Annotated in this window: 57 protein-coding genes and 2 pseudogenes (2 of these 59 running past the window's edge); 30 read left to right on the top strand and 29 right to left on the bottom strand. The window is 63.7% G+C overall.

Annotation, left to right across the window (positions count from 1 at the left end; genetic code table 11):
- The 4 genes from aldA to AC2CGW_RS06405 form a co-directional block, all read left to right on the top strand.
- Positions 1 to 1121: the 3' portion of an aldehyde dehydrogenase gene (gene aldA, locus AC2CGW_RS06420; protein WP_484573716.1), read on the top strand. The gene continues 304 nt to the left of window position 1, outside the view; 1121 of the gene's 1425 nt are visible here — the last part of the coding sequence; its start codon lies off the left edge, out of view; its stop codon occupies positions 1119 to 1121.
- 82 nt (positions 1122 to 1203) lie between these two features.
- Complete coding sequence (locus AC2CGW_RS06415) at positions 1204 to 2496, top strand: MFS transporter (protein ID WP_186707731.1); 1293 nt, start codon at positions 1204 to 1206, stop codon at positions 2494 to 2496.
- Positions 2493 to 3710 (top strand): mandelate racemase/muconate lactonizing enzyme family protein, encoded by a 1218-nt coding sequence (locus AC2CGW_RS06410; protein ID WP_186664132.1) that lies wholly within the window; start codon positions 2493 to 2495, stop codon positions 3708 to 3710. The genes AC2CGW_RS06415 and AC2CGW_RS06410 overlap by 4 nt, the downstream gene beginning before the upstream one ends.
- Positions 3711 to 3764: 54 nt before the next feature.
- Positions 3765 to 5420: a GMC family oxidoreductase gene (locus AC2CGW_RS06405; protein WP_484573715.1), complete on the top strand. Its 1656-nt coding sequence runs from the start codon at positions 3765 to 3767 to the stop codon at positions 5418 to 5420.
- Positions 5421 to 5520: 100 nt separating this feature from the next.
- On the opposite strand, the gene AC2CGW_RS06400 is transcribed toward AC2CGW_RS06405, so the two are convergent.
- From AC2CGW_RS06400 to AC2CGW_RS06390, 3 genes are read right to left on the bottom strand one after another with little or no spacing between them, the layout of a single operon-like run.
- Positions 5521 to 6543, bottom strand: a complete 1023-nt coding sequence (locus tag AC2CGW_RS06400) for a histone deacetylase family protein (protein WP_186707735.1) — start codon at positions 6541 to 6543, stop codon at positions 5521 to 5523.
- Positions 6543 to 7784, bottom strand: coding sequence for a Zn-dependent hydrolase (locus tag AC2CGW_RS06395; RefSeq protein WP_484574003.1), 1242 nt, complete (start codon positions 7782 to 7784; stop codon positions 6543 to 6545). Before AC2CGW_RS06395 ends, AC2CGW_RS06400 begins: the two co-directional genes overlap by 1 nt.
- Before the next feature lie 27 nt (positions 7785 to 7811).
- Positions 7812 to 9116 carry an MFS transporter gene (locus AC2CGW_RS06390; protein WP_186707737.1) on the bottom strand — a complete coding sequence of 435 codons (1305 nt, stop codon included), beginning with the start codon at positions 9114 to 9116 and terminating at the stop codon, positions 7812 to 7814.
- 213 nt (positions 9117 to 9329) lie between these two features.
- On the opposite strand from AC2CGW_RS06390, the gene AC2CGW_RS06385 reads away from it, so the two are divergent.
- Both AC2CGW_RS06385 and AC2CGW_RS06380 read left to right on the top strand, forming a co-directional pair.
- Positions 9330 to 10241 (top strand): LysR family transcriptional regulator, encoded by a 912-nt coding sequence (locus AC2CGW_RS06385; protein ID WP_054895604.1) that lies wholly within the window; start codon positions 9330 to 9332, stop codon positions 10239 to 10241.
- Between the two features lie 217 nt (positions 10242 to 10458).
- The gene (locus AC2CGW_RS06380) at positions 10459 to 11394 is read left to right on the top strand and encodes a cyclase family protein (RefSeq protein ID WP_186664127.1); all 936 of its coding nucleotides are present in this window, start codon (positions 10459 to 10461) and stop codon (positions 11392 to 11394) included.
- A 36-nt stretch (positions 11395 to 11430) separates the two neighbouring features.
- On the opposite strand, the gene AC2CGW_RS06375 is transcribed toward AC2CGW_RS06380, so the two are convergent.
- The gene (locus AC2CGW_RS06375; RefSeq protein ID WP_054891435.1) at positions 11431 to 12324 is read right to left on the bottom strand and encodes a LysR family transcriptional regulator; all 894 of its coding nucleotides are present in this window, start codon (positions 12322 to 12324) and stop codon (positions 11431 to 11433) included.
- A gap of 147 nt (positions 12325 to 12471) precedes the next feature.
- Here AC2CGW_RS06375 and AC2CGW_RS06370 point away from each other — a divergent pair, with 147 nt between their 5' ends.
- The 4 genes from AC2CGW_RS06370 (at position 12472) to AC2CGW_RS06355 (ending at position 17638) form a co-directional block, all read left to right on the top strand.
- Complete coding sequence (locus tag AC2CGW_RS06370) at positions 12472 to 13551, top strand: 4-oxalomesaconate tautomerase (protein WP_186707739.1); 1080 nt, start codon at positions 12472 to 12474, stop codon at positions 13549 to 13551.
- Positions 13552 to 13607: 56 nt separating this feature from the next.
- Entirely contained in the window at positions 13608 to 14924 is a 1317-nt protein-coding gene (gene dctA, locus AC2CGW_RS06365; protein ID WP_186664124.1) for a C4-dicarboxylate transporter DctA, read from the top strand.
- A 95-nt stretch (positions 14925 to 15019) separates the two neighbouring features.
- Entirely contained in the window at positions 15020 to 16324 is a 1305-nt protein-coding gene (locus tag AC2CGW_RS06360) for a CitMHS family transporter (RefSeq protein WP_186664122.1), read from the top strand.
- A gap of 60 nt (positions 16325 to 16384) precedes the next feature.
- Complete coding sequence (locus tag AC2CGW_RS06355; RefSeq protein WP_186664120.1) at positions 16385 to 17638, top strand: OprD family porin; 1254 nt, start codon at positions 16385 to 16387, stop codon at positions 17636 to 17638.
- A 34-nt stretch (positions 17639 to 17672) separates the two neighbouring features.
- Here AC2CGW_RS06355 and AC2CGW_RS06350 read toward each other — a convergent pair whose 3' ends face one another.
- Complete coding sequence (locus AC2CGW_RS06350; RefSeq protein ID WP_484573714.1) at positions 17673 to 18119, bottom strand: Rrf2 family transcriptional regulator; 447 nt, start codon at positions 18117 to 18119, stop codon at positions 17673 to 17675.
- Between the two features lie 121 nt (positions 18120 to 18240).
- Here AC2CGW_RS06350 and AC2CGW_RS06345 point away from each other — a divergent pair, with 121 nt between their 5' ends.
- Positions 18241 to 19128 carry an NAD(P)/FAD-dependent oxidoreductase gene (locus tag AC2CGW_RS06345; protein ID WP_186664116.1) on the top strand — a complete coding sequence of 296 codons (888 nt, stop codon included), beginning with the start codon at positions 18241 to 18243 and terminating at the stop codon, positions 19126 to 19128.
- Between the two features lie 21 nt (positions 19129 to 19149).
- Here AC2CGW_RS06345 and AC2CGW_RS06340 read toward each other — a convergent pair whose 3' ends face one another.
- Entirely contained in the window at positions 19150 to 19605 is a 456-nt protein-coding gene (locus tag AC2CGW_RS06340; protein ID WP_186707746.1) for a VOC family protein, read from the bottom strand.
- A 181-nt stretch (positions 19606 to 19786) separates the two neighbouring features.
- Here AC2CGW_RS06340 and AC2CGW_RS06335 point away from each other — a divergent pair, with 181 nt between their 5' ends.
- The 8 genes from AC2CGW_RS06335 to AC2CGW_RS06300 all read left to right on the top strand — a co-directional run bounded on the left by AC2CGW_RS06335 (position 19787) and on the right by AC2CGW_RS06300 (position 27191).
- Positions 19787 to 20194: an ACT domain-containing protein gene (locus tag AC2CGW_RS06335; protein ID WP_484573713.1), complete on the top strand. Its 408-nt coding sequence runs from the start codon at positions 19787 to 19789 to the stop codon at positions 20192 to 20194.
- A gap of 71 nt (positions 20195 to 20265) precedes the next feature.
- Positions 20266 to 21243, top strand: coding sequence for a D-2-hydroxyacid dehydrogenase family protein (locus tag AC2CGW_RS06330; protein ID WP_484573712.1), 978 nt, complete (start codon positions 20266 to 20268; stop codon positions 21241 to 21243).
- Between the two features lie 541 nt (positions 21244 to 21784).
- Positions 21785 to 22387, top strand: coding sequence for a hypothetical protein (locus tag AC2CGW_RS06325; RefSeq protein WP_186707750.1), 603 nt, complete (start codon positions 21785 to 21787; stop codon positions 22385 to 22387).
- 42 nt (positions 22388 to 22429) lie between these two features.
- Positions 22430 to 23704 carry a PDDEXK-like family protein gene (locus AC2CGW_RS06320; protein WP_186707752.1) on the top strand — a complete coding sequence of 425 codons (1275 nt, stop codon included), beginning with the start codon at positions 22430 to 22432 and terminating at the stop codon, positions 23702 to 23704.
- A 69-nt stretch (positions 23705 to 23773) separates the two neighbouring features.
- Positions 23774 to 24229: a GNAT family N-acetyltransferase gene (locus AC2CGW_RS06315; RefSeq protein WP_484573711.1), complete on the top strand. Its 456-nt coding sequence runs from the start codon at positions 23774 to 23776 to the stop codon at positions 24227 to 24229.
- A gap of 43 nt (positions 24230 to 24272) precedes the next feature.
- The gene (locus AC2CGW_RS06310; RefSeq protein WP_484573710.1) at positions 24273 to 25271 is read left to right on the top strand and encodes a hypothetical protein; all 999 of its coding nucleotides are present in this window, start codon (positions 24273 to 24275) and stop codon (positions 25269 to 25271) included.
- Between the two features lie 11 nt (positions 25272 to 25282).
- The gene (locus AC2CGW_RS06305; protein ID WP_288374987.1) at positions 25283 to 25936 is read left to right on the top strand and encodes a hypothetical protein; all 654 of its coding nucleotides are present in this window, start codon (positions 25283 to 25285) and stop codon (positions 25934 to 25936) included.
- 43 nt (positions 25937 to 25979) lie between these two features.
- Positions 25980 to 27191: an RES family NAD+ phosphorylase gene (locus tag AC2CGW_RS06300; protein WP_484573709.1), complete on the top strand. Its 1212-nt coding sequence runs from the start codon at positions 25980 to 25982 to the stop codon at positions 27189 to 27191.
- A gap of 71 nt (positions 27192 to 27262) precedes the next feature.
- On the opposite strand, the gene AC2CGW_RS06295 is transcribed toward AC2CGW_RS06300, so the two are convergent.
- Positions 27263 to 27697, bottom strand: coding sequence for a GNAT family N-acetyltransferase (locus AC2CGW_RS06295; RefSeq protein WP_186720535.1), 435 nt, complete (start codon positions 27695 to 27697; stop codon positions 27263 to 27265).
- 149 nt (positions 27698 to 27846) lie between these two features.
- Here AC2CGW_RS06295 and AC2CGW_RS06290 point away from each other — a divergent pair, with 149 nt between their 5' ends.
- The gene (locus AC2CGW_RS06290; protein WP_288374990.1) at positions 27847 to 28020 is read left to right on the top strand and encodes a DUF2986 domain-containing protein; all 174 of its coding nucleotides are present in this window, start codon (positions 27847 to 27849) and stop codon (positions 28018 to 28020) included.
- A 42-nt stretch (positions 28021 to 28062) separates the two neighbouring features.
- Here the strand turns inward: AC2CGW_RS06290 and AC2CGW_RS06285 are convergent, their stop codons facing one another.
- From AC2CGW_RS06285 to AC2CGW_RS06275, 3 genes are all read right to left on the bottom strand, one after another.
- Entirely contained in the window at positions 28063 to 28461 is a 399-nt protein-coding gene (locus AC2CGW_RS06285) for an NUDIX domain-containing protein (RefSeq protein ID WP_186664088.1), read from the bottom strand.
- A 164-nt stretch (positions 28462 to 28625) separates the two neighbouring features.
- The gene (locus AC2CGW_RS06280; protein ID WP_484573708.1) at positions 28626 to 30815 is read right to left on the bottom strand and encodes an OsmC domain/YcaO domain-containing protein; all 2190 of its coding nucleotides are present in this window, start codon (positions 30813 to 30815) and stop codon (positions 28626 to 28628) included.
- 85 nt (positions 30816 to 30900) lie between these two features.
- Positions 30901 to 31719 (bottom strand): substrate-binding periplasmic protein, encoded by an 819-nt coding sequence (locus AC2CGW_RS06275; RefSeq protein ID WP_484573707.1) that lies wholly within the window; start codon positions 31717 to 31719, stop codon positions 30901 to 30903.
- 314 nt (positions 31720 to 32033) lie between these two features.
- Between AC2CGW_RS06275 and AC2CGW_RS06270 the strand changes: the two genes are divergently transcribed.
- The 4 genes from AC2CGW_RS06270 to AC2CGW_RS06255 all read left to right on the top strand — a co-directional run bounded on the left by AC2CGW_RS06270 (position 32034) and on the right by AC2CGW_RS06255 (position 34455).
- Positions 32034 to 32897 (top strand): diguanylate cyclase domain-containing protein, encoded by an 864-nt coding sequence (locus AC2CGW_RS06270; RefSeq protein WP_484574002.1) that lies wholly within the window; start codon positions 32034 to 32036, stop codon positions 32895 to 32897.
- Between the two features lie 29 nt (positions 32898 to 32926).
- The gene (locus AC2CGW_RS06265) at positions 32927 to 33550 is read left to right on the top strand and encodes a carbon-nitrogen hydrolase family protein (RefSeq protein WP_484573706.1); all 624 of its coding nucleotides are present in this window, start codon (positions 32927 to 32929) and stop codon (positions 33548 to 33550) included.
- Complete coding sequence (locus tag AC2CGW_RS06260) at positions 33501 to 33914, top strand: GFA family protein (protein WP_484573705.1); 414 nt, start codon at positions 33501 to 33503, stop codon at positions 33912 to 33914. Before AC2CGW_RS06265 ends, AC2CGW_RS06260 begins: the two co-directional genes overlap by 50 nt.
- 289 nt (positions 33915 to 34203) lie before the next feature.
- Complete coding sequence (locus AC2CGW_RS06255) at positions 34204 to 34455, top strand: hypothetical protein (RefSeq protein WP_054891461.1); 252 nt, start codon at positions 34204 to 34206, stop codon at positions 34453 to 34455.
- Here the strand turns inward: AC2CGW_RS06255 and AC2CGW_RS06250 are convergent, their stop codons facing one another.
- Positions 34456 to 34791 carry a winged helix-turn-helix transcriptional regulator gene (locus AC2CGW_RS06250; RefSeq protein ID WP_484573704.1) on the bottom strand — a complete coding sequence of 112 codons (336 nt, stop codon included), beginning with the start codon at positions 34789 to 34791 and terminating at the stop codon, positions 34456 to 34458.
- Between the two features lie 22 nt (positions 34792 to 34813).
- Between AC2CGW_RS06250 and AC2CGW_RS06245 the strand changes: the two are divergent.
- Positions 34814 to 35977, top strand: a pseudogene (locus tag AC2CGW_RS06245) (beta-ketoacyl-[acyl-carrier-protein] synthase II); the annotation flags it as partial.
- A gap of 70 nt (positions 35978 to 36047) precedes the next feature.
- Positions 36048 to 36515, top strand: a complete 468-nt coding sequence (locus tag AC2CGW_RS06240) for a RidA family protein (protein ID WP_186664078.1) — start codon at positions 36048 to 36050, stop codon at positions 36513 to 36515.
- Positions 36516 to 36541: 26 nt separating this feature from the next.
- Here AC2CGW_RS06240 and AC2CGW_RS06235 read toward each other — a convergent pair whose 3' ends face one another.
- Complete coding sequence (locus AC2CGW_RS06235; RefSeq protein ID WP_186664076.1) at positions 36542 to 37021, bottom strand: cysteine hydrolase family protein; 480 nt, start codon at positions 37019 to 37021, stop codon at positions 36542 to 36544.
- A gap of 183 nt (positions 37022 to 37204) precedes the next feature.
- Here AC2CGW_RS06235 and AC2CGW_RS06230 point away from each other — a divergent pair, with 183 nt between their 5' ends.
- The gene (locus tag AC2CGW_RS06230) at positions 37205 to 37558 is read left to right on the top strand and encodes a VOC family protein (RefSeq protein WP_186664074.1); all 354 of its coding nucleotides are present in this window, start codon (positions 37205 to 37207) and stop codon (positions 37556 to 37558) included.
- 6 nt (positions 37559 to 37564) lie between these two features.
- Here the strand turns inward: AC2CGW_RS06230 and AC2CGW_RS06225 are convergent, their stop codons facing one another.
- The gene (locus AC2CGW_RS06225; RefSeq protein WP_484573703.1) at positions 37565 to 38347 is read right to left on the bottom strand and encodes an SDR family oxidoreductase; all 783 of its coding nucleotides are present in this window, start codon (positions 38345 to 38347) and stop codon (positions 37565 to 37567) included.
- 68 nt (positions 38348 to 38415) lie between these two features.
- Here AC2CGW_RS06225 and AC2CGW_RS06220 point away from each other — a divergent pair, with 68 nt between their 5' ends.
- A complete protein-coding gene (locus AC2CGW_RS06220; RefSeq protein ID WP_484573702.1) occupies positions 38416 to 39330 on the top strand; it encodes a LysR family transcriptional regulator in 915 nt (304 codons plus the stop codon).
- 134 nt (positions 39331 to 39464) lie between these two features.
- On the opposite strand, the gene AC2CGW_RS06215 is transcribed toward AC2CGW_RS06220, so the two are convergent.
- Positions 39465 to 39788: a c-type cytochrome gene (locus AC2CGW_RS06215; RefSeq protein WP_202883539.1), complete on the bottom strand. Its 324-nt coding sequence runs from the start codon at positions 39786 to 39788 to the stop codon at positions 39465 to 39467.
- Between the two features lie 113 nt (positions 39789 to 39901).
- Here AC2CGW_RS06215 and AC2CGW_RS06210 point away from each other — a divergent pair, with 113 nt between their 5' ends.
- Together AC2CGW_RS06210 and AC2CGW_RS06205 are read left to right on the top strand one after the other, a co-directional pair.
- Complete coding sequence (locus tag AC2CGW_RS06210) at positions 39902 to 40795, top strand: LysR substrate-binding domain-containing protein (RefSeq protein ID WP_186664068.1); 894 nt, start codon at positions 39902 to 39904, stop codon at positions 40793 to 40795.
- 109 nt (positions 40796 to 40904) lie between these two features.
- Positions 40905 to 41609: an SDR family oxidoreductase gene (locus tag AC2CGW_RS06205; protein WP_484573701.1), complete on the top strand. Its 705-nt coding sequence runs from the start codon at positions 40905 to 40907 to the stop codon at positions 41607 to 41609.
- 139 nt (positions 41610 to 41748) lie between these two features.
- On the opposite strand, the pseudogene AC2CGW_RS06200 reads toward AC2CGW_RS06205, so the two are convergent.
- The 15 genes and pseudogenes from AC2CGW_RS06200 to AC2CGW_RS06130 all read right to left on the bottom strand — a co-directional run.
- Positions 41749 to 41949: pseudogene (locus AC2CGW_RS06200) on the bottom strand (aliphatic sulfonates ABC transporter substrate-binding protein); the annotation flags it as partial.
- 164 nt (positions 41950 to 42113) lie between these two features.
- Positions 42114 to 42947 carry a hypothetical protein gene (locus AC2CGW_RS06195; protein ID WP_189657654.1) on the bottom strand — a complete coding sequence of 278 codons (834 nt, stop codon included), beginning with the start codon at positions 42945 to 42947 and terminating at the stop codon, positions 42114 to 42116.
- Between the two features lie 90 nt (positions 42948 to 43037).
- Positions 43038 to 43286, bottom strand: coding sequence for a hypothetical protein (locus tag AC2CGW_RS06190; protein WP_186664062.1), 249 nt, complete (start codon positions 43284 to 43286; stop codon positions 43038 to 43040).
- 72 nt (positions 43287 to 43358) lie between these two features.
- Positions 43359 to 43886 carry an EndoU domain-containing protein gene (locus AC2CGW_RS06185; RefSeq protein WP_186664060.1) on the bottom strand — a complete coding sequence of 176 codons (528 nt, stop codon included), beginning with the start codon at positions 43884 to 43886 and terminating at the stop codon, positions 43359 to 43361.
- Positions 43887 to 43952: 66 nt separating this feature from the next.
- Positions 43953 to 44735: a glycoside hydrolase family 19 protein gene (locus tag AC2CGW_RS06180; protein ID WP_186664058.1), complete on the bottom strand. Its 783-nt coding sequence runs from the start codon at positions 44733 to 44735 to the stop codon at positions 43953 to 43955.
- Between the two features lie 103 nt (positions 44736 to 44838).
- Positions 44839 to 45219, bottom strand: a complete 381-nt coding sequence (locus AC2CGW_RS06175) for a hypothetical protein (RefSeq protein WP_484573700.1) — start codon at positions 45217 to 45219, stop codon at positions 44839 to 44841.
- Positions 45220 to 45251: 32 nt separating this feature from the next.
- Complete coding sequence (locus tag AC2CGW_RS06170; RefSeq protein ID WP_411382697.1) at positions 45252 to 45485, bottom strand: hypothetical protein; 234 nt, start codon at positions 45483 to 45485, stop codon at positions 45252 to 45254.
- The gene (locus tag AC2CGW_RS06165; RefSeq protein WP_484573699.1) at positions 45469 to 45768 is read right to left on the bottom strand and encodes a hypothetical protein; all 300 of its coding nucleotides are present in this window, start codon (positions 45766 to 45768) and stop codon (positions 45469 to 45471) included. The genes AC2CGW_RS06170 and AC2CGW_RS06165 overlap by 17 nt, the downstream gene beginning before the upstream one ends.
- Positions 45768 to 46040 (bottom strand): hypothetical protein, encoded by a 273-nt coding sequence (locus AC2CGW_RS06160; protein WP_063545192.1) that lies wholly within the window; start codon positions 46038 to 46040, stop codon positions 45768 to 45770. Before AC2CGW_RS06160 ends, AC2CGW_RS06165 begins: the two co-directional genes overlap by 1 nt.
- Before the next feature lie 93 nt (positions 46041 to 46133).
- Entirely contained in the window at positions 46134 to 46733 is a 600-nt protein-coding gene (locus AC2CGW_RS06155) for a DUF2589 domain-containing protein (RefSeq protein ID WP_063545193.1), read from the bottom strand.
- 10 nt (positions 46734 to 46743) lie between these two features.
- A complete protein-coding gene (locus AC2CGW_RS06150; RefSeq protein WP_186664050.1) occupies positions 46744 to 47229 on the bottom strand; it encodes a DUF2589 domain-containing protein in 486 nt (161 codons plus the stop codon).
- A gap of 176 nt (positions 47230 to 47405) precedes the next feature.
- Positions 47406 to 48479, bottom strand: a complete 1074-nt coding sequence (locus AC2CGW_RS06145; RefSeq protein WP_288375018.1) for a helix-turn-helix domain-containing protein — start codon at positions 48477 to 48479, stop codon at positions 47406 to 47408.
- 86 nt (positions 48480 to 48565) lie between these two features.
- Positions 48566 to 50065: a glycine betaine/L-proline transporter ProP gene (gene proP / locus AC2CGW_RS06140; RefSeq protein ID WP_288375020.1), complete on the bottom strand. Its 1500-nt coding sequence runs from the start codon at positions 50063 to 50065 to the stop codon at positions 48566 to 48568.
- A 414-nt stretch (positions 50066 to 50479) separates the two neighbouring features.
- Positions 50480 to 51331 (bottom strand): NEL-type E3 ubiquitin ligase domain-containing protein, encoded by an 852-nt coding sequence (locus AC2CGW_RS06135; protein ID WP_484574001.1) that lies wholly within the window; start codon positions 51329 to 51331, stop codon positions 50480 to 50482.
- 15 nt (positions 51332 to 51346) lie between these two features.
- Positions 51347 to 54696: the 3' portion of a dermonecrotic toxin domain-containing protein gene (locus AC2CGW_RS06130; RefSeq protein ID WP_484573698.1), read on the bottom strand. The gene runs 109 nt beyond the window's last position; 3350 of the gene's 3459 nt are visible here — the last part of the coding sequence; the start codon falls outside the window, past its right edge; its stop codon occupies positions 51347 to 51349.

Here is a 54696-nt window from a genome sequence, read left to right as displayed (position 1 = left end):
CGCTGTACGCCGCCGAGATCACCCGTTACCACGCCGAATGGGCACGCCGCATCGAAGGCGAAGTGATCCCCAGCGACACCCGCGACGAAACCATCCTGCTCAAGCGCGAAGCCATCGGCGTGGTCGCCTGCCTGATCCCGTTCAACTACCCGGTCTACACCCTGCTGCGCAAGGTCGCCCCGGCGCTGATCGCCGGCAACACCGTGGTCGTGCGCCCAAGCAACAACACCCCACTGTCGGCCTTCGCCATCGCCCGCGCCGTGCAGCAGGCGCAATTGCCCGACGGGGTGATCAACATCCTGGCCATGCAGCACGATGTCGCCGCCACCCTCTGCACCCAGACGGCGGTCGGCATGATCACCCTCACCGGCAGCGTACGCGCCGGGCGCACGGTGCTCGAATACTGCAAGGCCAACATCGCCAAGCCGTCGCTGGAACTGGGTGGCAAGACCCCGGCCATCATCGAGCCCGATGCCGACCTGGAGGCCGCTGCCGCCGCCATCGTCGCCTCCAAGACCACCCACTGCGGCCAACTGTGCACCGCCATCGAGCGCGTCTATGTGCAGGCCAGCGTACACCAGCGCTTCCTCGCCCTGCTGCGCGACAAATTCGCCGCCGTGCGCATCGGCAACCGCGCCGAGGATGCCGCCTGCATGGGCCCGCTGATCAGTGCAGGCTCGCGCGAGGAGATCCACGCCAAGGTGCAGCGCGCCGTCGCGGCCGGGGCCCACATCGAAGCCGGCGGCTACCTGCCCGAGGGCCCGGGCAACTTCTACCCGGCCACGCTGCTCAGCGGCTGCCGCCAGGACATGGAGATCGTCCAGGAAGAGACCTTCGGCCCGGTGCTGCCGGTAGTGGCCTACGACACCCTCGACCAAGCCCTGGCCATGGCCAACGACCACCAGTTCGGGCTGTCGTCGGTGCTCTACAGCGAGAACTACCGCAGCGCCATGAAGCTGGCCAACGCCATCGAAGCCGGCGAGCTGTACGTCAACCGCACCCCTGCCGACCCCTACCAGGGCTACCACGCCGGCTGGAAACGCTCGGGGTTGGGCGGCGATGACGGCAAGCACGGCATGCTCGAATTCACCCAGACCCGCCTGGTGGTCCTCAAGTACTGACCCGCGCAGGGCACGCTGCCTGCGTGCCCTGCTCCACTGCCCTGCGACAACCCCGACGACAGATCCGCCCACGAGAACAACAATGAAAAAAACAATAAATACCGAAGCGCTCAGCGTGCCCAGCACTTCTGCCAACTTCTCGCGCTACCTGCAACTGGCCCTGCTGGTGCTGGCCGCTGGCGCCATCTACCCGATGCTGTACCTGCGCCAAGTGTATCAGAGCACCATGCTCGAGGCGCTGTCGATCAGCAACAGCGAGCTGGGCTACCTGTACTCGATCCTCGGCACCGCCTTCCTGGTCAGCTACCTGCCCAGCGGCTGGCTCGCCGACCGCATTTCACCGCGCTTCCTGATCAGCTTCTCGCTGGTCGGCACCGGCCTGCTCGGCGTCTGGTACGCCCAGTTGCCAGGCTTCGAAGCGCTGCTGGCGATCTTCTGCGGCTTTGGCATCACCACCGGCCTGACCTTCTGGGCCTCGCTGATCAAGCGGGTCAAGATGATCGCGGGCGAAAGCGAACAAGGCCGCTTCTTCGGTGTGCTCGATGGCGGCCGAGGCCTGGTCGAGGCGCTGCTGGCGACCATCGCCATCGCCCTGTTCGCCCAGGTCGCCGACAGTGCCGGCGGCAGTGCCGTGGGCCTGACCCGGGTCATCCACTTCTACGCCGCCTGCTGCGTGATCCTGGGCCTGGCGCTGATGCTGGTTCGCGACCCGCAGGTCAAGGCCGACACCATCAAGGCCCGCGAAAAGGCCAACCTGCTGCACGACCTGCGCACCCTGATGGCGATCCCGGAACTGTGGCTGGTCACCGCCATCGTGTTCTGCGGCTACCACTTCTTCTGGGCCACCTACAGCTTCTCGGCCTACCTGCAAGAGGGCGGCTTCGGCCTCAGCGCCACCGCCGCCGGCCTGATCACCACCATCAAGCTGTGGATGCGCCCGCTGGGCGGCATCGGCGGCGGCTGGCTGGGTGACCGTTTCTCCAAGACCGGCGTGCTGGCCTGGGCCATGGTCCTCGCCGCCGTCGGCATGATCGGCCTGATCGTGCTGCCGAGCCTGCGGGTGCTGGGCGTGCTGGTGTTCCTGGTGATCTTCATCGGCCTGATGACCTACGCCATCCGCGGCCTGTACTGGGCCATCCTCGACGACTGCCAGGTGCCGCTGCGGGTCACGGGCCTGGCGATCGGCATCATCTCCCTGGTCGGCTACTCGCCTGACGTGTTCCTGCCCCTGCTCAACGGCTGGATCATCGATCACTTCCCAGGCTTTCTCGGCTACCAGATCTACTTCTCCTACGTCGTGGTGATGGGCCTGCTCGGCGTCGTCGCCACCCTCATCCTGAACAAACGCATCAAGTCCAAGGCGGGCAAAGCATGAAGATCGTATCCCTGCAAACCCACGTGGTGGCCGTGCCACCGCCGCATGTCGGCGGCATGTACTGGCTGTTCGTCACCCTCAAGACCGACTGCGGCATCGAGGGCGTCGGCGAGATCTACGCCGCGACCTTCCACCCGCGCGCCATGGTGCCGGTCATTGAGGACGTGTTCGCGCGCTACCTGCTCGACCAGGACCCGCACCATATCGAGCGCTTCTTCCGCCGCGCCTACTCCAGCGGTTTCACCCAGCGCCCGGACCTGACCATGATGGGCGTGGTCAGCGGCCTGGAAATGGCCTGCTGGGACATCATCGGCAAGGCCGCGAACAAGCCGGTCTACGAGCTGCTCGGCGGCCAGGTGCACGAGCGCCTGCGCTCCTATACCTACCTCTACCCGGTCAACGCCCAGGGCGAGTACGACTACAGCGACCCGGACCTGGCCGCCGAGTGCGCCGTGCAGAATATGCAACTGGGCTTCACCGCGCTGAAGTTCGACCCGGCCGGCCCCTACACCGCGTTCTCCGGCCATCAGCTGTCGCTGGAGGTGCTGGAGCGCTGCGAAACCTTCTGCAAACGCATCCGCGAAGCGGTGGGTAACCGTTGCGACCTGCTGTTCGGCACCCACGGGCAAATGGTCCCGTCGTCGGCGATCCGCCTGGCCAAGCGCCTGGAAAAATACGATCCGCTGTGGTTCGAAGAGCCGATCCCACCGGGCCAGGAAGAAGCCATGGCCCAGGTCGCGGCCAAGACCAGCATTCCGATTGCCACCGGCGAGCGCCTGACCACCAAGTACGAGTTCTTCAAGCTGCTGCAGGCGGGCGGAGCGTCGATCCTGCAGATGAACGTCGGGCGCTGCGGCGGCCTGCTCGAGGGCAAGAAGATCGCCAGCATGGCCGAGGCCTACTACGCGCAGATCGCCCCGCACCTCTACAACGGCCCGATCGGCGCGGCGGCGAGTTTCCAGCTGGCGGCCTGTACGCCGAACTTCCTGATCCAGGAAAGCATCGGCACCTGGGATGGCTTCCACGCCGAAATCCTCAACAAGCCTCTGCAATGGGAGGACGGCTACATCATCCCGTCCCGCGAGCCGGGCCTCGGGGTCGAGCTGGACATGGACGTGGTACGCCGTCATTCAGGCTACGAAGGCGAGCGCCTGCACCTGCAGATGGCGCCGCATCCGGTCGACGTCAAGGACGCCTCGCCGGCCAAAGGTTGAGCGTCAAGCCGCCCCGGCCTCGGGGCGGCCCTCTATTCACAGGGTTAGCGATACATGAACGATTTTGACTACATCATCGCCGGCGCAGGCTCGGCCGGCTGCATCCTCGCCGCGCGCCTGAGCGAGTCGGGGCGCCACAGCGTGCTGCTGCTCGAAGCCGGCGGCAAGGACAGCTCGCCATGGTTCAAGCTGCCGGTGGGCTTCGCCAAGCTCTACTACAACCCCACCTTCAACTGGATGTACTACACCCAGCCCCAGGCCCATCTGGCCGGGCGCAACCTGTATGCACCGCGCGGCAAGGTGCAAGGCGGCTCGGGTTCGATCAACGCGATGATCTACGTGCGCGGCCAGGCCCATGATTTCGATGACTGGGCCGCCAATGGCGCCGAGGGCTGGTCGTTCAAGGACGTGCTGCCGTATTTTCGCAAGCTCGAATCGCACCCGGCCGGGGCCAGTGAATACCACGGCGCCAGCGGGCCGATCGGCATCACCCCGATGAAAGGCCAGGCCCATCCGATCTGCGATGTGTTTCTCGAGGGTTGCGAGCAACTGGGCTATCCGCGCAGCGAAGACTTCAACGGCAAGCACTTCGAAGGGGCCGGCATCTATGACGTCAACGTGCGTGATGGACGACGCAGCTCCAGCAGCTTCGCCTACCTGCACCCGGCGCTGGGTCGCCCGAACCTGCACATCGAGCATCACGCCTTGGTCGAACAGGTGCTGCTCGAGGGCAAGCGCGCGGTCGGCGTACGCATTTCGCAGAACGGCATGGCGCGCGAGTTCCGTGCCCGGCGCGAGGTGATCCTGGCGGCCGGTGCGGTGGACACGCCAAAGATCCTGCAACTTTCCGGCATCGGCGACCGCGCCCTGCTCGACCGGCACGGCATCGACACCCGTCACCACTTGCCGGCAGTGGGCAAGAACCTGCAAGACCACCTGTGCGTGAGCTACTACTACAAGGCCAATATCCCGACCTTGAACGATGTGTTCGGCTCGCTGCTGGGCAAGCTGCGGCTCGGCCTGCAATACCTGCTGACCCGCAAGGGGCCGCTGGCGCTGAGCGTCAACCAGTCCGGTGGGTTCTTCCGCAGCGATGCCCAACAGGCGCACCCGAACCTGCAGTTATACTTCAACCCGCTGTCGTACCAGATTCCCAAGAACAACAAGGCCAGTCTGCAGCCGGAGCCTTACTCGGGTTTCCTGCTGTGCTTCAATCCGTGCCGACCGACCAGCCGCGGCGAAGTCCGCATCGCCTCACGCGATCCGCGTGAGCCTGCGCTGATCGATCCGAACTACCTGAGCACGCAGAAAGACATCGACGAGGCCATCCAGGGCAGCCGTCTGATGCGCTCGATCATGCAGGCCCCGGCGTTGCGGGCGATCACGGTCGAGGAAGTGCTGCCGGGCCCGGCAGTGGACGATGACGCGAGCATGCTGCAGTACTTTCGCGAGAACTGCGGGTCGATCTATCACCTGTGCGGCAGTTGCGCGATGGGCAACGACCCGTCGACCAGCGTGGTGGACGCGCGGTTGGCGGTGCATGGGCTGGACGGGCTGCGCATCGTCGATGCCTCGGTATTCCCCAATGTGACCTCAGGCAATACCAACGCAGCAGTGATGATGGTGGCAGAAAAAGGGGCAGACCTGATTCTCGAATCGGTCGAGCAGAGTGCCCCGATCCTGGCAGAGACTCAACGACGCTCGGCCTGAGCGGCACAGGCGAACCGGGCGAGCTGCACGGCAGCTTGCCCGGTTTTAGTGAGTAAAAACGCGACTCCACGCCATAAAACAATCCATTTGCATACTAAATTCAGCGCCAATCATCCATTTGAGCGAAGAACGCCTGAGCATTCGCCTCCAGGCTCTGCAGGTGATAGCCGCCCTCCTGCACGATCAGGCATGGCAGCCCCAGCTCGCGAATCCGCTCGCCAAGCGTGGCGAAGCCCTGGGTCGTGACCGCCACCTTGCTCTGCGGATCGAGTTCGTAGATATCGAAACCGAGCGACAGCACCAGCACCTCGGCATCGAAATCCTTCAGCGCATCCAGGGCAATGTCCAGTTGCGCCAGGAAGTCCCCCTCGCTCGCGCCATGGGCCATCGGCAAGTTCAGGTTGTAACCCTCGCCCTCGCCTGCGCCACGCTCATCGGCAAAGCCGGCCACGCCCGGGTAGAAGTTGGTGGGATCACCGTGCACCGAGACATACAGCACATCGCTGCGCGTGTAGAAGATCTCCTGGATGCCCTGGCCGTGGTGCATGTCGGTGTCCAGCACGGCGACCTTGTGGTAGCGCTCGCGCAATACTTGAGCAGCGACGGCCGCATTGTTGAGGTAGCAGAAACCGCCTGCGGCATCGAAGCGCGCGTGGTGCCCCGGCGGACGGCACAGGGCGTAGGCCGCACGTTCGCCGTCAAGAATCGCCCGGGCCCCGGCGACCGCACTCTGCGCCGACCAGTAGGCCGAGCGCCAGGTCTGCTCGCCCACCGGGCAACTGCCATCGGCCAGGTAGCGCGCCGCCTGGGCCAGGATGCCGCGCAAGGCGTTGGGCTCGCGCACGAAGATGTTCGACATCACTTCGTCGCCCCAATCCTCGGGCACTTCTTTCCAGCGCGCGTGCGCCTCCTGGAGGAAGGCCAGGTAGGGCTCGCCGTGCACCGCGGCGAGCGGCGTCAGGCCGGCATCCTGCGGTTGGCGGATGTCCATGTCCAGGTCGCGGGCCGCTTGCAGTAGGCGCTGAGCGCGCTCAGGGACTTCCTGAGGGGTGCGCATGGCACCACGGGAGTAGTAGCTGCGCGGATGGTGCAGCAGTTGTTCGGGGTGAAAATAGCAGCGCATCAGGCCTCTCCTGGTTCGACACGGCCGGCACGGGCCAGCACGGCGTTGAGCAATACATCGGCGCCGTTACGGGCGTCGTCGGGCAGCACGTCTTCGGCTTCGTTGTGGCTCAGACCGCCCACGCAAGGGATGAAGATCATGGCTGTCGGGCAGTAGCGCGCCAGCAGAATCGCATCGTGCCCGGCGCCACTGACGATCCGCTGCTGGGTATGGCCGAGGGCATCGACCGCGTGCTGCACCGCCGCCACGCACTCGGCATCGAACGGGGTGGCCGGGCTGACCCAATGCCGCGCGACGCTCACACGCAAGCCGCGCTGGGCGGCGACAACCTGCAGCAACTCACCCAGTTGACGTTCCATGGCCTCGATGGCTTCGTCGCGGTGATGGCGCAGGTCGACGGTAAAACGCACCACGCCCGGGATGGTATTGCGCGACGCTTTGCCGATGGACAGCTCGCCCACCGTGGTCAGGCCTTCGGGGGCGAAGTCGGCCGCCAGTTGCTCCACCGCCTGGATCATCCGCGCGGCGCCATACAACGCATCCTTGCGCAGCGCCATCGGCGTGGTGCCAGCGTGGGCGGCCATGCCCTGGACCGTGACGTCGAGCCAGCGAATCGCCTGACCGCCCGTCACCACGCCAATGCTCTTGGCGTTGTCTTCCAGGATCGGCCCCTGCTCGATGTGCGCCTCGAAATAGGCGTCCACCGGCCCGCCCAATGGCCGCTCACCGGCATAGCCAGTGGAGGCCAGCGCCTCGGCGACGCTGATACCATCGGCATCCTGGATCGCCAGGGCCTGCTGCAGATCGAGCACGCCAGTGAACACCGCCGAGCCGAACATCGCTGGGGTGAAGCGTGCGCCCTCTTCATTGGTCCACACGGCGATTTCCAGCGGCTTGCGGGTGTGGATGCCGAGGTCGTTCAAGCAGCGCACCACTTCCAGGCCGGCCAGCACTCCATACACGCCGTCGAAGCGTCCACCTTCAGGCTGGGTGTCCAGGTGGCTGCCCATCATCACGGGCGCAGCCTGTGGCTCGAGGCCGGGGCGTCGGGCGAACAGGTTACCGATGGCATCCACCGACAGGCTCAGGCCAGCCTCGCGGCACCAACCGACGAACAGCTCGCGGCCGGCCTTGTCGTCCTCGCTCAAGGCCAGGCGGCAACTGCCGCCACGGGCGGTAGCGCCCACCTCGGCCATGGCCATCAGGCTCGCCCACAGGCGTTCGCCATTGCTTTTCAACATCATGGGTACTCCAGTCGAATCGGGATTTCAGGCCAGCTCGAGGCGCTGGCTGTGGGCATACTGGCGCGCCAGGGCCAGTACACAGACCAGCGAGATGCTGGCGATCAAGGTGTAGAACAGCGCCATCGGCCACCAGTGGCCGCTGAACTGATGGGCAAGCCAGGTGCCGATCAACGGCGTCAGGCCACCGGCGATGGCGCCGCACACCTGGTAGGCCAGGGAAATCGCGGTGTAGCGCACGCGCGTCTGGAACATGCCGCTGACGAAGCCAGCAATCACCGCGTAGAACGACGCCATGCACGCAGCCGCCAGGGCGATACCGAGCACGATCAGCGGCCCCTGCCCGGAGCTGACCAGCACGAACATCGGGTAAGGCGAGGCCATCGCCAACAGCGCCATCAGGGCAAGGAAGCGGGTGGCGCCGAGCTTCTCCGACAGCCAGGCCGCGATGGGCTGCACACAGAACTGGATGATCGCCACGAAGAACAGGCATTCGAGGATCAGCGAGCGCTCCAGGTGCAGCTGCTGGGTGGTGTAGCTGATCATGAAGGTGTTGGTGAAGTAGACGCCGGCGATGCCCAGCGTATTGGCACCGATGCACAGCAACAGCGGACGCCAGGCGGTACGCAGCACCTCCAGCACCGGCGCCTGCTCCTTGCGCTGGGCCTTGAGCGCCTGTTCGCGGCTGGCGATGAACTCCGGCGACTCGTTGACCCCCAGGCGAATCGCCAGGCCGACCAGCAGCAACAGCGCACTGGCCAGGAACGGCAGGCGCCAGCCCCAGCTCATCAGGTCTTCTTCCGGCAGGCGGGTGACGGCGCCAAAGGCCAGCAGCGAGAGGATCAGCCCCGCCGGGCTGCCCAGTTGGGCGAACGATGCGAAGAAGGTACGCCGGCCCTTGGGCGCATGCTCGCCCGCCATCAACACCGCCCCACCCCACTCGCCACCCACGGCGATGCCCTGGACGATACGCAGCAGGATCAACAGCACCGGTGCGGTGGCGCCGATCTGTGCGTAGGTCGGCAGCAGGCCGATCCCGATGGTGACCACCCCCATCATCAGCAGGGTGATGACCAGGGATTTCTTGCGCCCGATGCGGTCACCCACATGACCGAACACGATGCCGCCCAATGGCCGGGCGAAAAAGCCGACGGCGAAGGTGCCGAAGGCCGCCATGGTGCTGAACAGGCTGTTGTCGGAAGGAAAGAACAAGGCACCGAACACCAGGGCGGCGGCGGTGGCGTAGATGTAGAAGTCGTACCATTCGATCATGGTGCCGATGAACGCGGCGGCCGCGGCCCGGCGCGGCTGGGGCGAAGCGGAAGGCTGCATGGGGCTGGCTCCTTTGCTTGTTGTTCTGGCAGGAGTTGAGGGTCACGGTGGCGCTCTCTGGCGCTTGGTCTTGCTGCAGGGGTGGCCTTTTCGCGGGCAAGCCCGCTCCCACTGGCCCTCTGCACGCCTTTGATTTATCTACCCGGGGCTATGATTAGTCAATTTTCTATTTATTATTCGAACTATTAGCCATGCTTATCATTCGAGCCCATCATGTCCGACCGCCTGCTCAACGACCGCCTCGACTGGAACCTGCTGCGCACCTTTCGGGTGATCGGCCAGGAACTCTCCATCAGCCGCGCCGCCGCTCGCCTGCACCTTACGCAACCGGCCGTGAGCCAGGCGCTCAAACGCCTGGAAGAACAACTCGGCCGCCAGCTCATCGCCCGCCGCGGCCCACGCTTCGTGCTCACCGAAACGGGCGAGCAACTGTTCCAGCTCGCCGGCGAGGTGTATGGACAGATGTCGCAGATCGGTGGGCTGCTGGAGCAACCTGCTGACGAAGTGGTGGGCAAGGTGCGGTTGCTGATGATCAGCCGTATCGTCAGCGAGCGCTTCGACGACTTTCTCGCCGACTTTCATCGCCAGCACCCTCGGGTGGAGTTGGAAATCGACGTGATGCGCAGTTCCGACATCGTCGCGGCCCTGCAGGAAAAGACCGCCACCGCAGGCCTGAGCCTCAACCGCCGTGCGCAACCGCGCCTGGAGCAGCGCCTGTTCCTGCGCCAGCGCTATGCCTTCTTCTGCGGCAAGCACCACGCACTGTTCGGCGCCCAGGAAGGCGACCTGCAACGGGAGAATTTCGTCAGTTTCACCAGCGACCAGATTGGCGGCATGCTCTCGCCATTGACCATCTTCCGCGACCAGCAAGGGTTCTCCGGCAGGATCGTCGCGTCCTCCCCGAGCCTTGAAGAAGTGCGTCGGCTGGTGATCGCAGGGTTCGGTATAGGCTGCCTGCCCGAGCATGTGGTGGCAGCGGATGTGCAGGCCGGGCTGCTCTGGAAGCTGGCGCCGCATGAAGGCATTGCCGATGTGGATATCCACCTGCTGTGGAACCGCGAGCAACGCTTGAGTCGGGCAGAGGGGGTGTTTATCGAGGCGTTGCAGCGGTGCCTGGAGGTGTGATTGTCAAGTGTTCTCAGGTGGCTGGACACCGTGATGGCAGGAGCAACGGCCTCATCCAACAATCTAAAAGCCAGCTCAATTCCTGTGGGAGCGGGCTTGTCCCGCGATGGGCAGCCCTGTTGACCCACAGGCAAAAGTGATTGTCCCGACCGCTACTTTTTCCCAAGCCGCCTGCTGCCGAGAATCTCCCGACTTCGTTTCACACCTCGGAGATTCCATGAAAGCGTTCAAACCCCTGCTCCTGGCCACCGCACTGGCCGCAACCGCGCACAGTGCACTGGCCGCCGACTGGCAAGCCTCGCCCTATGGCGCACAGGATGAAATCGGCGCCGCCAACCTGCTCACCCCCGAGGTGGTCAAGCAGGCCGCCGAGTTGATCAAGACCGGCAAGACCTACCCCCTCGCCGTGCCGGTGAGCAAGGACCTGCCGGCCTTCCGCCACCGCAGCTTCCACCTCTACAACATCCAGCCCGGCGAACAGGCCGGCCAGACCCTCGGTCGCAACAAGTTCACCTTCAACGATGAACTGGTCAACGGCTGGACCGGCGTCGGTACCCAGCTCAACGGCATCGGCCATATCGGCATCGACAACGTCTACTACAACGGCAACAAGGCTGCCGATTTCGTCACGGTCGAAGGCGTGACCAGGCTGGGCATCGAAAAGGTGCCGCCGATGGTGACGCGCGGCGTGGTGCTGGACATGACCGCACACTACGGCAAGGCCATCGTTCCCGGCGGCACCGCGTTTACCGTCGCCGACATCCAGGCCGTGCTGAAAAAGCAGCACATCACCCTGCGCAAAGGCGATGTGGTGCTGTTCAACACCGGCTGGCTGGAGTTGATCGGCAAGGATAACGCGCAGTTCCTCGCCACCGAGCCCGGCATCGACCTGCCGGCTGCGCAATGGCTGGCCGACCAGGGCATCGTCGCCTTCGGCGGTGACACCTGGGCCTCGGAGGTGTATCCGAACCCCACGGGCGAAGAGTTCCCGGTCAACCAGTTCATGCTGGCCAAGCGCGGCATCTACAACCTCGAGCTGATCGATACCCGGGCGCTGGTCAAGGACAAGGCCTTCGAGTTCATGTTCGTGCTTGGCCAGCCGCTCTACAAAGGCTCGACCCAGGTGAACATCAACCCGGTGGCGATTCGCTGATCGAGGCGCTGCGGCCCGCCCTGTCTACAGGGTGGATCACACGTTCGGCCACTGTTCCAGCAGGATCGAGACGAACTTCTCCGCCGCTGGCGACAATGAGGCGCCGCGGCGATACACAAGGCCCAGCGTGCGAGTCACCTCAGGCTCGATCAGTGGCACGCTGACCAGGGTCGGGTGATCGGCCGCCGGCATCGCCAGGCTCGGCATCGCCGACACCCCCAACCCAGCCTCGACCATACCTAGCGAGGTCGACAGGTGCTGCACCTCGTAGAACCATTTGGGCCGCAGCCCCAATCCCGACAGCGCGTGGTCGAGCAGCATGCGGTTGCCGCTCAGCCGCCCTACCCCGATCAGCCGGTGCTCTGCCAGCTCCGTCCAGCTCACAGACACGCGCCCGGCCAGCACATGGTCGCGCCGACAGGCCAGCACGAACTGCTCCTGCACCAGTGGGACGAACTCGATGTCCGGATGCTGCCCGCTCATCATGTTGATCCCGAAATCGGCCTCGCCACGCAGCACCGCCTCAAGCCCATCGTTGGCACTGAGGTCGAGCAGGCGGATGCGAATCTTGGGGTACTGCTCGTTGTAGAGGCGAATCACCGAGGGCAGGAAATAAAACGCTGCCGTGGGGATGCAGGCCAGAGTCACCTGCCCGGTCTGGCGCTCGGCCAGCTCGCGAATGCTCAGGATCGAATCCTCGAAATCGTCCAGCAGGCGCCGGGCCTTGGGTAGAAAGTCACGCCCGACACTGGTCAGCCCGACCCGCCGCGTGGTGCGTTCGAGCAAGGGTGTCCCAAGGCCATCCTCGAGCTTCTTGATGCGTCGGCTCAAGGCGGGCTGCGATAAATGCAAAACCTCCGCTGCCTCGTGAAAACTACCCAGTTCGGCGATTTTCACGAAAGATCGTATGTCCTGAAGTTCATATTCCATGCTGATTCTCTTTCAGACACTGGCCGTCAATTTATTTATAAAACGCAATAATAGCGACGATATTTGCATTGGATTGATTTATCCACCCCTGTCACTCTTGTCCCAGACACATCAATGATGCCCATTGATCAACAAGAGTTAGATTTCATGCAACGAATTCCTTGTGTGCTCATGCGCGGCGGGACCTCCAAAGGCCCCTTCTTCCATGCCTGGGACTTGCCGTCCAATATCGTCGAGCGCGACGAGATGCTGATATCCCTGATGGGCTCTGGCCATGAACTGGAAATCGACGGCATTGGCGGTGGCAGCCCACAGACGAGCAAAGTTGCGATCATCAGCCCTTCACTGCACCCCGATGCCGATGTCGATTATCTGTTCGTGCAGGTGATGGTCGCCGAGCGCCGTGTCGATACTGCGCCCAACTGCGGCAATATGCTGTGCGCGGTCGGGCCCTTCGCCATCGAACAAGGGTTGGTCAAAGGTGACGACGGCCAGACGCTGGTGCGCATCCGCAACCTCAATACCGGCACATTCGTCAATTCGCTGGTACAGACGCCTGGCGGCATCGTGCGCTACGAGGGTCGTACCGCCATCGACGGCGTTCCAGGTACAGCCGCCCCCGTGCACCTGACATTCCTCGATGCCGTCGGCAGCAAGACCGGCAGCCTGTTCCCCACTGGCCAGTCCCAGCAGGTGATCGATGGCGTACCAGTCACCTGCATCGACATGGCCATGCCGATGATGATCGTCGACGCCCGGCACCTGGGGCTTGAGGGCAGCGAGAGCCCAGCTCAACTGGACGCCGATGCAAAGCTGCTCAAACGCCTCGAAGCCCTGCGGCTGAAAGCCGGCCGGGCCATGGGCCTGGGAGATGTGAGCAACATGGTGATCCCAAAGCCGGTGGTCGTGTCTGCCCCACGCTTCGACGGCACGCTGCAGGTTCGTTACTTCATGCCGCACAACTGCCACCGGGCGCTGGCGATCACCGGCGCTATCGGCCTGGCCACTGCCTGTGTCAGCCCGGGCACAGTGATCGGCGACCTGCTCGGCGAACAGGCCCAGGCCCTGCGTGAGGTACGTCTGGAGCATCCAAGCGGGGTCATCGACATCGCCCTGTCGCGCTCCGGTGCCGATGGCCAGACCTTGCAAGCCTCGGTGGTACGGACCGCACGCCGATTGTTCTCGGGGTTCGTCTACGCACCGTCCACGCGGCGACTCGCAGGCTAAGCCCGATTTAGCTCCATCCAGCGCATCCGCACAACTTCAATAATGGGTGATGCCTTATGAAACTCATGAAATCGCTTTACTTCCAGATCCTCTGCGCCGTCCTGCTAGGCGTGGTGGTCGGACACTTCTGGGGGCAACAGGCCGTTGCGCTCAAGCCCCTGGGCGATGCCTTCATCAAGCTGATCAAGATGATGATCGCACCCGTGGTGTTCTGCACCATCGTCACCGGCATCGCCGGCATGACCGACCGCCGTTCGCTGGGTCGGCTGATGAGCAAGACCTTGTTGCTGTTCCTGGTGTTGACCGTGGTCAGCCTGATCATCGGCCTGGTCGCGGTGTACCTGTTCCGTCCAGGCGTGGGCATGAACATCGACCCAGCGACCCTCAGCACTGCGGGCCTGAGCCAATACACCACCTCCGCCGCCAAACTGGGCGTGGTGGACTTCTTCATGCATATCATCCCCGAGACCTTCATCGGTGCCTTCGACAAAGGCGAAGTGCTGCCGGTGCTGTTCATCGCCGTGCTCTGCGGTTTTGCCCTCTCAGCCATGGGCGAATCCGCAAGGCCGGTGCTGGAGGTGCTGGAGTCAGCCTCGCAGATGGTGTTCCGCATCTTCGGTTACCTGATGCGCTTCGCCCCGATCGGTGCCTTTGGCGCGCTGGCCTTCACCGTGGGCCAGTACGGGATCACTTCACTCGGCGCCTTGGCCAAGCTGATCGGCACCTTGTACATTGCCTGCGCCTTCTTCGTGATAGTGGTGCTGGGCGGCATCTGCCGGGCACATGGCTTCAGCCTGTGGAAGCTGCTGCGCTACCTGCGCGAAGAGTTCCTGGTGGTGTTGGGGACATCGTCCACAGAGCCGGTGCTGCCACGCATGCTGGAAAAGCTCCAGGCTCTTGGCTGCAAGAAAGGCGTGGTGGGCCTGGTGCTACCGACCGGCTACTCGTTCAACCTAGACGGCACCGCGATCTACCTGTCGCTGGCCGCGGTGTTCATCGCCCAGGCCTGCAACATCGACCTGAGCCTCGGCCAGATCCTGACCATGCTGGCGATCATGCTGCTGTCGTCCAAAGGGGCTGCAGGTGTGACCGGCAGCGGCTTCGTCGCCTTGGCTTCGACCCTTACGGTCATCCACGACATCCCGCTGGCCGGCCTTGCATTGCTGATCGGTATCGACCGCTTCATGTCCGAGGCGCGGGCCCTCACCAGTCTGGCGAGCAATGCGGTAGCCACCGTGGTCATTTCGTTGTCGGAGAACGCCTGCGACCGTGAAACGCTCATGCGCACCCTGGCCAACGGCAAAGCCGACACCCCGGCCGAGCAGGCCTGGCAGCCTACCCAGACTGCAACCCCACCCCATCGTACTCACTGACATTCACCTCACTTGATCCCCCGCCTCGGGCGGGGGCTGGCGGACGCCTGCGCGCCAGGCGACCATGACGACAATAAAAACAAGAGAAACGACCCATGCTTGCACTCCTAGGCCTGGTCATGGTGGTGACCTTCACCTACCTGATCATGAGCAAACGCCTGTCCCCGATCGTCGCGCTCACTGTGGTGCCGATCGTCTTTGCCCTCATCGGCGGCTTCGCCCCGGACCTGGGCAAAATGATGCTCGACGGCCTGAAGATGGTTGCGCCTTCAGCCGCCCTGCTGCTGTTCGCCATCCTGTTCTTCGGCCTGATGATCGATGCCGGCCTGTTCGACCCGCTGATTCGCAAGATCCTCAAGCGGGTCAATGGCGACCCGATCAAGATCGCCATCGGCACCGCGCTGCTGTCACTGCTGGTGGCCCTCGACGGCGACGGTACCACCACCTACATGATCACCTGTGCGGCGATGCTGCCGCTGTACAAGCGCATCGGCATGAACCCGATGATTCTGGCCACGATTTCCATGCTGTCGCTGAGCATCATGAGCGGCATGAGCCCTTGGGGTGGCCCGGCGACCCGCGCCATCGCCGCGCTTGGCCTGGATGCGACCGAGTACTTCATCCCGATGCTGCCGACGGTGATCGGAGGTGCCGCCTGGGTGGTGTTCACCGCGTTCCTGCTCGGTCGTGCCGAACGCCGACGCATCGGCAACGTGGCGCTGGAGTCCGGGGGCGGCAACTGCTACATCAAGGAGATCCTCGGCGATAACCCGCACAAACGCCCACGCCTGGCCTACGTCAACCTGGTGCTGGTGATCATCGTGATGAGTGCCCTGGTCATGGGCCTGATGCACGCTGCGATCCTGTTCATGATCGGCTTCGTCGCGGCACTGATGATCAACTACCCGCAGCTCGAGGTGCAGAAAGAACGCATCCTCGCCCATTCCGGCAACGCCATGACCGTGGTGCTGCTGGTGTTCGCAGCGGGCATCTTCGCCGGCATCTTCTCCGGCACCAAGATGGTCGATGCGCTGGCCCAGACGCTGGTGGACTGGATCCCAGAGGCCTGGAGCCACTGGTTCCCGCTGGTGGTGGCGCTGACCAGCATGCCGCTGACCTTCGTGCTCTCCAACGATGCCTACTACTTCGGCGTGGTGCCGATCCTGGCCAACGCTGCGGCAGCCTACGGCATCGATCCTGTGGAGATTGCCCGGGCTTCGGTGCTCGGCCAACCGGTGCACCTGATGAGCCCGCTGGTGGCCTCGACCCTGCTGCTTGTGGGCATGGTCGACCGCGACATCGGTGACTTCCAGAAGGCCACGGTGAAATGGGCGGTGCTGACCTCGCTGGTGATCACCGCGTTGGCGCTGCTCACCGGCGCCCTGTCCTTCTTCGTCTGAACCACTGCGCGGCGCCAACTGGCGCCCGCCCTCTGTGCGACCCACATTAGAGTACCGATCATGTCTCGAATCGTTCTGCGAGGGGCCGGCTGTGCCCTGCTCTGCGGCTGCATGCCAGTTGCTGGCGCTGCCGGTTTCGTCGATGACAGCACACTGAAGCTGCAACTGCGCAACGTCTATTTCAACGAGAATTTCCGTGACGAACACGGCATGAGCAGCCGTGCTGCCGCCAACGCCAAGAGCGAACGAGTGGAATGGGCCCAAGGCTTTCTGCTCGATTATCAATCCGGCTATACCCCGGGTGTCCTGGGGCTTGGCATCGATGCGTCGGGCCTGCTTGGCGTACGCCTGGACTCTGGTCGTGGACGCAGTGGCACAGGCCTGCTGCCGGTGCACGACGACGGCCACGCCGCCGAAGAATTCGCCAGCGCCGGCGTCACTGCCAAGGCACGCCTGGGCAAGACAGTCGTCAAGCACGGAACACTGCTGCCCAAGACCCCCGTGCTGGTCTACAACGACGCCCGCCTGCTGCCGCAGACCTACCAGGGCAGCCAACTGGTCAGCAACGACCTCGACAACCTCACCCTCACATTCGGACATCTGGATCGCTTCAAGCTACGCGACTCATCGAACAGCACCGGGCTGTTTCTGGACGGCTACAGCGGTCGCGAATCCGGCGATTTCAGCTACGGCGGCGCCGACTACGCGGTCAGCAAGCAATTGCGCCTGAGTTATTTCCACGGCGAGTTGAGCGACTTCTACCGCCAGGACTTCGCCGGCATTCAACATGACCTGCCGCTGGGCGGGGGCACGCTTGCCAGCGACCTGCGCTATTTCAGGAGCCGCGACGACGGCGCGGCCCAGGCCGGACGCATCGACAACCACATGCTCAGCGGGCAACTGACCTACAGCCACAGCGGCCATGCCTTCGGCACCGGCTACCAGGTGCTGCGCGGCGACGCCGGCCTGCCCTACATCAGCGGCGCGACCGTGTATTCGTTCAGCAACGTCGGTATCGGAAAATTCATCGAGGAAGACGAAAAGACCTGGATGGCCAGCTATGCCTACAACTTCGCTGCCGCAGGGGTTCCCGGACTGACCTTCATGACCCGCTACCTCAGTGGCGACAACCACCGCTCAGGCGAAGACGGGTTGCGCGAATGGGAACGCGACGCGGAACTGGCCTACGTTGTGCAATCCGGACCGTTCAAGGGGCTGGGCGCCAAGCTGCGCAACTACGTGTACCGCTCGGATTTCGCCCGTGGCCGCGATAGCAATCGGCTCTACCTGACCTACGATATCGTGCTTTGGTGACCGACCTGTGCCGGTATCGATCGATACCGGCAAATCACGCCTCGGCCAAGGGCACACAGCCCTGGTAACGTCGTTCGAAATCTTCTGCCAACTGCGCCAGGGTCACGCTCCCCAGGCGCTCGAGCAGCAGCGCCTGGGCTGCATTGAAGGCGTCGGTCAGCGCGGCGTTCACTGCCTGCTCGACCAGGCATTGCGGGTGATCGGTCGCAAGGCCAATGGCGAACAACGTCGAAGCCCCCAGTGCTTGATGGATGTCCAGCAGGGTGATCTGTTCAAGCGGGCGGGCCAATGTCCAACCGCCGCGGTGGCCCTTTTCGGACTGCACATAGCCCTGCTTTTTCAAAAGCCCCATGGTGCGCCGCACCACCACCGGGTTGGTGCCAAGCATCTGCGCAAGGGTTTCGGACGTTGCAGGCTGTTCGTGCCGCGCCATGTGAATCAGCACGTGGAGCATGCGGGACAGGCGGGTGTCGTTTCTCATGGGAGGGCAATCGTCGAGGAAGGTGCGCGCAGTATCGCCCGACACAACAAAGGTTACGAGACACTTGACGCGCTTATTTACGTAACTTACGTTGTGTCGAGATCTTCCCGGAGAACCTCCCATGCAATTCGATGTGATCATCGTTGGCGGCAGCTACGCCGGTATCTCGGCCGGCCTGCAACTGGCGCGGGCACGGCGCAAGGTGCTGGTGATCGATGCCGGGCAGCGGCGCAACCGCTTCGCCCGCAACGCCCACGGCTTCCTCGCTCAAGATGGCACCGACCCCGCCCTTATCGCTCGTCAGGCACGCGAGCAGTTGCTTGCCTACCCGAGTGTCGAGTGGCTTGCACAGGCAGCCGTCGAGGCCAGCAAGGCTGACCAAGGCTTCGCGGTCACCTGCGCCGATGGCCAGACCTTCACCGGCGCACGGTTGATACTGGCCACCGGTGTGGTCGATGAACTGCCGGATGTCCCCGGTCTGCAGGAGCGCTGGGGCCGCAGCGTGGTGCATTGCCCGTACTGTCATGGGTATGAAATGGGAGGTGCGGCGATCGGCGTTCTGGCCGCCTCACCCTTGGCCATGCACCACGCATTGCTGGTCCCCGACTGGGGGCCGACCACCTTGTTCCTCAATCAGATCTTCGAGCCCGATGCCGAGCAGCAGGCGATGCTCGACAAGCGCGGTGTGGTGGTCGAGCGCGAAGCGGTGATATCGGTGGGCGGCGAGCACGCCGAGGTGACCTTGGCCAGCGGCCGGGTGATAGCCCTGGCGGGCCTGTTCACTCAGCCACGCACGCGTATCGCCAGCCCGCTGGCGCAGCAGTTGGGTTGTGCCCTGGAGGCTGGGCCGACCGGCGACTTCATCAAGGTCGATGCCTTGCGCGAAACCAACGTGTCAGGTGTGTTCGCCTGCGGCGATGCGGCAGTGGCCGCAGGGAACGTGGCAATTGCGGTGGGTGATGGTGCCCGCACTGGCGGTGCAGCGCATCAGTCGCTGATCTTCCGTTGACCGATCGAGGTCGATGCCGGGTCAGGCAAACACCTCTTCGATAAAGCGCTCCAGCCCCTCGGCCTCGAGGATCTCGATCGAAAAGTGCCCGAACTGCTTGGGCAGCCAGATGATCCGCCCGCCTCCCGGCGCTTGCAGGTCATTCCGGGCCAGCGGGTTGCCATTTTCGTCCTCGGGCTGAACACCTTGCGCCATCAGCTGGTCGTACACCACCTCGATGTCCGGAGTGGAATAGCAATGGCGGTAGATGGTGCCCTCCCCCTGGGTCTCGAGCAGCGTCTTGAGATTGCCTGCCAGCGGCTGGACCAGCATGAAACGCTCCGCCCCCATCAGCACCACGGCGTAGCGCACATGCAGACCGCCGCGCTCCCAGACCTGGGTTTTCGAGATCCGCGCACCGAGTACCCGTGCGTAATACGCACACGCGCCCTCGAGGTCGCTGACCAGTACATCGACATGACTGAATTTCAGATCCATTGCTTCACTCGCTTTGCGGGGGAACAGTCTGGCGGGAAAGGGGAATCAATCTTCCATGGGCCTCAAGCCCGCGTCCATCGTTGTTTACATAAGCCAGGCTAATCGGCCATCAGAAACATTCGCTCTACTGATCAGTACCGGCAAGGCACACTGGCGAACTTTTCAGACGCAGAGCTCCCCCATGTCAGGCGAAAAATCCCTCACCGCGCTGCTGCGCGGCATGAGCCCCAAACTCAACCCCGGCGAATACGTGTTCTGCACCGTGGCCGACAGCGCAGCTTTGCAGGGCAGCGAAGTGCTCGGCAGCTTCCGCGAGCAGGAGGGTCTGACCGCGATCCTCGAACGTTCACGCGCCGATGCCCTGGGCCTGGAGTACAGCTTCGTCGCGGCCTGGATCACCCTGACCATCCACTCCGCGCTCGATGCCGTCGGCCTCACTGCCGCGTTCGCCAGCGCACTTGGAGAAGCGGGCATCAGTTGCAACGTGATCGCCGCCTATTATCACGACCATATCTTTGTCGCCAGCAGCGACGCCGCACGGGCGATGGCCGTACTCCAGGCGCTGTCGCGCGGTGGCGATACACACTGAAGAGGGCTCGTGCACCGCTGGCGAATTCGGCTATCGTCTGACCTCCCCCAGACCCGCTCGGACCGCCGCACATGCACATTGTCATCCCCGACGACTACCAGAATGTGATCCGCACGCTCGACTGCTTCGCCTGCCTGGGCAACCACCAGGTCACTGTCCTCCATCAACTGCAACCGGCCACCGAGGACCAGCTCGTGGAGCGCTTTGCCGATGCCGACGCGCTGGTGCTCACCCGCGAGCGCACGCGCATCGACGCGGCGCTGCTCGACCGGTTGCCCAAGCTCAAGCTGATCAGCCAGACCGGCAAGGTATCCAGCCATCTGGACCTGGCAGCCTGCACCGCACGTGGCGTTGTCGTGACCGAAGGCCGCGGCTCGCCGGTGGCGCCGGCGGAGCTGGCATGGACGCTGATCCTCAACGCTCGCCGTCAATTGGTGCCGGCGATCGATGCCTTCAGGCAAGGGCGCTGGCAGGTCAACCTGGGCCAGGCCCTGGCGGGGCAGACCTTGGGGATCTGGGGATACGGCAAGATCGGCCAACGCCTGGCGCGCTACGCCCAGGCCTTCGACATGCCGGTGCTGGTTTGGGGCAGCGAGAGCAGCCGCGCGGCTGCCCAGGCCGATGGCCACCGGGCTGCAGCCTCGCGCGAGGCGTTCTTTGCCGACGCCGACATTGTCAGCCTCAACCTGCGCCTGTCCGACAGCACTCGCCACCTCGTGACCGGCGATGACCTGGCACGCATGAAGCCCGACGCCTTGCTGGTGAACGTCAGCCGCGCCGAGCTGATCGCCCCGGGTGCCCTGCTCGCGGCGCTGGACAATGGACGCCCGGGCTTTGCTGCCCTGGATGTGTACGAGAGCGAACCGCTGCTCGACCCTGCCCACCCCTTGCTCCAGCACCCGCGCGTGCTGTGCACGCCGCACCTGGGGTATGTGGAGAAGGCGGGCTACGAGCTGTACTTCGGTGATGCTTTCGACAATGTGCGGGCGTTTTTCGAGGGTGCGCCAATGAATGTGGCCAATCCGGATGCGCTGGGGCGTGGTCGCTGAGCACAGCCTGGACTTGCCGCAAGCGCCGCGATAAAGAGCTAATTCCTACAGCAGACTACTCCACGTCCGACAGAGAGCCATGACCACAGAGAAATACCCTACGCAACCTGTCGACTCCCGTCTGATTGTCCCGGGGAAGCCTGGCCAATAGGCTTCCCCGGTCGCTGGTGTTCAGCGACCGGGTGTGGAAACCCGGATACATGGAAAGCGGCAGCCCTTTATGGCAGCTGTGCGCGGGAGGTCTTCGGACCTACCGGGGTTTTCCGTGTACCCGGCTTTCCACCCCGTGAACAGCTGCCACCTTGTGGGAGCGGGCTCGCCCGCGAAAAGTACACCGCGGTGTCTGCTTCGCGGGCAAGTCGCAGCCGCAAACCAGCGCTCCCACGAGCCAGATAACGTACCGCGATACGTATCACGCAATCATCGATGCAGCTGTAGGTCCTGGCAGCGCAACCGCCCAAATGGCACGCCACACAGAATTAGTGGCACAATGCCTCTACCACCTGATTCAGCTCTCCACAATCGGATACAGGACCCGCCGATGCAACAACCGGTCAGAACACTCAACGCCGCCAACATCCAAGCGATCAAGCAGGAGTTCGAAAACAGCCTCGCTTGCATCGGCGCCTCGATACAGGGCCAAAGCGGCGTGCAGTTGCTGACTTCGATAAAGCGGGTAAAGGTCGGTACAGGCCCCTACCCCGACGTCACGCTGTTCGAAGCGGCCAACAGGATCATGTCCGATCTGGTCATTCTCAATGGCGTCGCCGGCCTTCTGCGCGAAGCCACTTTCCCGTTCACCGAATACACCGTTGAATTTGGCAATGAGGACAAGAACGGCTATGACATTCGTGCCAGTTCCCCGACCGAGACGTTGATCGGTGAGGCCTTCAATGTGGCGCCATCCTTCTTCCAGGGCAAGAAAGCCACTGCGCTGCAGAAACTGCGCAAGGCGTCGACACCCGCACGCTATCGCATCCTGATGTTCAATGCCGACGCCCGCCCTGCGCGCTATGCCGCCAAACATGAGCCGTTCGTCTACCACGTGTGCGTTGATATCGAACGCGGTGACATCGACGTGCAGGCAGGCAAGAACTGCCTGGACTTCCTCAAGCAACAGCGCAGCCCGATCGAGGCCTGCTGATCGTAAACCCTCCCAACCTCCCACCTTCATTGCAGGACTCGTATGACTTTGGAATCTCTGGTGGACGCCCTGTACGGCGACCCGGATGTGCAACGGATGCTCGCGCTGTCGACCCACAGCGACGCTCTTCAGATCTGCTTCCCCAAGGAAGTGAACGTATCCCGCTTCCTCGCCTGGCTGATCGATCCGACCCAGGGGCACGGGCTGGGTGACCAGGCGATCAAGTCGCTGCTGACCCGGGCAGGACAATCCGGCCATATCGAAAACCTGAGCCTCAATGACCGCCGCTTCCTGGCCGCCTCGAACGTACAGACCCTGGCCTTCTCCTCGCTCATGGTGATGACGGAGGCCGAACTGGGCCTGCGCAACCAGAAGCGCTATATCGACGTACTCGCGCTGGACCCGGCGGCCAAGATTTACATCGCCATCGAAAACAAGTTTGGTCATCACGAGGGGGAAGACCAGACCAAGACCTACTACGAAGCCCTGACCAGTCTCTACCCGAACTATCGCGGCATCCATATCTTCCTCGACGGCCACGAGAACGACCCGGAGCACGACCAGTGGATTCCGGTTGGGTACACCTGGCTGACCGAGTTCCTCACCCAGATCGAACAACTGCAGTGGACCGCGCCTCACGTGAAATCCACCCTGGCGCAGTTTCGCAAGGCCATCCAGGAAGAAGAGGAGATCGCCGAAGGCGACGGCCTGGGCAAGCTGGTCACCACGGTGGCAAGCAAGCATCAGGAGGCACTCGACGCCCTGCACAAGATCCTCACCCCCAATGCGCCGAGTTCGCGCGCCAAGGATCTGGCAGCACTGGTCAACGGGCCGACGGGCAATGATGCAAAGGCCAATGTGCGCTTGTTCCAGCTCTATGCGCGTAGACCGCAGGTGTGGGACAGGTGCCTGAAAGAACGCAAGTTCGCTCGGTTCCACAGAGCGCTGAACGAAGCTTTCGACGGCCTCACCACCGATCCTCGTCGGGTCATCACCTACTTCAGCCTGGAAGAGTTCGAACGCTTCCTTGACCCGGATCTGGGCACACTGTTTGCGGCGGCGCTCCTGATCCGCCAGGAAGGCGACCACTTCCGTATCAACTCCTACATCTACCTCAACTCCGTGCACGCGCAGTATCGTGAGCCACTGATCGAAATCGCCAACGCCGAACGGGCACGGCGCGGCATTCGCAAAACGTCACAGGACGACGGCTATTTCACTATCCGTCGCAGCGAAAGCCTGCCGCCGGCCAAGGCAGCAACCGAAGCTGTCGAGCACATGCGCAGCCTGGTTGCCTTGCTCAAGGATCTTCACTAGGTTGCAAGCCTGCGGGCGTCTGATCGCGCCCGCGGGCTCAGCCCGCATCCGCCCCCAGGAGAGCGCACGATGATTCGACCCGCCACCCCCGCCGACCAACCCGCCGTCCAGGCCTGCGCCGAACAGGCTTATGCCCGCTACGTCCCTTTGATGGGCCGTAAGCCCGCCCCATTACTGGCCGACTACGCCAGCCAGATCGCGGCGGGCTGGGTCCACGTGGCCCTGGACGAGCAGGCCAGCCTGCAGGGCTTCATCGTGTTCTACCCCCACGACAACCACATGCTGCTGGAAAACGTGGCCGTGCTGCCCAGTGCCAGCGGACGGGGTGTCGGCAAGGCGCTGATCAACCTGTGCGAAAGCCGCGCGCGCCAGCTCGGGCTGAATGCAGTGCAGCTCTATACCAACGAGCGAATGACCGAGAACCTCAGCCTCTACCCCAGGCTCGGCTATGTCGAGATCGCACGGCGCAGCGACGACGGCTTCAACCGAGTGTACTTCGAGAAAAAACTTGGCCTAACGCGCTGAGTGCCTCGGTCAATATCTGCAAGGACGTCCCAAGGCTCTACGCATGAACTTCCAGCTTCGATTCATTCCGCCGCTGACTGTCAACTTCGATACTTACAATCCCATCTTCGGGGTACAAGGCTACCGCGAAGCTATCCGCCAATACCTGTTGCCGCAATCGAACCCGTTCGCCTACAGCCTGGGTGCTGTACCTCTTGATTCTCGCACTTACTGCAAGGGCTCGGTATTTTCAAGGGTGCGCAGGATCAAGGCTGCACGTGTACATACCTTCATGAGTGGAACGGTCGATATCGATGAATTCTTCCCGCCGGCCGCAAAGACTCGCATGGGTCGCTTCAATGACCATGGCGAGCGCAAGCTGTACGTGGCGGACCATCCTTATGTGGCCTTGAAGGAATGCGGAATCGAGCCAGGCGATTACTTCCTGTTCAGCTACTTCACCCTGCAGAACGATACCCACTTCGTCTACGCCGACCCCGACAGCGGTCATTTTGCAAAGCTGCTCAGTGACCTGTTCAAAAGCAATGACAAGGGCTTTTATGCCGTCATCAACGACACGGCCAAGCGTTATCTTGACTTTGATAGCCACCATGGCATTGCCTACGACTCGGTGAAGGTCAAGAAAGCCTCCAGCGATAACGACTGGGACAACATTGACTCGATCACCAATCTGGTGGTTTCAGAGAGCGCGATGCCTGCTGCTCGCCTTGTCGTCGGTTGGCTTGCACAGTGCGACGAACGCTACCGTCCACGCTACTTCAGACAGTTCACGGCACCAGCCGATGGGAGAAAACGGCTCGTCGTGGTCAAATATCACGGTAACGAGTCCGGCTTCGTCGCTGCACACGCTCAGGCTATGAAGCACGTCCGTCAATTGCGCAAGCAAACCCAAAAGCGCATCCAGCTCAATCAATACGAGGATGTCGACCTCACCCCCAGCAAATGGCTACAGCATGACGGCTGTTGGCTAAACCCGGATCATCCCGATGGGAGAATCCTGCACATCGCGGCCACCCCACCCCTCCCCCCCACCCGAGCCTGACCGAGGGCACCATGCAGTTCGCAGTAGCGCTTATCGAATACCTGATTTCCGGCATTGCCGCGTCGGCCTGGATGCTCGCCATCCTCCGAGAACATTACCCCGCTTATTTTGCCGAGGTTCCCTGGAGCACGCTCAAGGACTACAAGGAGATCATCATTCTGATCTACCTGCCGATCGTCTACGTGCTGGGGATCTACGTCGATGCAACCTCCTCGTACCTGATAAGAAGGGGCGCCCAGGTGGACGAGTGGATCGATACGCGGCTGAATCGCTTTTCGGGCCTGCGCGACCGCGTGCTGTCGCTGTGGCAACGCCTCGTGGGTAGCCCCAAGCAGCAGCCCTACGGAAAAACCGCTGAGATCATTGCCCGCTCCGCCCCAGACGCTGTCAGGGCGATGGAAACCTACGTCAGCAGGGATCGCATTGCCCGAGGGGTGGCGTTCAATGCCTTTGCCGGGGGGCTCACTGCGTTGTTTTATGCCCCGCAGCAGCACAAGTTGGTCATCTTCCTGGTCTGTGCGATCACCTTCATGTACTCCAGCATCATGCATAACCGACTGAGCCGGCTCTCATCACGGTTCAAGGAAGTCGTCCTGCACAATCTGCGCAAGCAGACACCCGCAGAACCACGAAAGAACGAACACAAAGCGACCACCGAAGCCTAGAACACCGACATGCCCACGGATGGGTGGGCTGCTGGAGAGGCACATGCCATACCGATCTTTGATCTGCGAATTCTGCGTCAGCGACCCGAGCCTTCGTGCAGAACTGCAGGAGCGCGGCAAGCGCCTGAGGCATTGCCCCACGTGCAAAAGCAGCAACGGCAAAGGGCTCAGCGTCGAGGACTACAGGATCACGCGCATCCTGCGTGCACTCGTGCGCCTCAACTATTCAGAGTGGGACTACAACCGCCACATCGGTGGCGATAGCCTGCAAGCATTGATGGCCAGGGATGACACCATCTTCAATCTCTCCAAGCGCTACAGCGATTACATTCCCGACGAAATCTGGCTCCCGGTGGAAGATTACGGCTGGTACCCCGAATCCGGCGAAGACATCTCGCTGGGGGGCGGTTACTACGATGGAAATGTGCTGTGGGGCCTACGCGATTACGACAGCGATCGGGTGCGCTTGCTGGTCAAGCGCGCACTGGAGAACAATCACTTTGAAGTGGAGTCCGATGTCGCCAGGCTACTGGAGAGCCTGCGCGGCGACATCAGCCGCAAGCTGACATGCGGGAGTGAATTCTATCGCGCACGGGTAGGTGTCCAGTCACGCTTGACGGAACTGGCCAGCCTTTCACCTACCGACAATGGCTTCGTCTACCAACCCTACGCTGAGGCGAAAATCGGCGCGCCCCCGCTGCACCTTGCAACCGAAGGCAGGTTCAACCGCGCCCGGGTCTCCATCCTGTACCTGGCCTCCGATGTACTGACTGCCGTGGCGGAGATACGCCCTCATCCGGGGCACCTGATCTCGACCTCGAAGTTCCGCTCGACGCGTCCCCTGGAGGTCGCCGACTTCTCAAACTTCGATATCAGAAACTTTCTGAGTGACGAACGGCTCGAGCGACTCAGGGATATCCTCTCCATCGCCGCGGTATTGAACGTGCCGGTGCAACCCGAGCACCGCTACCTCTACAGCGTGACCCAGCTTTTTGCCGACGTCATCCGAACACAGGGGTACGACGGCATTCTGTTTCCAAGCACTGTGTCCAAGGGGGAAAACCTGACCTGCTTCACGCCGGGCGCGTTCGAACGGGTGGACGACAGCGCGGACGTGCATGAAGTTGCGGCCGTCGAATACACGATCAAGAAGATGCCGATTCTGGAGAAGCACCACCTGGAGCATGAGTACGATAAAAACGAGGAAACACCCTTCGCCACACTTCTGCATGGCCTTACCAGACGTGGGAAATAATCCAGGCCAGTCCGCACGAACGTCCGGCCCTGCCCTGGTTGCAACACACCGCCAGGCGGCCAAGTGCTGACTCAGGCGTTCTCGTCGCCCGCCCGCGTGAAGGAGAAACGCTCGATGTCCGTGCGCAATTGCCAGCCATGCCGGGCCCAGTAGTCGGCCGCTTGCGGGTTGGTCTTGAGCACATCCAGGTGGCACTTGCGAATACCCTGCTCGGCCAGGCCCTGCAAACACAGCTCCACGAGCTGCCTGGCGATGCCCTGACGACGAAACTCCGGCAACACCAGCACATGTTGCAGGTAACCCCGGCGGCCATCGTGCCCTGACATCGCGCAACCGACCAACACCGATCCCGCCGCAGCGACGAAGCTCAACTGTGGATTTCGCTGCAGGTAGCGTTGTGTAGCCTCGAACGAGTCGGCCTCACGTACCGAAACGCCAGGGGTCTGGCGCATCAGCCCCAAGATGGCATCGTAATCATCGAGGGTCATCGGGCGGTAGGTGATCATGGTGGCCAGCGCTCCATTTGAGAGGGCCGCCTACGCTAGCAGAAAGAGATGAACGTACCCAGCAGCGCGCATCTGCCTTGTCCATCGATGCCCACAAGGCTAAGCTCGCGGCGTTTCGCTAGCGGATGCGCTCAAGGGGCGTGGAGAACATGAATCGTCAGAAAAAGATCAAGCAGCTGTTGAAGGCCCACGCCAAGAAAGCCAACGCCAAGCTGGCGCCCAGGAGCAACAAGCCCAAGTACATCAGCAAGGCCGACCGGTTGAAGCTGGAGGTCGAGGCGATGCTGGATGCCCCAACCCAGGATCAGCCTGCGCAGGCCTGAGCCGTCAAATCTTGCCCACCGCGATCGGCAAGGCTTGTATTTTCAGGCCGCCCAGGTCGACAGCGCCGGAATCTGGCAGGCCAGCAACGCCTCGGCCGCGGGGGTCAGCGGCGCACGCCCCAGCCCACGGCGCTCTATCCATGTGCATGCCGCAATTTCTCTGCGCGCACACGGCCGATCGCCGGGGTGCAGGTGGGTGGTGAAGATGTGATGGAGAATCCCTGCCACTTCCAGGGTGCACAAGTGCAGCAGGCCATGGCCGCTCAGGCCGGTTTCCTCATGCAACTCGCGCGCGGCCGCTTCATGCGGCTGCTCGCCCTGCTCTATCAGGCCACCCGGGAAATTCCATTTACCGCCTTTCTTGCGCACGAGCAAAACCCGCCGCTCATGGAAGCAGATGATCGTCGCTCTGTGCTTGGCGGGTAGGTTTGCGTGAGGCATCGGATCGGGTGAGAACCTGTGTCAGCCATATATGACAGTTTTGTTACATCATTGACAGGCAAGTATGACGCCAAGTTCAGCCCAGGAGACACATGGCTGCGGTGAGGGATGTCAGGAAGGGTGGGAGGCCCGCTGAACAGACCTCCCGGGGCAGAGCTAACGCGTCAGCCGGCTGCCCGGGCACGCGCCGCATGCAGTTTCTTGTAGCTCTCGACCAGACGCAGGTGGCGGTCCAGGCCTTCGAGCTTCAGGCTGGTTGGGGTCAGCCCGTAGAAGCGCACGCTACCGTCCACCGAGCCGAGTGCCGCATCCATGCGCTCATTGCCGAACATGCGCCGGAAGTTGGAAACGTAGTCGTCCATCTCCAGCTCGTCGTCCAGCACCACTTCCAGCACCACGTTCAGCGCCTGGTAGAACAGCCCGCGCTCGACGGTGTTGTCGTTGAACTGCAGGAACATCTCCACCAGTTCCTTGGCCTCCTCGAAACGCTGCAGCGCCAGCTGGATCAGCAGCTTGAGCTCAAGGATGGTCAGCTGGCCCCACACCGTGTTGTCGTCGAACTCGACGCCGATCAGCGTGGTGATGGTGGTGTATTCGTCCACCTCGACCTGCTCCAGGCGCTTGTACAGCAACTTCAGCGAGCGGCTGTCGAGGCTGTGCAGGTTGAGGATGTCGGCACGGAAACCCAGCGCACGGTTGGTGTTGTCCCAGATCAGGTCCTCGACCGGGTAGATTTCCGAGTAACCCGGCACCAGGATGCGGCAGGCGGTGGCACCGAGGTCGTCGTACACCGCCATGTACGCTTCCTTGCCCAGCCCTTCCAGGATGCCGAACAGCGTCTGCGCTTCCTGCTCGTTGGAGTCCTCACCCTGGCCCGAGAAGTCCCACTCGACGAACTCGAAGTCGGCCTTGGCACTGAAGAAGCGCCACGACACCACGCCGCTGGAGTCGATGAAATGCTCGACGAAGTTGTTCGGCTCGGTCAACGCGTGGCTTTCGAAGGTTGGTTGCGGCAGATCGTTCAAGCCCTCGAAGCTGCGCCCCTGGAGCAACTCGGTGAGGCTGCGTTCCAGCGCCACTTCAAAGCTTGGATGCGCGCCGAACGAGGCGAACACACCGCCGGTGCGCGGGTTCATCAGGGTCACGCACATCACCGGGAATTCACCGCCCAGCGAGGCATCCTTCACCAGCACCGGGAAGCCCTGCTGCTCCAGCCCCTGGATACCGGCGACGATGCCCGGGTACTTGGCCAGCACCTCTTGCGGCACGTCCGGCAGGCACAGTTCGCCTTCGAGGATTTCGCGCTTGACCGCCCGCTCGAAGATTTCCGACAGGCACTGCACCTGGGCTTCGGCCAGGGTGTTGCCAGCGCTCATGCCGTTGCTCAGGTAGAGGTTTTCGATCAGGTTGGACGGGAAGTACACCGTCTGCCCGTCGGACTGGCGCACGAACGGCAGCGAGCAGATGCCACGGGCCTTGTTGCCCGAGTTGGTGTCGTACAGGTGCGAGCCACGCAGCTCGCCATCCGGGTTGAAGATCGCCAGGCAGTACTCGTCGAGAATCTCCTGCGGCAGCGCGTCCTTCGGGCCTGGCATGAACCACTGCTCGTTCGGATAGTGCACGAACGGTGCGTTGGCGATGTCCTCGCCCCAGAACTGGTCGTTGTAGAAGAAGTTGCAGTTCAAGCGCTCGATGAACTCACCCAGTGCCGAAGCCAGCGCAGCTTCCTTGGTCGCGCCCTTGCCGTTGGTGAAGCACATCGGCGACTGCGCGTCGCGTACGTGCAGCGACCAGACGTTGGGCACGATGTTGCGCCAGGAGGCGATCTCGATCTTCATCCCCAGATCGGCCAAGATCGCCGACATGTTGGCGATGGTCTGCTCCAGCGGCAGGTCCTTGCCAGGAATGTAGGTGGTGGTGTCGGACACCGGCATCAGCAGCGCCTGGGCGTCGGCGTCGAGGTTGTCGACCTCTTCGATGATGAACTCGGGGCCGGTCTGCACCACTTTCTTCACGGTGCAGCGGTCGATGGAGCGCAGGATGCCCTGGCGGTCCTTCTCGCTGATATCTTCAGGCAGCTCGACCTGGATCTTGAAGATCTGGTTGTAGCGGTTTTCCGGGTCGACGATGTTGTTCTGCGACAGGCGGATGTTTTCGGTGGGAATGTCGCGAGTCTGGCAGTAGAGCTTGACGAAATACGCCGCGCACAGGGCCGAAGAGGCCAGGAAATAGTCGAAAGGACCTGGCGCCGAGCCATCACCCTTGTAGCGAATGGGCTGATCGGCGATCACCGTGAAGTCGTCGAACTTGGCTTCAAGTCGGAGATTGTCGAGAAAATTGACCTTGATTTCCATGCGGGCACACCAGCGCGTAAAACGAAATGGGCGCCATTATCCGGGTTTTTCACCGGGAAGTCTTGCCGCGCCAGCAAGGCCCGGATCAAGGCGCCGCCGCGCCCTCCTGCTGCTGACGCCAAAGCTCAAGGTTTCGTGCCACCAGGCGTTCCGGCAGATCGCTGGACACGATCTGCTTCATCTTCGCGGCCAGTCGCTCACGCAACTGCGGCCGGTTGCACGGCGAGTCATGGGACATTGCCAGGTACAGCCCCTCGCTGGACACTGGCGGTTCGAGCACCTGCACCTGCTGGTCCACGTTCAGCACACGCGCCAGGGCCATGCCTGGAAACTGCTCGAAGATCACGTAGTCACTGCGTTTGTGCAGCAGCTTCTCGAAGGCTTGCTTGGCGCCTGGCACTGCCTCCAGGTTGAGATTGGTGCGGGCGAACTCGTCGAACTGCTCGCCATGGCTGTTGTTGACCAGCACCCCACCCTTGAGCCCGCGCAGATCGTCCCAGCCCTTATAGGGGAAGGCGCTGTCGCTGCGCACCCAGACGACACTGGGGGTGTACAGGAACGGCGGTTCGATGAAGTCCACCTCGTTCTGCCGCGCCCGGGTCAGGAAGTAGCCGGCCAGCAGGTCGACGCGCCCGGTGCGCACCTCTTCCTGGGCCCGCCCCCAGGGCCCGACATACTTCAATTCCACGTCCAGTCCAAGCTCGCCTGCCACGTGCTTGAGCAGGTCGGCATTGGCGCCGATCAGCCGCTGGGGGTCTTGCGGGTCGCGCCAGAGGTAGGGCGGATACTCGGGGTTGCCCGTGGCGGTCAGGCCCGCGCACGCCTCCACCGCCAGCGCGCCCTGAGACAGCACGCACCAGGTGAGCGACAGCAGCAGGGTCCGGCAGAAGTGGGGCTCGATCATGGATGACCCTCGTCTCGGTAGGCGGCAGGAAGAGCGACAGGGTTCAGACAGTCTGGACCAGAAACCGACAGGTGCCAGCAATGATCGCTGCACGATGCCATTCGTCGGCGCATGATGCCATCACTGCCCACGTTCGGCTGCGCCTGCCACTATTTTTCACCACCCTGCTGGCCATAACGGCCAGACCCTGTAGGCTGTGCAGTGGCCGCGAACGATCGGCCGGTACCGCCTGGGTGCCGGGCGCGCGCAGGATGACTCGTCGGCCCTTCTGCGATCTGGCCCTGATCGAGTCTCACGACCCGGACACCTGCCCCATGCCCGTCGACCTGCAAGCGCTCTACCCCAAGTTGATCCACCTGATGCTCGACACCGTCTTCGTGGTCGACCAGGACGACCAGATCGTGTTCGTCAGCGATGCCTGCGAAGCGCTGCTGGGCTACCGCGCCGAGGAACTCATCGGCACGCCGATCACGCATTACATGCACCCCGACGACCTGCCCGCCACCCGCGCCTCGATCGTCCGGGTCATGTCCGGCCAAGCGCATTTCGACTTTCGCAACCGCTACATCCGCAAGGACGGCGGCATCGTCCATATCCTCTGGGCGGCCTTCTGGTCCGAAGAAGTGGGCGCACGCATCGGCGTGGCGCGCAACGTCACCGCCCTCACCCAGGCCGAAGAAGAGCTGCGCTTTCTCGCCCACCACGACCCGCTGACCCGGCTGGCCAATCGCGCCCTGTTCAACAGCCGCCTGGATGCCGCCCTGCAGGCAGCCCAGCAGCACGGCGGCAACCTGGCCCTGCTGTTCGTCGATATCGACGACTTCAAGGAGATCAACGACACCCACGGCCACAGCGCTGGCGACCGCGTCCTGCGCCTGGTGGCCCAGCGCCTGGAACGCTGCGCCGGCGCGCATGCCACCGTGGCGCGAATCGGCGGCGACGAGTTCACCCTGTTGCTCACCGACCTGCCGTCGCACGGCGCCGTGTTCGAGAAGGTCGCGCAGATCGTCGCTGTGATGGCCGAGCCGCTGGATGCGGAGTTTGGCGGCTTCGGCATGCCGGCGTGCAGCATCGGCGTCGCCTGCTACCCAGCAGACGGGCGCGATGCCGATGCCCTGTTGAGCCATGCCGATGGCGAGATGTACCGGAACAAGCGGCGGCGCTCGCAAGCGAGCTGAGACACCGATTCAAGCGCAAGAATCTGCAAGTGCCCGCCCTCGACGCCCTGGCCAGGCTCGACGTCCCTGCCGTGCTGTCGAGCAGGCCGTTGCTGGCGAACGGGCGCCTGGTCAACGAAGCCTTCGTGCTGGATGCCACAGGCTACCGCTTCGTCCACCATAAACACTTCTTCCCCGAAGAGCGGGGCTTTCATGAACAGACCTGGTTCACCGCCGCCAAGTCGGGATTCGACGTGATCCAGGGGGGCAAGCTCAAGCTCGGTGTGCTGCTGTGTACCGAGTCGATGTTCAACGAGCGCGCCCGCCACTACGGCCGTGACGGCGCCGACCTGATCGCCGTCCCCCGCGCCTCCGGCACCGACTATCGCTACTGGGATTGCGCCGCCGCGATGGCGGCCATTGTTTCCGGCGCCTACGTGATCAGCGCCAACCGCACCGGGCAGGCTGCACAGGGTCAGCGCTTTGGCGGCCACGGCATGGCGTACTCCCCCTCTGGCCAGCCACTGGCCGTCGCCGCCACGGCTGGGCGAGAAATGACACAATGGCCTGATAACGGCCACATGCCGTCAAGCAAAGGACTTTTCAAGGATGGTGGATGCGCGTATGGCCGATGTGTACAAGGGAAGCTGCCTGTGTTCAGCGATCACCTATGAACTGCTGGTACGTCCCAAGGCCGTGAGCCACTGCCATTGCGGTCAATGCCGCAAGGCGCACGGGGCAATGTTCGCCTCCTACGGCAGTGTGCCGCGGGAGGCCTTGCGGATATCGAGCGGGGTCACGGACATCAGCGCCTATGCCTCATCGGCCTCGGTACTGCGCGAGTTCTGTGGCCGATGCGGATCGACACTGTTCTGGTCGCGCTCACAAGGTGCATTCAATGATTGGGTTTCGGTGGCACTGGCAACACTGGACACACCGTTCGAGGCCAGCAAGCACAAGCATGTGCATATTAGCGAGGAACCGCTGTGGTATTGGCGCGCCCCCGACATCACCAGTGATACCCCAACCCCAGATTGACCGCGTAGTCCCCGCGGGCCGTGCTTCCCGGCACTTGGACCTCGGCAGACGTGGCGCAGGCAAAGGCCATGGGCTCAACATGGCCGATCAGCGCCTTCGCTGTCTCCGTGGCCATCTGGCCCGCCTGCGCGGCCAGGCGCTGGAAGCCTTGCACAGTGCCCGGGTGATCTGAGCCGGGCGCGCTCATCGATAGTGACTATCGAGCACGACGATTTCTGCCCGGCGGCCGTGCTCGATAACCTGTGTTCAACGACTCGCCAGACGAATCTTCGAAACAGGAAACCCGCCGATGAACGCCACCGCCCGCCTGCTGCTCGCTGCCCTGGCCGCCCTTGGTATCGCCGCACTTGCCGGCTGTGCCAGCCATCCCGAACAGCGTCCCTATACCGCCGAGGAAACGCGCCAGTTGCAGCTCGAGGCTCTGCAACGCCGAGGCCTGTCGCAACAGGAATACGAACACCAGCGCGCTGCGATCCTGCGTGCCGACCAGGTCGAAGTGGCCGGCGACGGCCTGCGCCAGGCCCCTGCCCTGCGCGGCTGATCAGCCCTCGCGACTGCGCTGCAGCCGCGCCCGCATCCCCTCGCTGGCGCCAGGCCCCTGCACCAGCTCGCACGCTGACCAGGGCACCACACGCCCGGACTCGACCTCGACCGTCATCGGCTGCAAGGCCTTGCCCGTCCCCTTCTCCACCACCTGCACACTGACGGCCTCAGGCGCGAAATGCCGATTGCCCCAGGCGATCAGCGCATAGAGCACAGCCTGCAGGTCGCGCCCCCGTGCCCTGGGCAGGTATTCGTGGCGCAGGGGACGGGTGCTGTAGGCATGGCGCTCGAGCAGGCCGGCCTCCACCAGCGCGTTGAGCCTGCGGGTCAACATGCTCGGCGCGATCTCCAGGCTTTTGGCGAAATCGCTGATCGGCGACCTGGCGGTGCGCATCGGCGGCCAGGTGCCGGACCTACAACAGGACAGCGAGGCCGGCTTCGATCCGGACCGCGTACTGCCGGCCAAGGAGCAGCGCAAGGTCGATCGTTTCATCCTGTTCGCCCTGGGCGCCGCGCAGGAGGCCCTGGCACAGGCCGGCTGGCAACCGCAAACCGTCGAACAGCAGGAACGCACGGCAACCATCATCGGTACTGGCGTGGGCGGCTTCCCGGCCATTGCCGAGGCCGTGCGCACCACCGACAGCAAAGGCCCGCGCAAGCTGTCGCCCTTCACCATTCCCTCCTTCCTCGGCAACCTGGTCGCCGGACAGGTGTCGATCGCCCACGGGCTCAAAGGCCCGCTGGGTACACCGGTCACCGCGTGCGCGGCCGGGGTGCAGGCGATTGGCGACGCCGCGCGGATGATCCTGGCCGGTGAAGCGGATGTGGCGCTTTGCGGGGGCGCGGAGGCGGCGATTCATCGTGTCAGCCTGGCCGGCTTTGCGGCAGCGAGAGCCTTGTCGAGTGATTTCAACGAGCACCCGGAACAGGCCTCGCGCCCGTTCGACACGGCACGCGACGGCTTCGTCATGGGCGAAGGCGCCGGCCTGCTGGTGATCGAAGAACTGCAGCACGCACTGGCACGCGGCGCCACGCCGCTGGCCGAACTGGTGGGCTACGGCACCAGCGCCGACGCCTATCACATCACCTCGGGGCCGGAAGACGGCGACGGCGCGCGACGCGCCATGACCCTGGCCCTGCGCCAGGCCGGTATCCAGGCCGCACAGGTGGGCCATCTCAATGCCCACGCCACCTCGACACCAGTGGGCGACAAGGGCGAACTGGCAGCGATCAAGGCGGTGTTCGCCGACGTACCTTCGCCGGTGATCAGTGCAACCAAGTCTGCTACCGGCCACTTGCTGGGCGCCGCCGGCGGTATCGAGGCGATCTTCACCGTGCTTGCCCTACGCGACCAACGGGCACCGGCCACGCTCAACCTGGTCGACCCTGACCCGGCAGCTGCCGGGCTGGACATTGCCGCAGGCCAACCACGTCCGCTGGATACCGAATACGCGCTGTCCAAAGGCTTCGGTTTCGGTGGCGTCAATGCCAGCGTGATTTTCAAGCGCTGGGAGGGTTGAGCCACTGGTCGGCACGCAGGCGTTTGATTAGTCTTGGCCATCGCATCGAGCACACCAGGGAGCACTACCGATGTCCAGACACGACCGCTATGAAGCCGCTCTGCAGGCGCTGGGTTATTCGTTCGATGGCCCGCTGAAGATCGGCGGCGACTATGTGCCAGTGCTGCACCTGGGCGACCAGGTGTACATCAGCGGGCAGATCCCGCGGGTCAACGACACGGTGGTGCACCCGGGGCGGGTGGGCGAGGACGTCAGCCTCGCCGACGCGCAGATCGCCGCCAAGGTCAGCGCCCTGCGCTGCCTGAAGCTGCTGAGCGAAAGCCTGGGCTCGCTGGACAAGGTCAAGGGAATCGCGCGGATCAGCGTGTTCGTGCAGTCGGCGGCGGATTTCACCCAGCAGAGCGAAGTGGCCAACGGCGCCTCGGCGATCCTGCATGAGGTGCTGGGCGACGCCGGCAAGCATACCCGCACCTCGGTGGGGGTGTACCAGTTACCAAAGAATGCCGCGGTGGAGATTGACCTGATCGCGGTAGTGTAGGTGTAAAGGGCTGGCCTGCAGCCCCTTCAGCCTTGCAGCCCTTCGACCACCTGCGCCACCGTGGTCACCTGGCGAAAATGGTGGGTCCACAGCTCGATACCCAGCTTGCCCGAGCGGTCCAGTGAAGAGCCCACCGTCAGGTCAGTGACCAGGGTCGGGTTCAGCCCGGCATCGAACAGCGCGAAGCCGGCGGCCAGTACGCAGGTTTCGGTCTGCAGGCCGCAGACCAGCACGCGCTCCACGCCCAGTTTCTTGAGGTAGTCGATGGCCTCGGGGGTCTGCCCGTAGCCATGCTTGACGAACACTTCGTCCGCCTCGACCAGGCTCTCGTCCTCGCGCGCCGGGTGCCAGCCGAGTTGCTGCTGGAACGGCGTGACCTGCTCGTCGTGCAACTCGACCGACGCGATGGCGGGGAGTTTCGCGGCCAACGCGCGGATTCCGTCGATCAGCCACTCGGGAGGGCTGAAGGTGGACTGGACATCGACGATAAGCAAAGCCTGCCGCATGGGGTTCTCCGGGGGACGACATGAGGCGGCGGAGTATATCGTCCGTGGGCGATCGTTGCAGGCCTTGGAGCTTGGGTAAGCCACGAGCAGGTGGACCAGCGGCACGCAGGGGGAGACCGTGACCAAGACCCTGCGCTTGCGCTGATGCGCTAGACTGCGCGCTCCACTACGCAAGGAGGCAACATGGGTATTCGCGGACAGGATCGACAGATCGACAACATCGAGTTCAACGTCACCGACATCAGCCGCAGCAAGGCGTTCTACGGCGACGTTTTCGGTTGGACCTTCACCGACTACGGCCCCACCTATACCGAGTTCTCCGACGGCCGCCTGAGCGGCGGTTTCACCACCGGCGAAGCGGTACGGCCCGGAGGGCCGCTGGTCATCCTCTACGCCGCCGACCTCGACGCAACCCAACAGCGTGTAGAAGCCGCCGGCGCTCGCATCAGCCGCGCCACCTTCGCCTTCCCTGGCGGTCGGCGCTTCCACTTCATCGACCCGGACGGCTACGAACTGGCGGTGTGGACCGCCTCGTAACGCGGCTCAGGCAGTCGGAATGGTCCCCCCATCCACCACGAATTCGGTGCCGGTCACCGCTGCTGCGGCAGGCGAGGCCACGAAGCCGATGACGTTGGCCACCTCCTTAGGGCTGGCGGGCCGACCCAGGGGGATGCCGCCCAAGGCCTGCATGATGATGCGCTTGCCACCCTCGTAATCGGTGCCCGCCTCGCTGGCCAGGCGCTCGGCCAGGGCTACCGAGGCCTCGGTCTCGATCCAGCCGGGCGCGACCCGCACCACGCGCACGCCCTTGGGCGCGACTTCCTTGGACAGGCTCTTGCTGTAGGTCGACAGCGCCGCCTTGGCCGCCGCGTAGGCGGTGGTGGCCTCCGGCAGCGGCAGATGGTGCTGGATTGAGGTGACGTGAACGATCACCCCGCCGCCCTGCGCCAGCATGCCGGGCAACAGGGCGCGATCCAGGCGCACGGCAGGCAGCAGGTTGAGGTCCAGTTCCTGTTGCCAATGCGCCTCGCCCAGTGCGGCAAAGCCCCCGGCCGGTGCGCTGGAGCCGCCCAGCACATGAACGATGACATCGACCCCGCCCAGTTGCCGCTCGACCTCGCCCGCCAACTGCTCGCACCCCGCGAGGGTGGTGAGGTCGGCGCTGACGAACGACGCCTGAGGGGCATCGGCGGGCGCGCTGCGCGCGCAGGTCAGCACCCGGGCGCCCAGTTCGACGAACAGCTCGACCGTGGCCTTGCCCAGGCCCTTGGTGCCGGCGGTGACCAGTACGCGCTTGCCGCGCAGGGTTTCTGATGGATCACTCATGGATATTCTCCGGTGGTAGCAACCTGGGTTGCGGATAGAATCGTGTTTTTGTCCGAACGAGCCGAACCATGGAGCGCGTCAGCCTCAATGACCTCGATGCCGTCCTCGCCATCGCCCGACGCGCCAGTTTTCGCGCGGCGGCCATCGACCTGGGGATGTCCACCACTGCCTTGAGCAACGCCATCGGCAAGCTCGAGGCGAACCTTGGCGTGCGCCTGTTCAACCGCACCACGCGCAGCGTGTCGCTGACCGATGCAGGGCGCCTGTTCGTCGAGCACGTCGCCCCGGCGCTGGGCGAGGTACAAGGCGCCCTGGAGGTAGTACGCGCCCAGCGCGAACAGCCCAGCGGCATGCTGCGCATCAACGCTGCGGCCTTCGCCGCACGCGAGATCATCGGGCCGCTGATACTGGAGTTCCTGCGGCGCTATCCGCAGATGCAGGTGGACCTGGTCACCGAGGGGCGGCTGGTGGATATCGTCGCCGACGGTTTCGACCTGGGCGTGCGGGTCGCCGACCTGGTGCCCAGTGACATGATCAGCCTGTCCCTCGGCCGGCCGCAGCGCTATGCCGTGGTCGCCTCCGCTGCCTACCTGGTCGCGCGGGGCACGCCAAGGCTGCCAGCCGACCTGCAGCGCCACAGTTGCATCCGCGTGCGCCTGCCCGATGGCGCACTGTTCCGCTGGCGCTTCGCCAACGGCAACAGCGCACAGCAGATCGAGGTGCAAGGGCCAATCACCCTGGATGAGGCCAGCCTGGCACGTACTGCCGTCATGGCTGGCGTGGGCCTTGGCTACTTCATGGAACAGGATGTGCGCGAGGACATCGCGGCCGGTCGCCTGGTGCGCGTGCTGGACGACTGGACGCCACCATTGCCGGGGCTGTGCCTGTACTACGCGGGGCGGCGCAATCCCTCGGCAGGCATGACCGCGTTTCTCGCACTGGCTCGGGAAGTGGCAGAGCAGGCGTGCCGCGAGGGCACGTGAGACAGGGACTTGCTGCATGGGCTGACGGCCTCGCCGGATGTCGGTGAGGCACAGGTTATGCGTTCAGGATCGTCTCGATAAGAAGGATAAATCAGGACGTTTCATTGCGATTTTCAGGATAGTCAACCCAGCACTCAGCGCTGTTCGAGAATCCACTGGGTAATGGCCTGCAAATCTTCCTCGCGGGCTTGCGCCTGTGGCGGCATCGGCACCACGCCCCATTGCCCCCGGCTGCCCTGCCGAATACTTTGCACCAGCTGCCCGGTGCCCTTGCTGCCATCGCGATAACGCGCGGCAATCTCTCGCCAGGACGGGCCCACGGCCCGCACATCCAACTGGTGGCAAGCGCTGCAGGCGTAGCGCTGCATCACGGCGGGGGGCTCGGCGAGTACCTGTGCACTGGCGAACAGCAGCAGCCCGGCTGCGATCACGGCACCTCGAGGCATAGGCATAGGCATAGGCATGGTCCTGAAAACGGTGGGCCGTCGAGGGTACCGGTTACACCGATCCTGCAACAGGGCTGGCGGCGCAAACTGTTATCCTCCCTCGATCCCCACCAGCAGACACGACCATGACCGAAGGCCCGACCGCCCTCCCCCCACTCAATGCCCTGCGTGTGTTCGAGGTTGTCTCGCGCCACCTGAATTTCCGCCTGGCGGCCGAGGAGCTGGGTGTCACCCAGGCTGCCGTGGCCCAGCAGGTACGGGGACTGGAGGCGAGCCTGGGCATCAGGCTGTTCGAACGTCTGCCACGTGGTTTGCGCCTGACCGACGCGGGCTTGGGCTACAGCCACAGTATTCGCAACGCCTTGGCCCTGATCGGCGAAGCCACTGCGGCACTGCGCCCGGACAACCTTCACCTCACCGTCAGCGTCACCCCGACCTTCGCCTCGAAATGGCTGATCCCCCGGCTGAGTTCGTTCACCGAGGCCCATGGCGAGATCGACCTGCGGGTGCTGGCCACCGATCGCCTGTCGCGCTTCCAGGCCGACGGCGTGGACCTTGCCGTGCGCTACGGCCATCCGCCTTTCGGCGCCGGGCTCAACACTGAACTGCTGCTCAGGCAGCGGGTGGTCGCGGTGGCCAGCCCTGCACTGCTGGCGCAATGGGGTGCACCGCACAGCCTCGAGCAGTTGCAGCATTTCCTGCTGCTGCACGATGCGCATAATTTCTGGCCTGAATTCATCACCCAGCTGTTCGGCCAGCCGACACAGCCGATGCCGAAGAACGTGCGTTTCAACCAGACCTCGCTGGCCATCGAAGCCGCCGTGGCCGGGCAAGGGCTGGCGCTGTCCAGCGAACTGTTCGTGCAGGAAGACCTGCAGGCCGGGCGGCTGGTGCAGGTGTTCGAGCAGGCGCTGGAGATGGACAAGCACTTCTATCTGGTCTGGCCCCGCAGGGGCGGCACGCCTACCGCTCTGGACGTGGTTCGCGGCTGGCTGCTGGAGCAGGTAGAAACGCCCTGAGGCAATAGATTTTCTACTGAATAGACAAGCCCCTGCTGCCTCCCTGCCAGCGGCATACGGGTGCTAGGCTGATCCCATCACATCAGCCAAGCATTCCATTGGAGGTCACATGTCAGTAGAAAAAGTAGCGATCATCACCGCCGGCGGTAGCGGTATGGGTGCAGCCGCGGCGCGGCGCCTGGCGGCAGACGGATTCAAGGTGGCAATCCTGTCTTCATCGGGCAAGGGCGAGGCCCTGGCCAACGAACTGGGTGGCATCGGCGTGACCGGCAGCAACCAGTCCAACGACGACCTGCAACGCTTGGTCGGCACCGTGCTGGAGAAATGGGGGCGCATCGACGTACTGGTCAACAGCGCAGGCCATGGCCCGCGCGCGCCGATCCTGGAAATCAGCGACGACGACTGGCACAAGGGCATGGACACCTATCTGCTCAATGTCATTCGCCCGACCCGCCTGGTCACCCCGACCATGCAGAAACAGCAAAGCGGCGTGATCATCAACATCTCCACCGCCTGGGCCTTCGAACCCAGCGACCTGTTCCCGACCTCGGCCGTGTTCCGTGCCGGCCTTGCAGCCTTCAGCAAGATCTTCGCCGACACCTATGCCAAGGATAACGTGCGGATCAACAACGTCCTGCCCGGCTGGATCGACAGCCTGCCGGCCACCGAGCAGCGCCGCGACAGCGTGCCACTCAAGCGCTACGGCAAGAGCGAGGAAATCGCCGCGACCATTGCCTTCCTGGCCAGCGAAGGCGCGGCCTACATCACCGGGCAGAACATCAAGGTCGATGGCGGACTGACCCGAGGGGTATGAACCTCGCCGCGTGCCTCAGTCGGCAGGTACGCTGAAACCCTTGGCGAAGGTTGGGGTAACGTCCAGCCGTTGCGTCATCAGGCCATGGGCGTGGTAGAAGTCGGCGGTCTCCTGCTGCTGGGCCACGGTGTGCTCATCGCTCCCCTGCCAGTGCGGCGGCCGGAAACTCGGCCCAGTGGATGTCGTAGGGCAGGTCGCGCAGTGCATCGGCAGCTTCGAGCTGGGCGCGCATGTTGCCCTTCTGGTCACCGATGCGCAGGGTCAGGCGCTCGGCGGCAAAGACCTGGGTTGCCAGCAGCAGGCTGGCGGCAATCGGCAGAAGGCGGGAACGGATCGGCATGGCGCTCCTCGGGGGTGGACGTGCGCTGGAGCACTGACTGTACCGAGTCGCTATAAATAAATTAAATTGATTTTAGCAATAAACTAATATGCAAATTATTTTATAAGTCATAACCCTGTAGAGACAGGCCGCCATGATGGAGGCCCACCTCTACAGGCTTCGGCTCAGTCCTTGGTCCGTTGCAGCAGGCTGTCGAAACGCTTGCCGTCGATCAGGTAGGTCATGCGCACCTGGCCGTTTTCCAGCGGCTCCAGGGTCATGGGCGTATTGGTCTTGTGGTAGGGATGGCGGAACAGCGCCGGCTTCTCGGTGTAGGCGTAGCTGTTGAAGGCCAGGGTATCGCCGGTCCAGCGCACGTTGTTGTACAGGTAGTGCCAGTTCTCGTCCGGGCGGTGATAGAGGTAGACGCCGCTGGCGTCACGCACGACCTCGATCTGCACCGCCCCGGCCTTGCTCGCCCACTTGCCGATATAGCGCTCCAGCCCCGCATGGGCTGGCACCGCCGGCGCCGGGGTGAAGTCACTTGCCTGAAACGGCGTGCGCCGCGCAGTCTCGCCCTTGGTATCGACGTACAGGTCACACAGCGGCGCCACCTGCTCGACCTTGCGGTAGAGGAAGGTGAGCTGGGCATCGGCGACCGGCATGCTCAACATCATGACCTTCGGGGCAAAACCCAAGACCTTCAGGTCGAACGCACGCGCCTCGGACTGAACGTGGATCGAACTGCCGTCCTCCGCGACCTTGTAGTCGGAGACTTCTACGGCCTGGGTCTTGGGCTCGGCGCAGTTGAACGGGTGCAGCAGCACCTTGCCGTCAGCCTTGTATTCGGCGACGTTGGCGATGCCGTTCTTCAGCGGCATCATCGCCCAGATACCGACGATCGCACCCTTGTCGGTGCGCAGGGAAACCTGGTCTTTGCTCGGCGAGTGGCCGGCACAGCCGCCCAGGAACAGGGCGCTCAGGGCGAGAGGGAGTAGCGGTTTGAACACGATGATCATCCATGGTTGGTCGAAGGCAGCCGCCCCGTGCTTGGGGTGTCCCGGCTAAAAGCGGCTGGCCATCATCGCATGAAACGCTCTCGGATCACCCTACTCGGCCCACTCGCGCAAGCGCTGAATGAACTCGGCCAGTGGAACCCGCACTACCGGCCAGTCAGCCACGTGGTGATGGCGCAGCACAGCGGTGTCCGCCTCGAAAGTCACCAGGAAGGCGTTGCCACTGTAGGTGACATCGGCCGATCCGTAGCGCACGGCCTCTGCCTTTTCCAGCAGGGTATCGATGCTTTCGCGAGTCAACTCTTCGGCGATGAATGCCTGCAAGCCATCGGAAACGGTCATGGGCGTACTCCTGTCGCACGGTAAAAAAACGGTCGCCACGGGTACCTGCCCCGTGGCGACGAGTGGATGCAATCAGGGTTTAGGATAGGCGGTATTGATCAGATCGCCGTTCAAATAGAACACGATATCGAACGCAGCGGCCGGTGTGCCCTTCTGGCACTCGGTCCCCGACGAGCCCACATACTTGCTCTTGTTCGAGGCATCCTGGACCTTGGTGGCGTAGGCATTGCGCACCGCCGCGATCACCTGGGTCTCGGTGCAGCGATCGGGGAACATCGTGGAAATGCTCTTCGTCCCGCTTCTGGCACCCTCGGCGATGGTGAAGTTCTTCAAGGTGTAGATATCACCCGCGCCGTGCGTTCCGGCCGGTGCATTGCTGACGCTGTCGGGGTTGATCCCGCCCGGACGGCTGTGGAAGCCCTTGGCAACGTCAGGTGCGCTGACCTCACCGCAGAAGATGTGCTGGGCATTGATCCGCGGGGTGCCGGCCAGGATTCCCTTGCTGCAGGTCGGGTCGGCCTGGGCGGCACCGATGCCGGCCAGGGTCACCAGGCTGACCAGGGCCAGGCGTGTGCAGTTTCTGACAATACGCTTGTTCATCGTGAAGCTCCTTTTCGTTGGGTTGAATCATTGATGCGTTGCTCGGGCGAGTGCCCGGCAAAGCGGTCACAGCCCCAGCAGCCACTTGGCGCGGGTCAGGTAGGCGATGCGGTCGTCGAGGCCGTTGAAGCCGCCGTTGATGCGGCGGGTGACTTCCTTCACGTCGTCTTTGTCGGCGTAGGTGTTGAGCTTGCGGCTGTCCCAGAACCAGCCCGCGACATCCACCGCCAGGAACGGGTCGGTACTGACCAGGGTGGGCGCATCCTTGAGTTCGAAGTCGCGCCCGCAGGCCTGGCCGTACTGGCGGTAGTTGGCCCGCCCGGTCAGCTGGATCAGGCCTCGTCCCTTGAAACGCTTGCCGTCGCCCGACTGGGTGTTGCCCAGGTCCTTGCGCCCTTCATAGGCGCTGCCGCTGGCGATTTCCTCGGTGTAGAGCAGGCACCCGCTTTCATGAGCGATCTGCGCCAGGAAGTGCGCCTGGCGCAGTGGCGTGTCGATCTTGTAGCGAGCGAACACATCGAGGATGGGCTGTCGAAACGCCTCGACCTTGGCGCCGGTCGCATGGATCAGCACCGCCCACAAGGTCGCCGTGCCGATCGTCGACGGCAGGCCTGCGCGCAGGGCGTTCAGGGTGTTGTCGTTGGCGCTGACCGTCTTGCTCTGGGCAATGCCCTGGAGTTCCTGGTAGCGCTTCAGGGCCGTGCGCGAGCCCGGCCCCCAGAGCCCGTCGGTAACCAGGGCACAGACGAATTCGCCGCGCCCGCTGTTCATGTTGAGCAACAACTGCAGGGTGCGGACATCGCCCTTGTCGTTGTTGCCACCTTCACCAACCGATTGCTTGATGCACATGCTTGCCTCCTTGCAGCGGGCACGACTTTCCCGTCGGCGACGGCGATTGCCTGCCTTGCGCTGGTTTCGATAGAGATTGCGGTGGGTCGAGCGGGTCTGGCCGCTACTTGCGAACGAGGGTCAGGCGAGCGCCGAACCTGTCCTTCTTGTTGCGGCTGAACACCTGGACCTGAAGATCGTTGCCGACCGGCCAACCGAGCACGTAGCCCTTGTCCAGCGCGGCGCAGTAGCCAGCATCGGCCTTGGTGATGGGGTAGCGAATGGCATCGGCGATCCGGGATGGCGAGCCCAACTCCAGATTGCACGACCAGGTATCGATGCGCAGTCGGCCTTTCCCTTCACGTCCCTCGTCGGGAATGACCAGTATCAGGTCGAGGAACTCGTCCTCGGTCTCGAACTGCCCGACGTATTTCTGCTCGGCAAACGCCGGCAGCAGTGTCGCCAGTGCCAGTGCACCAGCCAGTGTTGCAAGGGTGGATTTCATATCGACTCTCCTTGTTGAATGAATGCACATGTTCAGAACGCCAACAGCAAGCCCGCCCATTCGGCGATGGCGATCGCCAACTCCGGACGCACCAGGCCCAGTGCCATCAGCGCTACCAGCAGGCCGGCACCGATGCCGATCACCAGTCGCCTGGGGCCGGACATCCTGCGGCTGCGAACCGACTTCAGATCGATGATCGATTTCAAGGCACTGCCCTCCTCCGGGGATAGAACCAACAGCATCGAACGGTCATTGCGCCTGCTCATCGCCTGGCCTCCTGTAGATCCCCAGCAGCTCGCCATCCACGCGCACGACGATGGCCTCGTTGCCATAGCCCGGCACCTCGATGCTCAACGCATGACTGCCCCGTCCGCGTGCAGGCGTACCGCCGACACGCAACGCCAGACCTTCCCCGACCGGCTCCACCGTGGCGTCCAGCACCAGGCTCAACGAAGCCACCTGGGTGCCCGGCCATAGTCGATTGCAGGCCTGCTGCGCACGCTGCATCTCGGCGCCCAGCGCCATCACGAACTGTTCCAGGCTGCCCATCACGATTGCTCCGCCTCGTCCGTCAGCCAGTAGGGCCTGCGGGCGAAACCGACGTGGTAGGTCAATGCCTGCAGCACGACCTGGTGCTCGCCGATGTTGAGCAGCTTGAAGCTCTTCTCGATGCCCAGCACCCGCCCGCGCGGCGTGCCGCTCAGGCAGCGGTTGAGCAATGCGGCCTGTGCCTCGACCGCCTCCTCCGGGGTCAGCTTTTCCGGATCGAGGCTGCCGACCACGATGCGCTTCACATATCCAACATCCGTCAAATCAAACATCACGGCATTCCCTCTCCGGAAAAACTGGTTGCCAGCGTCGGCCTGCGGATCAGGCCCATCCCTCGCCAGCGTGTCGCTCAGGACATCCGCGCATCACGCGGCGATCTTGGGCGTGACCGACTGGGCGATGATGTCCATCACCCGCGCCAGGCCTTCAGGCATGCCATCGTCCACGGCATGGACCTCGACGTGGTACTTCGCCGACTGGTCGGTGGAACGGGTGTTCTCCTTGTGCGAGGCCACCGAACCGGACACGTTGACCTTGGCGCTGAACGGCCCCCAGCCCAACTTGGCCTCGGCGGAGAAGCTGCCGGAGCGGTCTTCGGTGTCGCGTGACTGCTCGGAGTTGCGCACCTCCATGTCGAAGCTGATGTCCACCTTGTTGATCGCAAGGTTGGGCACCTTCACCACCGCCAGCAGCGGCAGTTGCAGCTCGACTTTCTCGATGGCGGCCGGATCGTCTTCGGTCGGTGCCGAACGGTCGTAGCGGAACGACACGTTGCGGATGTCGCCGACATCGTTGGGGCCGGCGTTGGCCGGGTCGGCCGGGGGCAGGAAGCCAATCACCTTGATGAAGTTCGCGGTGGCATTGGCCAGGCGGACCTGAGCGTCGCAGGCAGCGCTCAGGGGGGCACCGATCAGGTCTGCCATCGGCAGGCCGCGGAATTGGTTACCCATAACAAAGTCAGACATGACGTCTCTCCTAGATCAATTTATCGAGGTTGTGGATCAGTCGCGCCATGCCCTCGGACGAGGGCTGGGTTTCGACTCTGAGGGTGACGCGCGCCACTGGCCCGCTTTCACCATTTCGGCGAACGCCCATATCGACGTTCAAAGGCGTGTGTGTATCGGTCGGCCACGGCGAGTCGGGGTCGACCTCGCCGGCCTGTGCAGCGCTCGGCTCACGGTCATCGGCATGCAGGCCGACCTCGAAGTCGATCTGCATGTCCTTGACGGTCAGCAAACGCGAGCCGACCAGCGACAGCAGGGGCACCCGTACCAGGCGCTCCTCGCCCTCCTTGGCATCGGGCGACTGCAGCGGCAGGCGCACATCGACACTGACCGGACGGTTGTCGTCATCGAAGTACTGGCGCACGGTCGCCATCTGGAAGCGCTGGATCTTGTCCTGGGCCTCGGCCACGGCACCGGCAATGCTCTGGATCAAGTGATGAAGGGAGTGGTTCGCCACGACAGACGCTCCTTGTCGATTGTCGGTGCCGGGCGCGGGCCGTCACGGGAACGGGCCATCTGCGGCTGACACCTGTTGTGGGTGGTGAGGTCAGGTTATGGCCAGTGACAGGCGCCGTCCCGGCATGGGCGTCCCGAAAACCTGGATGTGCGTCCCAGGTTCATCTGGCCGTGCACTCAGCCATGGATCAGTTCCCTGATCCAGTGATCGAGCACAGGCCGCTCGCCATTGGCCGGCACCAGGCAGCAGAATCCCGAGACGCCGCCATTGTTCAGCGCCGTACGCGCAGCCCGCGGCGAGAGACCGAACGCCTTGCGGAACAGGCGACTGAAATGGGTTTCGTCGACAAAGCCATGGTCGTAGGCCAGATCGCCGATGCGCCGACCGGCGTTGGTGCTGTCGCACAGGGCGAACAGGCAGCGACGCAGGCGGCGTTGCAGCAGGTAGTGGCGCACCCCGCCGAAGCGCTCGAACGAGCGGTACAGCTGGCTGCGCGAAGTGCCGACTTCCTTGGCCAGCACCGCCGGGGTGAGGTCTTCTCGGTGCAGGTTGCGTTCGATGTGCAGGCGTACACGACGCCCCAGGTCAGCCTGGCCTGCGACCTGGGCCTGCGCCTGGCCAGCCATGGCCTTGGCCAGGCAGGCCGCGACCATCCCCAGTAGCGGCAAGGCCAGACGTAGCGCTTCATCCATGCCCAGCTGCGGCGCGGTGGCCTCCAGCGACGACAACAGACGCGCCAGCAACATACCGGCGGCCGTCTCCCGACGCAGCACCAGGCCATGCAACTGGCCGGCGTCGAACAACAGCAGCGATAGCGCTGTGCGCGGTATGAGCAGGCTGATCCCCTCACTGGCCGCCATGCTGAACGTGGCCGGTTGCGCCAGATCGAGCAACACCACGTCCCACGGGCGCACCCGCAGGCCATTGGCGCAGGCCAGGCCACGCTGCAGTGGCAAGTGCAACAGGTAGTGATCGAGGTCGCACCACCCCAGGCGGGTGCTGTCGCGCCGATAACGGGCTGCGTCCAGATGGCCGCTGCAAAACAGAAAACGACTGAAGTGGTAGACCGTCAGGGAAGTGCAAAAGGGCGTGGCTCTGCGAGCACCGACATCGAACAGCACGCTGGCGAGCAACTGCCAGTGGGCCAGATCCTGGACCGAGGTGTGCGTAGCAGAACTGCTGAAGGTGGGCAGCAGCGCAGTGTCCTGCGCTGCTGGGGTTTGCGATTGCGGGGTAAGGGTTGATTCCATGGTTCCGACTCACTGTCCATAGTGGAGCCGGAAAGTTGGTTCACTCCCGAGGGGGCTGCATCATTTTGCCATCATCACTTCCTGACTCATTCGATCCGCGGATGCTGTTGCACCAGCACCTTGCGCTTGGCCTCGAGTTCGGCGATCTGCTCGTCGATGTCCTCGATCTTCTGCTCGATGGTGTCGTGGTGCTCCTGCAGCAGTTCCTTGGCTTCCTCCAGGTCCGAGGCCGCAGGCGCCGCGCCGCGCAGCGGCTTGTTGGCGGTCTCTTTCATGGTCAGCCCGGTGAGCAGGCCGATCACGGCGATGACCATCAGGTAGTAGGCCGGCATGTACAGGTTGTCGGTGCTTTCCACCAACCAGGCGGCGATGGTCGGGGTGAGGCCGGCGATCAGCACCGAGATGTTGAAGGCGCTCGCCAGGGCGCTGTAGCGGATGTGGGTGGGGAACATCGCCGGCAAGGTCGAGGCCATCACACCGATGAAGAAGTTCAGCAGCACCGCCAGGATCAGCAAACCGGCGAAGATCACCCCGAGGCTGCCGCTGTTGATCAGCATGAACGCCGGAATCGACAGCACGAACAAGCCGACGCTGCCTACCACGATGAAGGGACGTCGGCCGACCTTGTCGCTGAGGAAGCCGATCACCGGCTGCACGAACAGCATCCCGACCATGATCGCGATGATGATCAGCACGCCGTGGTCTTCGCTGTAGTGCAGGTTGTGCGACAGGTAGCTGGGCATGTAGGTGAGCAGCATGTAGTAGGTGACGTTGGTCGCGATCACCACACCGATGCAGGTCAGCAGGCTGCGCCAGTGCTTGGTGGCCACCTCCTTGAACGACACCTTGGGCCCCGAGGCCAGGCCTTCGCGATCACCCTGCTCGAGCTTGTCGACGTGCTGCTGGAAGGCTGGCGTCTCCTCCAGGGCGTGGCGCAAGTAGAGGCCGATGATGCCCAGCGGCAGCGCGACCAGGAACGGCAGGCGCCAGCCCCAGTCGAGGAATTTCTCCTCGCCGACGATGGCCGAGATCATCACCACCATACCGGCACCCAGCACGAAGCCTGCGATCGAGCCGAAGTCCAGCCAGCTGCCGAGGAAGCCGCGCTTGCGGTCCGGGGCGTACTCGGCGACGAAGATCGAGGCGCCGGTGTACTCGCCGCCGACCGAGAAGCCCTGGGCCATCTTGGCCAGCAACAGCAGGATCGGCGCCCAGATGCCGATCGAGGCATAGGACGGTATCAGGCCAATGGCGAAGGTGCTCAGCGACATGATGACGATGGTCGCCGCCAGGACTTTCTGGCGACCGTAGCGGTCACCCAGGGCGCCAAAGAACAGACCGCCCAGCGGCCGGATCAGGAAAGGCACCGAGAAGGTAGCCAGAGCCGCGATCATCTGCACGCTGGGCGAGGCGTCGGGGAAGAACACCTTGCCCAGGGCGTAGGCGACGAAGCCGTAGACGCCGAAGTCGAACCACTCCATGGCGTTGCCGAGCGCCGCGGCGGTGATCGCCTTGCGCATCTTGGCGTCGTCGACGATGGTGATGTCTTTCAAGCCGATCGGCTTGACTCTCTTGCGTGATTTCATAAGTGCTTACTCTGTAGCTGACCTGTCGTGACAATCCGCTGTCCCCGGGGCAGATCGGGCGGGCGAACGGTTTTTGGCCACGCAGCCAAAGCAATAGTGGCAACGGGCCCTATGGGGTCAGATACAAATGGACACTAAATAATTCCGCACTTGATGATTTTTTCCTGGTGTCCGCTGCGACAGAGGTACGCCGCCGCACCTGCAGGACACAGGTGCAAACGCGGCGAATGAGCGAGCAATGCCTGGGTGTAGGTCATCCATGACCTCAAAGAAGCGCTGTACCTGGGTGACCGAGTGATCGTGATGGATGCCCACCCGGGGCGCATTCGCGAAGACCTGCCTATCGACCTGGCACATCCTCGCGAGCGCCCCCATCCTGCCCTGCAAGTCTTGAAACAGCGCCCGCTCAAGCAGCTAGCCTCCAACCCACGGATGCGCGTCCAGCATGCTCAAGGTGAACGCCAGGACCAACTCGCGCTCGGCAGTACTGCGCTCCTCGGCCAACGTCTGGATATCGTCGAGCACGCCCTGCTCAGGCGAGGACTCGACCTCGGCCATCAGTGCTTCGAGGCGCTCATGGTAGGGCTGGTTCAGCGTTTCGAAGGCTTCGGCCTGCGTGTTGCGCAGGTAGTCCTGCCAGAAACTGCGCTGTACCAACGATGCGGCAATGCGGGCATTGGTTTCCGCCTGCAGGATCGCCGTGCTCGCCCGACGCAGTTCTGCCTCCCCGACATCGGAGAACATCCGGTGGTACATGTAACGTGACTGGGCCGGCAACCCGAGCGGCTTGACCAGCCCGGCCCGGTAAGCCAGATGCACCTCTACCTCGTCGTGCAAACCATAGGGATTGGCGATACGTGCCTGCTGAATGTGCCGGGCGGCGATGCTGTCGACCTCGTCCAGCCGATACAGCTCGCGGCCCAATTGCGTCAATGCGGGGCCAACCGCAGCGGGGGCCAGCCCGATGGTACGTGTGGCGACCAGGGCGCGAACTTCCAGCAGGCTGAGAATCAGCAGCATCTGGTCGGAGCAGGTACGTGGCCCGGCAGCCTGCTGGAAGATCGCCTCGCGAACCTCGCTGTTCTGTACGCAGGCGTCGATCACCTGCCAGACCCTGCGTCGCAGATCCAGCCCCTGCATTGCGTAATCACGGGAGCGGCCAAGATCATGCAGGAAGCGCATCAGGTCACTGCTACCCGGCTCGTGCAACAGACCATTCCATTGGCCCTCGCGCACCGTCCGCTGCGCATCGGTGGAACCTGCCAGCCAGAGTTCGAGCGACTACTGCCCTCCCGGGGCATGTCGGCGCAGGGGCACGATCACCGCAGCATCCTCTCCCATTGCGGTACGCAGTGTGGCCTGTGCTGTTTCAGGCAGCGGATTGTCATGCAGGCTCAGGCCGGCCAGGCGACGACGCGAACGCGCAAGAGTCGGGCTCATGTCGCTGATGTTGTTGTCGCGCAGGTCGATATCCTCGAGCTGCGGATGCATGTACACCTCGACTGGCAGCTCGACCAACCCCGTACCGCGCAATGACAGACGCTGCAGGTTCTCCAGGGGACCAAGCGGCGGCAGTCGGCCGATGGGGTTGTGCGCAAGGTCCAGGGTACGCAGTTGCGTCAGCACGCTCAGCCTGGCCATGCCGGCTTCGTCGATGACGATCTGGTTGCCGGCCAGGTGCAGTTCGGTGAGCTGCGTCAGTAGTTGCAGCCCTTCAGGGATGCTGTCGATCAAGTTGTCACGCAGATCGAGGCTGCGCAGGTTGGCAAAGCGCGAGAGGAAATCTGCGTCGATGGCCTGCAGGTTCAGGCGGCGCAATGTCAGTTGGGTGACATGCTCGAACGTCACGCCCTCAGGAAGTGTGGGCAGGCTATCAAGCCGTTCGCTGTCGATGATCAGTCGGTACGTGCCATCGTGTTCGACGCGCTTGCGCCGCCAGCAATGGCGGATGCGCTGGGCGATCAGGCGACGCCGCTCGATCATGGGCGCGCGGGTTGCCTCACGACGCCAGCTGCCCAGGCTTTGGTTGAGGCTAATCATTTGCTGTTGCAGGTTGCGCAGGTGATCCCACAGGCCCTCGCCGCGCTGGCGCACAGTCTCCAGATACGCTTCGACCTCTACATCCGACAGGGTCGGAAAGACTTGCTGATAACCCCGCAGCAAGGCACGACGTGACCCTTCGGGGCGGCCGCTCAACAGGTAACCGATGCGTCCGTCGCCCAACCGTTGCGCAGGGCGCAGCCCTGTACCGATGGGCGCCATGCCAATGAGGCGGGCAGCCTGCTCGCGCTGGGCAAAGGCGCGCGCGGCCAGGGCATCGGCCAGGTGCCGGGCAGAACGGGCCGCCTCGCCCAACTGCAACCGTTGCGGTTCATCCAGATGCCATAGCAGGGCCTGGAACAGATCGTCCGTGGCGTAGGCACTCGGCATGGGCGTCCCTTGAGCATCGACTGCCAGATAGCCTTTCGCGGTCTTGATCATTCGACGCGTCTGGCTGGCAAGCGAATCGCCTACCTGTGCCAGCACCTGGCCGTCGAACTGTCCGTCACGCACCTCGATACGTACAGAGCTGTCCCAGGGCGACCAGGCCTGCAACAGTCCCAACGCCAGTTGTTCGGTATCCTGAACCACCGCGGCGGCCTGCTCGAAACCTGCACAGGCCCGATCAAGACGGGCGTCACGCAACTGCCAGCGCGCACGCTCGGCCAACGCCAGTGGCACCCGTCCGTGCTCCAGCAGTTGCTGGAGCTGGTCAGCATTGGCCTGGTCGAGCAGCTCCTGGCCGGCACGCGTCGTGAGGGAGGGAAAATCACGGTGCAAGGGCTGCGCTGCCGGGACGGGTGTGGCCTGCAGCTCCTGGACGTGAGCTTCGAACGCGGCGCCACGCAGTTTGGGAAAGCTGTCGTGCAATTGATAACGCTGCGCCGCATCGTAGAGACGCGCTGGCGCAGGTGCATTTTCAAGGTGCAGGCGCCGTATCTGCGCCTCGTCCATCCCGATACTGCGCAGCAGCGGACCGGCCATATCGTCACTCACCTGGCGCAACCCTCTGCCCAGACGGCGTATCAGCATGCCTTCCCCCTGCCATTGCTGGGCAGGCTCCAGGGCATGGCGCAGGCCACCGGCACCGTTGTCCTCAAGCGCAATGGTCGATGCCTCGGGTCGGTTCGGGTGCGCCGCTGCCGCTACATCCGGGTCATCGCCCAAGCGATAGGTCGTACCCTCGATCCCCTGATACGTCTGCCCGTCGAGGGTTGCCCGCTCACCGTGCGCCAGCGCCACTTCTTGCGTGGCATAACCGGGAAGATCGGCACGCGCCAGGCGCAATTGACCATCGGCGCCCCGTAGGGGGGCCAGTTCGTCGACCTGCGCTACCCGCTCAAGCACCTTGCTGGCGCCGGCTGTGACGCCGAGCAGGGCAAGGTTCTGCGCCACCGCCACAAGATGGCCAAGCGCTGCCTCCCGATCGCCGAGTTCCCAGTCACGGTACCCCTCATACACCTCTTCGGTCAGTTGCTCGGCCGTGATCGCCAGCAGTGGCAAGCCGAGTTCTGGAACGAAGAAGCTGGCGATTCCCAGAACGTCGAGCCCCAGCCCCTTGAGCCAGTGCAGTCGACGATCACGCTCGACGCTGTCGACCAGGCTGGTCGGCACGGCCAGCACCTTTGCATCGTCCAGCAGGGTATCGACCTGCACCTGGCGCAGGTGGGCGAACAACGGGCCTGCGACAGGCTGCCACCGACCATCCAGCTCGATGGCAACCTGCGGGCCGCCTTGGGCCAGCGAGCGCTCCAGCACCTGGGCGAAATGCACGCGGTCCTTTACGCTGACGAAACGCTGGAAGAACGACCAGTAACCCGCCTGGCGAAAACGCCGGCCCAGCGCCTTGAACAGCTCGGACCAGGAGCTGTGGACACTCAAGGCGCCCTGCGGATCGTCCGGTATCCAGGCGATCAACTGCTCAGGTTGACCTTCTGCTCCCTCTTGCCCGGGCATCTGGAACACCACCACCCCCTGGATCCTGCGGCCCAACAGGCGTATGTCCAGTGCCGTCAGCGAGGCTGGCTGGGATGGCGAAGCGCAGACCTTTTGTAGCGCCGCCAGCATGTGCTCGTCGATATCACCCTTAAGCCGCGCCAGCCACGCTGTGGCCTCCAGCGCCTCTCGCCAGCCCTGTTCGAGCAGGGCTTCGTTGTGTCGGCGTATGGCATCGTTGCCGAACAGCACGTGCTTGAGATGCTGCTGGTAGAGCCCCCCCAGATCCAGGGTGCGACACAGGCCCGCGAAGGCTCGGGGCTGGAGGGCAAGCGTGTTGCCTTCGGCATCGAGTACTGCCGACGCTGCCCGCCAAGCGACCTTCGATGTTTCGGCGCGCTCGAAATTATGCAGCGCCGAGGCCAGCAGGCTGTGTTCGAAACTGCGCATGACGATGCCATCCGGGGCCCAGCCGACGCTCGACGGGAAGCGGATCTGGACCTCGCGCCGCAGCATGCTGCGGCGCACATCCAGCGAGGGTTGAACCTGTTTGTCCAGCGCCTCGCTCAGCAGGGGCGCGGCAAATTCCTCCAGTGGCTGGATCTGCCCAAGCAAGGCACGCACCGCATGTTGCGTGTGTTGCTGGGCGCGCAACG

Source organism: Pseudomonas sp. SYWMCR5, assembly GCF_057197165.1.
This window is presented reverse-complemented; position numbering and strand designations above follow the sequence as displayed.

What these genes read in the sequence shown, in the direction of transcription:
- AC2CGW_RS06415 (WP_186707731.1), top strand. Translation starts at nt 1,204, where the DNA reads ATGAAAAAAACAATAAATACCGAAGCGCTCAGCGTGCCCAGCACTTCT.
- AC2CGW_RS06410 (WP_186664132.1), top strand. Translation starts at nt 2,493, where the DNA reads ATGAAGATCGTATCCCTGCAAACCCACGTGGTGGCCGTGCCACCGCCG.
- AC2CGW_RS06405 (WP_484573715.1), top strand. Translation starts at nt 3,765, where the DNA reads ATGAACGATTTTGACTACATCATCGCCGGCGCAGGCTCGGCCGGCTGC.
- AC2CGW_RS06400 (WP_186707735.1), bottom strand. Translation starts at nt 6,543, where the DNA reads ATGCGCTGCTATTTTCACCCCGAACAACTGCTGCACCATCCGCGCAGC.
- AC2CGW_RS06395 (WP_484574003.1), bottom strand. Translation starts at nt 7,784, where the DNA reads ATGTTGAAAAGCAATGGCGAACGCCTGTGGGCGAGCCTGATGGCCATG.
- AC2CGW_RS06390 (WP_186707737.1), bottom strand. Translation starts at nt 9,116, where the DNA reads ATGCAGCCTTCCGCTTCGCCCCAGCCGCGCCGGGCCGCGGCCGCCGCG.
- AC2CGW_RS06385 (WP_054895604.1), top strand. Translation starts at nt 9,330, where the DNA reads ATGTCCGACCGCCTGCTCAACGACCGCCTCGACTGGAACCTGCTGCGC.
- AC2CGW_RS06380 (WP_186664127.1), top strand. Translation starts at nt 10,459, where the DNA reads ATGAAAGCGTTCAAACCCCTGCTCCTGGCCACCGCACTGGCCGCAACC.
- AC2CGW_RS06375 (WP_054891435.1), bottom strand. Translation starts at nt 12,324, where the DNA reads ATGGAATATGAACTTCAGGACATACGATCTTTCGTGAAAATCGCCGAA.
- AC2CGW_RS06370 (WP_186707739.1), top strand. Translation starts at nt 12,472, where the DNA reads ATGCAACGAATTCCTTGTGTGCTCATGCGCGGCGGGACCTCCAAAGGC.
- dctA (WP_186664124.1), top strand. Translation starts at nt 13,608, where the DNA reads ATGAAACTCATGAAATCGCTTTACTTCCAGATCCTCTGCGCCGTCCTG.
- AC2CGW_RS06360 (WP_186664122.1), top strand. Translation starts at nt 15,020, where the DNA reads ATGCTTGCACTCCTAGGCCTGGTCATGGTGGTGACCTTCACCTACCTG.
- AC2CGW_RS06355 (WP_186664120.1), top strand. Translation starts at nt 16,385, where the DNA reads ATGTCTCGAATCGTTCTGCGAGGGGCCGGCTGTGCCCTGCTCTGCGGC.
- AC2CGW_RS06350 (WP_484573714.1), bottom strand. Translation starts at nt 18,119, where the DNA reads ATGAGAAACGACACCCGCCTGTCCCGCATGCTCCACGTGCTGATTCAC.
- AC2CGW_RS06345 (WP_186664116.1), top strand. Translation starts at nt 18,241, where the DNA reads ATGCAATTCGATGTGATCATCGTTGGCGGCAGCTACGCCGGTATCTCG.
- AC2CGW_RS06340 (WP_186707746.1), bottom strand. Translation starts at nt 19,605, where the DNA reads ATGGATCTGAAATTCAGTCATGTCGATGTACTGGTCAGCGACCTCGAG.
- AC2CGW_RS06335 (WP_484573713.1), top strand. Translation starts at nt 19,787, where the DNA reads ATGTCAGGCGAAAAATCCCTCACCGCGCTGCTGCGCGGCATGAGCCCC.
- AC2CGW_RS06330 (WP_484573712.1), top strand. Translation starts at nt 20,266, where the DNA reads ATGCACATTGTCATCCCCGACGACTACCAGAATGTGATCCGCACGCTC.
- AC2CGW_RS06325 (WP_186707750.1), top strand. Translation starts at nt 21,785, where the DNA reads ATGCAACAACCGGTCAGAACACTCAACGCCGCCAACATCCAAGCGATC.
- AC2CGW_RS06320 (WP_186707752.1), top strand. Translation starts at nt 22,430, where the DNA reads ATGACTTTGGAATCTCTGGTGGACGCCCTGTACGGCGACCCGGATGTG.
- AC2CGW_RS06315 (WP_484573711.1), top strand. Translation starts at nt 23,774, where the DNA reads ATGATTCGACCCGCCACCCCCGCCGACCAACCCGCCGTCCAGGCCTGC.
- AC2CGW_RS06310 (WP_484573710.1), top strand. Translation starts at nt 24,273, where the DNA reads ATGAACTTCCAGCTTCGATTCATTCCGCCGCTGACTGTCAACTTCGAT.
- AC2CGW_RS06305 (WP_288374987.1), top strand. Translation starts at nt 25,283, where the DNA reads ATGCAGTTCGCAGTAGCGCTTATCGAATACCTGATTTCCGGCATTGCC.
- AC2CGW_RS06300 (WP_484573709.1), top strand. Translation starts at nt 25,980, where the DNA reads ATGCCATACCGATCTTTGATCTGCGAATTCTGCGTCAGCGACCCGAGC.
- AC2CGW_RS06295 (WP_186720535.1), bottom strand. Translation starts at nt 27,697, where the DNA reads ATGATCACCTACCGCCCGATGACCCTCGATGATTACGATGCCATCTTG.
- AC2CGW_RS06290 (WP_288374990.1), top strand. Translation starts at nt 27,847, where the DNA reads ATGAATCGTCAGAAAAAGATCAAGCAGCTGTTGAAGGCCCACGCCAAG.
- AC2CGW_RS06285 (WP_186664088.1), bottom strand. Translation starts at nt 28,461, where the DNA reads ATGCCTCACGCAAACCTACCCGCCAAGCACAGAGCGACGATCATCTGC.
- AC2CGW_RS06280 (WP_484573708.1), bottom strand. Translation starts at nt 30,815, where the DNA reads ATGGAAATCAAGGTCAATTTTCTCGACAATCTCCGACTTGAAGCCAAG.
- AC2CGW_RS06275 (WP_484573707.1), bottom strand. Translation starts at nt 31,719, where the DNA reads ATGATCGAGCCCCACTTCTGCCGGACCCTGCTGCTGTCGCTCACCTGG.
- AC2CGW_RS06270 (WP_484574002.1), top strand. Translation starts at nt 32,034, where the DNA reads ATGCCCGTCGACCTGCAAGCGCTCTACCCCAAGTTGATCCACCTGATG.
- AC2CGW_RS06260 (WP_484573705.1), top strand. Translation starts at nt 33,501, where the DNA reads ATGGCCGATGTGTACAAGGGAAGCTGCCTGTGTTCAGCGATCACCTAT.
- AC2CGW_RS06255 (WP_054891461.1), top strand. Translation starts at nt 34,204, where the DNA reads ATGAACGCCACCGCCCGCCTGCTGCTCGCTGCCCTGGCCGCCCTTGGT.
- AC2CGW_RS06250 (WP_484573704.1), bottom strand. Translation starts at nt 34,791, where the DNA reads ATGTTGACCCGCAGGCTCAACGCGCTGGTGGAGGCCGGCCTGCTCGAG.
- AC2CGW_RS06240 (WP_186664078.1), top strand. Translation starts at nt 36,048, where the DNA reads ATGTCCAGACACGACCGCTATGAAGCCGCTCTGCAGGCGCTGGGTTAT.
- AC2CGW_RS06235 (WP_186664076.1), bottom strand. Translation starts at nt 37,021, where the DNA reads ATGCGGCAGGCTTTGCTTATCGTCGATGTCCAGTCCACCTTCAGCCCT.
- AC2CGW_RS06230 (WP_186664074.1), top strand. Translation starts at nt 37,205, where the DNA reads ATGGGTATTCGCGGACAGGATCGACAGATCGACAACATCGAGTTCAAC.
- AC2CGW_RS06225 (WP_484573703.1), bottom strand. Translation starts at nt 38,347, where the DNA reads ATGAGTGATCCATCAGAAACCCTGCGCGGCAAGCGCGTACTGGTCACC.
- AC2CGW_RS06220 (WP_484573702.1), top strand. Translation starts at nt 38,416, where the DNA reads ATGGAGCGCGTCAGCCTCAATGACCTCGATGCCGTCCTCGCCATCGCC.
- AC2CGW_RS06215 (WP_202883539.1), bottom strand. Translation starts at nt 39,788, where the DNA reads ATGCCTATGCCTATGCCTCGAGGTGCCGTGATCGCAGCCGGGCTGCTG.
- AC2CGW_RS06210 (WP_186664068.1), top strand. Translation starts at nt 39,902, where the DNA reads ATGACCGAAGGCCCGACCGCCCTCCCCCCACTCAATGCCCTGCGTGTG.
- AC2CGW_RS06205 (WP_484573701.1), top strand. Translation starts at nt 40,905, where the DNA reads ATGTCAGTAGAAAAAGTAGCGATCATCACCGCCGGCGGTAGCGGTATG.
- AC2CGW_RS06195 (WP_189657654.1), bottom strand. Translation starts at nt 42,947, where the DNA reads ATGATCATCGTGTTCAAACCGCTACTCCCTCTCGCCCTGAGCGCCCTG.
- AC2CGW_RS06190 (WP_186664062.1), bottom strand. Translation starts at nt 43,286, where the DNA reads ATGACCGTTTCCGATGGCTTGCAGGCATTCATCGCCGAAGAGTTGACT.
- AC2CGW_RS06185 (WP_186664060.1), bottom strand. Translation starts at nt 43,886, where the DNA reads ATGAACAAGCGTATTGTCAGAAACTGCACACGCCTGGCCCTGGTCAGC.
- AC2CGW_RS06180 (WP_186664058.1), bottom strand. Translation starts at nt 44,735, where the DNA reads ATGTGCATCAAGCAATCGGTTGGTGAAGGTGGCAACAACGACAAGGGC.
- AC2CGW_RS06175 (WP_484573700.1), bottom strand. Translation starts at nt 45,219, where the DNA reads ATGAAATCCACCCTTGCAACACTGGCTGGTGCACTGGCACTGGCGACA.
- AC2CGW_RS06170 (WP_411382697.1), bottom strand. Translation starts at nt 45,485, where the DNA reads ATGAGCAGGCGCAATGACCGTTCGATGCTGTTGGTTCTATCCCCGGAG.
- AC2CGW_RS06165 (WP_484573699.1), bottom strand. Translation starts at nt 45,768, where the DNA reads ATGGGCAGCCTGGAACAGTTCGTGATGGCGCTGGGCGCCGAGATGCAG.
- AC2CGW_RS06160 (WP_063545192.1), bottom strand. Translation starts at nt 46,040, where the DNA reads ATGTTTGATTTGACGGATGTTGGATATGTGAAGCGCATCGTGGTCGGC.
- AC2CGW_RS06155 (WP_063545193.1), bottom strand. Translation starts at nt 46,733, where the DNA reads ATGTCTGACTTTGTTATGGGTAACCAATTCCGCGGCCTGCCGATGGCA.
- AC2CGW_RS06145 (WP_288375018.1), bottom strand. Translation starts at nt 48,479, where the DNA reads ATGGAATCAACCCTTACCCCGCAATCGCAAACCCCAGCAGCGCAGGAC.
- proP (WP_288375020.1), bottom strand. Translation starts at nt 50,065, where the DNA reads ATGAAATCACGCAAGAGAGTCAAGCCGATCGGCTTGAAAGACATCACC.